The organism is Mesorhizobium sp. M4B.F.Ca.ET.143.01.1.1 (assembly GCF_004792275.1).
Lineage (GTDB): Bacteria > Pseudomonadota > Alphaproteobacteria > Rhizobiales > Rhizobiaceae > Mesorhizobium > Mesorhizobium abyssinicae.
The window spans coordinates 394236-451906 of record NZ_SRSR01000001.1 but is presented as its reverse complement, the minus strand read 5'-3'; the positions used below and the strand labels follow the sequence as shown (position 1 = coordinate 451906).

48 protein-coding genes and 1 pseudogene (2 of these 49 cut by a window edge) are annotated in these 57671 nt (G+C 65.0%); 37 read left to right on the top strand and 12 right to left on the bottom strand.

What is annotated here, in order from left to right; all coding sequences use genetic code 11:
* The 6 genes in view from motA to EN786_RS02100 are tightly spaced (at most 44 nt apart) and all read left to right on the top strand, a layout consistent with a single transcriptional unit that may run on beyond the window.
* Positions 1-569, top strand: partial view of a flagellar motor stator protein MotA gene (gene motA / locus EN786_RS02125; protein WP_126087864.1) — the 3' portion only. Its footprint begins 307 nt before the window's first position; only the last 569 of its 876 coding nucleotides appear in the window; the start codon falls outside the window, past its left edge; it ends in the stop codon at positions 567-569.
* A gap of 34 nt (positions 570-603) precedes the next feature.
* Positions 604-1542, top strand: a complete 939-nt coding sequence (locus EN786_RS02120) for a FliM/FliN family flagellar motor switch protein (RefSeq protein WP_127283903.1) — start codon at positions 604-606, stop codon at positions 1540-1542.
* Between the two features lie 33 nt (positions 1543-1575).
* Complete coding sequence (gene fliN / locus EN786_RS02115; protein ID WP_127310667.1) at positions 1576-1962, top strand: flagellar motor switch protein FliN; 387 nt, start codon at positions 1576-1578, stop codon at positions 1960-1962.
* Positions 1963-2006: 44 nt separating this feature from the next.
* Positions 2007-3023, top strand: coding sequence for a flagellar motor switch protein FliG (locus tag EN786_RS02110; protein WP_127283901.1), 1017 nt, complete (start codon positions 2007-2009; stop codon positions 3021-3023).
* 24 nt (positions 3024-3047) lie between these two features.
* The gene (flhB, locus tag EN786_RS02105; protein WP_127283900.1) at positions 3048-4130 is read left to right on the top strand and encodes a flagellar biosynthesis protein FlhB; all 1083 of its coding nucleotides are present in this window, start codon (positions 3048-3050) and stop codon (positions 4128-4130) included.
* Positions 4127-4561 (top strand): hypothetical protein, encoded by a 435-nt coding sequence (locus EN786_RS02100; RefSeq protein ID WP_127283899.1) that lies wholly within the window; start codon positions 4127-4129, stop codon positions 4559-4561. The genes flhB and EN786_RS02100 overlap by 4 nt, the downstream gene beginning before the upstream one ends.
* 121 nt (positions 4562-4682) lie before the next feature.
* Here the strand turns inward: EN786_RS02100 and EN786_RS02095 are convergent, their stop codons facing one another.
* The gene (locus EN786_RS02095) at positions 4683-5453 is read right to left on the bottom strand and encodes a helix-turn-helix transcriptional regulator (RefSeq protein WP_127283898.1); all 771 of its coding nucleotides are present in this window, start codon (positions 5451-5453) and stop codon (positions 4683-4685) included.
* Positions 5450-6154, bottom strand: coding sequence for a helix-turn-helix transcriptional regulator (locus EN786_RS02090; RefSeq protein WP_127310669.1), 705 nt, complete (start codon positions 6152-6154; stop codon positions 5450-5452). Before EN786_RS02090 ends, EN786_RS02095 begins: the two co-directional genes overlap by 4 nt.
* Before the next feature lie 457 nt (positions 6155-6611).
* Here EN786_RS02090 and EN786_RS02085 point away from each other — a divergent pair, with 457 nt between their 5' ends.
* Entirely contained in the window at positions 6612-7805 is a 1194-nt protein-coding gene (locus tag EN786_RS02085) for a TMEM43 family protein (RefSeq protein WP_189340564.1), read from the top strand.
* 42 nt (positions 7806-7847) lie between these two features.
* Here the strand turns inward: EN786_RS02085 and EN786_RS02080 are convergent, their stop codons facing one another.
* Complete coding sequence (locus EN786_RS02080) at positions 7848-8879, bottom strand: histone deacetylase family protein (protein WP_127310671.1); 1032 nt, start codon at positions 8877-8879, stop codon at positions 7848-7850.
* A gap of 23 nt (positions 8880-8902) precedes the next feature.
* Entirely contained in the window at positions 8903-9556 is a 654-nt protein-coding gene (locus EN786_RS02075) for a TetR/AcrR family transcriptional regulator (RefSeq protein WP_127310672.1), read from the bottom strand.
* Between the two features lie 259 nt (positions 9557-9815).
* On the opposite strand from EN786_RS02075, the gene EN786_RS02070 reads away from it, so the two are divergent.
* The 8 genes from EN786_RS02070 to EN786_RS02035 all read left to right on the top strand — a co-directional run bounded on the left by EN786_RS02070 (position 9816) and on the right by EN786_RS02035 (position 20396).
* Positions 9816-11495, top strand: a complete 1680-nt coding sequence (locus EN786_RS02070) for an amidohydrolase (protein WP_127310673.1) — start codon at positions 9816-9818, stop codon at positions 11493-11495.
* A 126-nt stretch (positions 11496-11621) separates the two neighbouring features.
* Positions 11622-12716, top strand: a complete 1095-nt coding sequence (locus EN786_RS02065) for an ABC transporter ATP-binding protein (protein WP_135907941.1) — start codon at positions 11622-11624, stop codon at positions 12714-12716.
* Complete coding sequence (locus tag EN786_RS02060) at positions 12716-13636, top strand: ABC transporter permease (RefSeq protein ID WP_127283891.1); 921 nt, start codon at positions 12716-12718, stop codon at positions 13634-13636. The genes EN786_RS02065 and EN786_RS02060 overlap by 1 nt, the downstream gene beginning before the upstream one ends.
* The gene (locus EN786_RS02055; RefSeq protein WP_127311462.1) at positions 13629-14426 is read left to right on the top strand and encodes an ABC transporter permease; all 798 of its coding nucleotides are present in this window, start codon (positions 13629-13631) and stop codon (positions 14424-14426) included. The genes EN786_RS02060 and EN786_RS02055 overlap by 8 nt, the downstream gene beginning before the upstream one ends.
* 23 nt (positions 14427-14449) lie before the next feature.
* Entirely contained in the window at positions 14450-15484 is a 1035-nt protein-coding gene (locus tag EN786_RS02050) for an extracellular solute-binding protein (protein WP_127283889.1), read from the top strand.
* Between the two features lie 67 nt (positions 15485-15551).
* Positions 15552-16748 carry a serine hydrolase gene (locus EN786_RS02045; protein ID WP_127311461.1) on the top strand — a complete coding sequence of 399 codons (1197 nt, stop codon included), beginning with the start codon at positions 15552-15554 and terminating at the stop codon, positions 16746-16748.
* 26 nt (positions 16749-16774) lie between these two features.
* Entirely contained in the window at positions 16775-17953 is a 1179-nt protein-coding gene (locus EN786_RS02040) for a serine hydrolase (protein ID WP_127311460.1), read from the top strand.
* Positions 17954-18077: 124 nt separating this feature from the next.
* Complete coding sequence (locus tag EN786_RS02035; protein WP_135907939.1) at positions 18078-20396, top strand: Tex family protein; 2319 nt, start codon at positions 18078-18080, stop codon at positions 20394-20396.
* On the opposite strand, the gene EN786_RS02030 is transcribed toward EN786_RS02035, so the two are convergent.
* Positions 20397-21308, bottom strand: a complete 912-nt coding sequence (locus EN786_RS02030) for a LysR family transcriptional regulator (protein WP_127310964.1) — start codon at positions 21306-21308, stop codon at positions 20397-20399.
* A 106-nt stretch (positions 21309-21414) separates the two neighbouring features.
* Here EN786_RS02030 and EN786_RS02025 point away from each other — a divergent pair, with 106 nt between their 5' ends.
* From EN786_RS02025 to EN786_RS01970, 12 genes are all read left to right on the top strand, one after another.
* Positions 21415-22605, top strand: coding sequence for an acyl-CoA dehydrogenase (locus tag EN786_RS02025; RefSeq protein ID WP_127310963.1), 1191 nt, complete (start codon positions 21415-21417; stop codon positions 22603-22605).
* Positions 22606-22701: 96 nt separating this feature from the next.
* Positions 22702-23829 (top strand): acyltransferase, encoded by a 1128-nt coding sequence (locus EN786_RS02020; protein WP_127310962.1) that lies wholly within the window; start codon positions 22702-22704, stop codon positions 23827-23829.
* A gap of 233 nt (positions 23830-24062) precedes the next feature.
* Positions 24063-27422, top strand: a complete 3360-nt coding sequence (locus EN786_RS02015; RefSeq protein WP_127310961.1) for a transglutaminase family protein — start codon at positions 24063-24065, stop codon at positions 27420-27422.
* Positions 27423-27428: 6 nt separating this feature from the next.
* A complete protein-coding gene (locus tag EN786_RS02010) occupies positions 27429-29840 on the top strand; it encodes a circularly permuted type 2 ATP-grasp protein (RefSeq protein WP_127286412.1) in 2412 nt (803 codons plus the stop codon).
* A 3-nt stretch (positions 29841-29843) separates the two neighbouring features.
* Positions 29844-30728 carry a transglutaminase family protein gene (locus EN786_RS02005; RefSeq protein ID WP_127286413.1) on the top strand — a complete coding sequence of 295 codons (885 nt, stop codon included), beginning with the start codon at positions 29844-29846 and terminating at the stop codon, positions 30726-30728.
* A 103-nt stretch (positions 30729-30831) separates the two neighbouring features.
* Positions 30832-31788: a glycosyltransferase family 2 protein gene (locus EN786_RS02000; RefSeq protein ID WP_245518493.1), complete on the top strand. Its 957-nt coding sequence runs from the start codon at positions 30832-30834 to the stop codon at positions 31786-31788.
* Positions 31788-32657 carry a glycosyltransferase family A protein gene (locus EN786_RS01995; RefSeq protein WP_127286415.1) on the top strand — a complete coding sequence of 290 codons (870 nt, stop codon included), beginning with the start codon at positions 31788-31790 and terminating at the stop codon, positions 32655-32657. Before EN786_RS02000 ends, EN786_RS01995 begins: the two co-directional genes overlap by 1 nt.
* 71 nt (positions 32658-32728) lie before the next feature.
* Positions 32729-33397, top strand: coding sequence for a hypothetical protein (locus tag EN786_RS01990; protein ID WP_127308854.1), 669 nt, complete (start codon positions 32729-32731; stop codon positions 33395-33397).
* A gap of 70 nt (positions 33398-33467) precedes the next feature.
* Entirely contained in the window at positions 33468-34559 is a 1092-nt protein-coding gene (locus tag EN786_RS01985) for a DNA topoisomerase IB (RefSeq protein ID WP_127284728.1), read from the top strand.
* A gap of 113 nt (positions 34560-34672) precedes the next feature.
* Complete coding sequence (locus EN786_RS01980; protein ID WP_127284727.1) at positions 34673-35047, top strand: YciI family protein; 375 nt, start codon at positions 34673-34675, stop codon at positions 35045-35047.
* The gene (locus tag EN786_RS01975) at positions 35044-36315 is read left to right on the top strand and encodes an RNA polymerase sigma factor (protein ID WP_127284726.1); all 1272 of its coding nucleotides are present in this window, start codon (positions 35044-35046) and stop codon (positions 36313-36315) included. Before EN786_RS01980 ends, EN786_RS01975 begins: the two co-directional genes overlap by 4 nt.
* 182 nt (positions 36316-36497) lie before the next feature.
* Entirely contained in the window at positions 36498-38012 is a 1515-nt protein-coding gene (locus EN786_RS01970) for an aldehyde dehydrogenase family protein (RefSeq protein WP_127284725.1), read from the top strand.
* A 68-nt stretch (positions 38013-38080) separates the two neighbouring features.
* Here the strand turns inward: EN786_RS01970 and EN786_RS01965 are convergent, their stop codons facing one another.
* From EN786_RS01965 to EN786_RS01955, 3 genes are all read right to left on the bottom strand, one after another.
* Positions 38081-38947 carry a hypothetical protein gene (locus tag EN786_RS01965; RefSeq protein WP_127308855.1) on the bottom strand — a complete coding sequence of 289 codons (867 nt, stop codon included), beginning with the start codon at positions 38945-38947 and terminating at the stop codon, positions 38081-38083.
* A 107-nt stretch (positions 38948-39054) separates the two neighbouring features.
* The gene (locus EN786_RS01960) at positions 39055-39921 is read right to left on the bottom strand and encodes a hypothetical protein (protein WP_189340204.1); all 867 of its coding nucleotides are present in this window, start codon (positions 39919-39921) and stop codon (positions 39055-39057) included.
* A 259-nt stretch (positions 39922-40180) separates the two neighbouring features.
* Positions 40181-40894: a GntR family transcriptional regulator gene (locus tag EN786_RS01955; RefSeq protein ID WP_127308857.1), complete on the bottom strand. Its 714-nt coding sequence runs from the start codon at positions 40892-40894 to the stop codon at positions 40181-40183.
* A gap of 262 nt (positions 40895-41156) precedes the next feature.
* Here EN786_RS01955 and EN786_RS01950 point away from each other — a divergent pair, with 262 nt between their 5' ends.
* The 6 genes and pseudogenes from EN786_RS01950 to EN786_RS01925 all read left to right on the top strand — a co-directional run bounded on the left by EN786_RS01950 (position 41157) and on the right by EN786_RS01925 (position 46963).
* Positions 41157-42245: an ABC transporter ATP-binding protein gene (locus tag EN786_RS01950; RefSeq protein ID WP_127284721.1), complete on the top strand. Its 1089-nt coding sequence runs from the start codon at positions 41157-41159 to the stop codon at positions 42243-42245.
* A gap of 29 nt (positions 42246-42274) precedes the next feature.
* Complete coding sequence (locus EN786_RS01945; RefSeq protein ID WP_135907937.1) at positions 42275-43564, top strand: PotD/PotF family extracellular solute-binding protein; 1290 nt, start codon at positions 42275-42277, stop codon at positions 43562-43564.
* A gap of 143 nt (positions 43565-43707) precedes the next feature.
* Positions 43708-44547, top strand: a pseudogene (locus EN786_RS01940) (ABC transporter permease); the annotation flags it as partial.
* 4 nt (positions 44548-44551) lie between these two features.
* Complete coding sequence (locus tag EN786_RS01935; protein WP_127308859.1) at positions 44552-45370, top strand: ABC transporter permease; 819 nt, start codon at positions 44552-44554, stop codon at positions 45368-45370.
* Between the two features lie 11 nt (positions 45371-45381).
* A complete protein-coding gene (locus tag EN786_RS01930) occupies positions 45382-46128 on the top strand; it encodes an aspartate/glutamate racemase family protein (protein ID WP_127284717.1) in 747 nt (248 codons plus the stop codon).
* Between the two features lie 4 nt (positions 46129-46132).
* Positions 46133-46963 carry a GNAT family N-acetyltransferase gene (locus tag EN786_RS01925; protein WP_127284716.1) on the top strand — a complete coding sequence of 277 codons (831 nt, stop codon included), beginning with the start codon at positions 46133-46135 and terminating at the stop codon, positions 46961-46963.
* 12 nt (positions 46964-46975) lie between these two features.
* On the opposite strand, the gene EN786_RS01920 is transcribed toward EN786_RS01925, so the two are convergent.
* Positions 46976-47908 carry a GlxA family transcriptional regulator gene (locus EN786_RS01920; RefSeq protein WP_127308860.1) on the bottom strand — a complete coding sequence of 311 codons (933 nt, stop codon included), beginning with the start codon at positions 47906-47908 and terminating at the stop codon, positions 46976-46978.
* An 88-nt stretch (positions 47909-47996) separates the two neighbouring features.
* On the opposite strand from EN786_RS01920, the gene EN786_RS01915 reads away from it, so the two are divergent.
* Positions 47997-49148 (top strand): DJ-1/PfpI family protein, encoded by a 1152-nt coding sequence (locus EN786_RS01915; RefSeq protein ID WP_127308861.1) that lies wholly within the window; start codon positions 47997-47999, stop codon positions 49146-49148.
* 220 nt (positions 49149-49368) lie between these two features.
* The gene (locus EN786_RS01910; RefSeq protein ID WP_246688713.1) at positions 49369-50253 is read left to right on the top strand and encodes a hypothetical protein; all 885 of its coding nucleotides are present in this window, start codon (positions 49369-49371) and stop codon (positions 50251-50253) included.
* A 27-nt stretch (positions 50254-50280) separates the two neighbouring features.
* On the opposite strand, the gene EN786_RS01905 is transcribed toward EN786_RS01910, so the two are convergent.
* The 3 genes from EN786_RS01905 to EN786_RS01895 are packed head-to-tail and all read right to left on the bottom strand — an operon-like array spanning position 50281 to position 55161.
* Positions 50281-51807: a hypothetical protein gene (locus EN786_RS01905; protein WP_127308862.1), complete on the bottom strand. Its 1527-nt coding sequence runs from the start codon at positions 51805-51807 to the stop codon at positions 50281-50283.
* 60 nt (positions 51808-51867) lie between these two features.
* Positions 51868-53004: a cellulase family glycosylhydrolase gene (locus EN786_RS01900; protein WP_127308863.1), complete on the bottom strand. Its 1137-nt coding sequence runs from the start codon at positions 53002-53004 to the stop codon at positions 51868-51870.
* Positions 53005-53007: 3 nt separating this feature from the next.
* The gene (locus tag EN786_RS01895; RefSeq protein WP_127308864.1) at positions 53008-55161 is read right to left on the bottom strand and encodes a GumC family protein; all 2154 of its coding nucleotides are present in this window, start codon (positions 55159-55161) and stop codon (positions 53008-53010) included.
* Between the two features lie 243 nt (positions 55162-55404).
* Here EN786_RS01895 and EN786_RS01890 point away from each other — a divergent pair, with 243 nt between their 5' ends.
* Positions 55405-56814, top strand: a complete 1410-nt coding sequence (locus EN786_RS01890) for a lipopolysaccharide biosynthesis protein (RefSeq protein ID WP_127285317.1) — start codon at positions 55405-55407, stop codon at positions 56812-56814.
* Positions 56811-57671 carry the 5' portion of a glycosyltransferase family 4 protein gene (locus tag EN786_RS01885; protein WP_127308865.1) on the top strand. Its footprint extends 234 nt past the window's final position, so only the first 861 of its 1095 coding nucleotides appear in the window; its start codon is at positions 56811-56813; its stop codon lies beyond the right edge, outside the window. The genes EN786_RS01890 and EN786_RS01885 overlap by 4 nt, the downstream gene beginning before the upstream one ends.

Genomic DNA, 57671 nt, shown 5'->3' with positions numbered 1-57671 from the left:
ATCCGGAAGAGTCGGCGATCTTTCAGGCCTTCCCGACGGTGCTGAAGAACCACGACCTGACGCATTTCATCTGCGACTACTGCCGCATCATCATCATCGGCAATGCGCGCTCGCATGAGATCGAGGCGCTGATGGACGAGGAGATCCAGACCATCAGGACCGACAAGCTGAAGGCCTACCACGCGATGGTGGCGGTGGGCGACGGCCTGCCGGCGCTCGGCATCGTCGCCGCGGTGCTCGGCGTGGTCAAGGCGATGGGCGCGCTCGACCAGTCGCCGGAAATCCTCGGCGGCCTGATCGGCGCCGCACTCGTCGGCACCTTCCTCGGCATCTTCCTGTCCTATGCCGTCGTCGGCCCGGTCGCCACCAAGATCAAGACCGTGCGCGAGAAGAAGAACCGCCTCTACATCATCGTCAAGCAGACGCTGCTCGCCTACATGAACGGCGCGCTGCCGCAGGTCGCGATCGAATTCGGCCGCAAGACCATCTCGTCCTACGAGCGGCCGACCATCGATGCGGTCGAGCAGAGCACGATGAACACCGGCACGGCCGAAAAGAAAGCGGCCTGAGCATGCGTGAACACAGACAAGGCCGCTCGCCATCATGACCAGTCCGGGCAGTCCGTCGCAGACCCGTTCCCTGATCATCGAACGTCTCGTCGGCGACAGCGGCGAGGCCGACCATGTCATCGGCGCCGGCCGGGGGATGGCCGAACGCGCCGTGCCGCTGCTGCAGAAGAGCCTTATCGGCGAACTCGGCGCGCCGGTCACCGTCGATCTGCGCGCGGTCGCGGTCAGCCGTGTTCCCGAGGCGCGCAGCGACGCCGGCGACACATTCGCCATGACCATCGTCGCCTCGCCGACCTCCTCCGATGCCATGACCCTGGTGCTCGACGCGCCGGGCATCGCGGTGATGGTTTGCGCGCTGTTCGGCGGCGACCCGGACGTGCCGGTGTCGCCGATCGAGCGCGAGCTGTCGCAGATCGAAACCGACGTGGCGACGACGGTGTTCCAACTGGTCGCGCAGGCTCTCAATGGATCGGGCAAACGCTCGCTCGAATTGCGGCTGCCGGTGCAGAGGGCGATGTCGGGCATGGAGGCGAAGCGGCGCGTGCTGCGTGACGGGGCGTCGGTCCGCATGGTGTTCGGCATCTCGACGCCGACCGACAGCGGCACTGTCACGGTGATGATCCCGCAGCGCGTCCTGCTGGCGACTCGCGGCGGCGCTGCCGGCGCCCACGAGGACGATCACGCGGCCGGCTCCGACTGGCGCGCGCGCTTCTCTGAAGAAGTGATGCGCTCGGCGGTGATGCTGGAAGCGACGATGCCGCTTGCGCGGCTGACGCTCGGCGACCTCGCCAGCCTCGAAGTCGGGCAGATCATCGAATTCGAGGAGACCGCGCAATCGCAGGCGCGGCTCAGCGCGCGCGACAAGACGTTGTTCGTCTGCGATTTCGGCAAGCTCGGCCAGAACTACACCGTCCGCGTCCGGCACCCCTACGATGCCGGGCAGGATTTCATCGACGGGCTGATGCCGGGCTGACGCCGGGCTGGTCCGATTTTTTGGAGACGACGTATGGCAAAGACCAAGATGGAAGCCGACCCCGACCAGCCGGACGAGCAACTCGACCGCGCCATCGAGGAACTGCGCGGCGTCCTCAAGGAAGAGGAGAGGCGACCGGACGCGGCCCTGCGGGCGGCATCAGGCGCCAATTCCAGCATCATCATGGCCATCCCGGTCGACGTGCAGATCATCCTCGGCAGCACCGAGATGGCAGTGTCCGACCTGATGGCGCTGCAGAAGGGCTCGACGGTGGCGCTCAACCGGCGCATCGGCGAACCTGTCGACGTCGTGGTCAATGGCCGCAAGATCGCCCGCGGCGAGATCACCGTGCTTGAAAGCGATCCGTCGCGCTTCGGCATCAGGCTGACCGAAATCATCGCCGCCACCAAGAGCGCATAGGCAATGGCCGGCGCGCCCATCGATCGCCTGCAAGGACAGACAGCATGACGACGCTGACCACGCTGACGCGCCCGCAGAAGGCAGCCGCCATCCTGGTGGCGATGGGCAAGCCCTCGGCCAGCCGGCTCTTGAAATTCTTCAAGCAGGAGGAGCTGAAGGCACTGATCGAAGGGGCGCGCCTGCTGCGCACCATCCCGCAGAACGATCTCGAACGCATCGTCGCCGAGTTCGAAGCCGAATTCACCGAGGGGGCGGGACTGCTCGATTCCGCCGACCGCATGGACACCATCCTCAACGAATCGCTGTCGCCCGAGGAAATGAGCGCCATTATGGGCGACAAGAGGTTCGAGGTGGCGCCCGAGGGGCCGCCGCCGATCTGGCCCGACCTCGAAAAGCTGGAGGCCGGCCGCCTCGGCGCCTTCCTGTCCGGCGAGCATCCGCAGACCTCGGCCTTGGTGCTGTCGAAGCTTTCCTCGCAGACGGCGGCCAATGTGCTGCTGACGATGGAAAAGCCCATCCGCAGCCAGATCATCAAACGCATGGTCACATTGGCCGCGGTCCCGGACGCGGCGGCCAAGATCGTCGAAAGCCAATTGCGCAGCAGTCTGCTGTCACAGGCGGCGGCGAAGGACATCTCGGTCGGACAGGCGCGTGTCGCCAGCGTGCTCAACGAAATGGACAAGCCTCAGCTCGAAGAGGTGATGCACGACCTGGAGGAGGCCGGCACGCCTGATCTTGACGGCGTCAGGTCGCGGCTGTTCGCCTTCGACGATTTGCCGCTGCTGACCCAGAAGGCGCGGGTGCTGCTGTTCGACGGGCTGTCGACAGAACTGGTCACGCTGGCGCTGCGCGGCGCGCCGCCGGCGCTCACCGAATCGGTGCTGTCGGCGATCGGCGCAAGGTCGCGACGCATGATCGAATCCGAGCTCGGCCAGGGATCAGAAGGCGTCGCGCTGGCCGACATCCTGGGAGCCCGCAAGACGATCGCGGTTGCGACGATCCGGCTATCGCGCGAAGGGGCGTTCGAACTCCCCTCATCGGCACAGAGCGAAGCGGCATGATGGCGACGGCTCGGTTGACGCGCCATGGCTGAAGCGGTCGACAAGGACTCCAAAACCGAGGAAGCAACAGAAAAGAAGATCCGCGACACCGTCGAACAGGGCAAGCTGCCCCATTCGCGTGAAGCGGCGATCTTCACCTCCTTCGTCGCCATACTGGTGTTCACGGTGTTTTACGCCAAGGACGCCATCGTCGATCTCGGCATGTTCCTGTCGATGTTCCTGGAAAAGCCGGAAGCCTGGCCGATGGACACCGAAAACGACGTCATCGCGCTCTACCAGTCCGTCATTTTCGAGATCGGCCGCGCCGTCGTCAGCCTGCTGGTGCTGCTGGTGGTGGCCGGCGTCGGCGCGTCGGTGTTCCAGAACATGCCGCAATTCGTCGGCGACCGGATCAGGCCGCAGCTGTCGCGCATTTCCATCACCAAGGGCTGGAGCCGGATGTTCGGCGTGCAGGGCTTCGTCGAGTTCCTGAAATCACTGGGCAAGCTCGGCTTTGCCGTCGTCGTGCTTGGCTTCACGCTGTCGGAGGATCACCGCAGGCTGCTTGCCGGCATGATCACCAATCCCGTCGCCTTCGGCCTTGTCATCCGCAGCATCGCCGTCGACATACTGGTTGCGATCGTCTTCGTCATGGGGCTGATCGCGGCGGTCGACCTCGTCTGGTCCCGCTTCAACTGGCGGCGCGACCTGCGCATGAGCAAGCAGGAAGTCAAGGACGAGATGAAGCAGTCGGAAGGCGACCCGATCGTCAAGTCGCGGCTGCGGTCGCTGGCGCGCGACCGGGCGCGCCGCCGCATGATGACGGCGGTGCCGCGCGCCACCCTGATCATTGCCAATCCGACGCACTTTTCCATCGCGCTCAAATATGTCCGCGAGGAGGATTCCGCGCCCCTGGTGCTTGCCAAGGGTCAGGATCTGGTGGCGCTGAAGATCCGCGAGATCGCCAGGGAGCACAACATCCCGATCTTCGAAGACGTGGCGCTTGCGCGCTCCATGTACAAGCAAGTTTCGGTTGATAGCGTGATCCCGTCGCAATTCTATCAGGCCGTCGCCGAGCTGGTGCGGATCGTCTACTCGAAAAAGGCTGAGCGCAGACTGACCTCATGAACCGGCAAGCTTATGCAAAATCCCGCGAAATCATCGTCGCCAGCGCCATCGAGCAGGTGATCGCCGAACTCAGGCTGATCGATGTCGCCGACTATATCGCCTTCATCCGGCTGGAGCATTTCGCCTGCCTGTCGGACTTGGTGGATTCGGCGGCCGAACTGTTCTTCATGCCGGGTACGCTCAGGCTCGGTCACGGCGGCGAAGCCCATGTCGACTGGAGCGGCAGCCCGCGCATCGTGCTCGACCTCGAGCTCAGGCCGCCCGGCGTCACCGTCTATTTCCAGCTGACGCTGAGCGAAGACAAGGACCATGTCGTGGTCAACTACGTCTCGTTCGAAAAGCCGGGCGAGAATCCGGAGCACAACACCGCTTTGCTGGAAGCGGTGATCGAGCAGGCCCGCATCCGCAGGACCGAGCCGCTCGCCTACTGAAAATCCGCCATTGCTGAAAGCAAGGCGCGGCGGTCGATCGACCGCCGCGCCTGGCATGCCGTTGCCTCGAACCGGCGCGCGCTTTTGGCCGGGTCCGAGTGTAGAGCGTTCGCGGGTCGATCTATTCGATGAGGCCGAGCCGCAGCGCCTTGGCCACCGCCTGGTTGCGGTTGACGGCGTTGAGCTTCTGCGTCGACTGGGTCAGGTACTGGTTGGCGGTGTGCACCGACAATTTCAGCAGCTTGGCGATCTCCTCGCTGGTGTTGCCGTTGGCGGTCAGCTTCAGGCATTCGAGCTCGCGCTTGGAGATCGAGCGCATCCGGCCGGTGTCGGTCGGACGGATGCGGGCAACCGCGGCAAAGAGCGAGAAGCAGCGGGCGTGGATCTCGTAGAGCACGTCCTGCGGCAAGGCGATTTCCGATCCGAGGAAAATGACCAGCCCGCATTGGCCGCGGTCGGCATGGACGGGAAAGGCGATGCCGTTGGTGCCGGGCGCGAGCGGCGCCGTTCTTTCGGCCCAGGCAAGGTCCTGGAAGGCCTGCTGCGAGCTGGCGATGCCGTCGTCCGCCCACCAGCGCGGCGCCGTGGAGATACGGGTATGTCGCACCATTTCCTCGCCATTGGCGCCGGAGATGAATTTGGTGGCCACGGAGGTGCCGGGGTAGTCCGAATCGAAGCTTGGCACGAGGCGAGCCCGTTCCAGCGAAGGGCTGACGAAGAACAGGCCGAAAGCCCCGGCGTTGATGTCGACGGCGATCCAGCGGCAGCGGCGCACGGCGTCCGGAATGGTGACGGCGTGGTGCGTTTCGGAGCCGAGCGAGAAGGCGCCGAAGGGGCTGCGCTGCTCGTTGAAGAGGGCCTCGGCCGCCTCCTTGACCTGTGCCTGTTTCAAATGATGCCGCTCCTGATCGCCGTCGCGATGGCCATCGCGCGGTTGCTGGCCGCGAATTTCTGGATCGCGTGGGTGATGTAGCTGTTGACGGTGTTCGACGAGACGCCGAGGATCAGCGCGACCTCGTCGGTGGTCTTGCCCTCCGACACCCAGAACAGGCATTCGCGCTCGCGGTCGGACAGCGGGTCCTGCATGGCGGCGGCGGCGATCAGCTGCGGGATGTTGGACAGCGCGTAGCAGCACTTCAGCTGGGCCTTCATCAGCCCCGGCTGGTCGATCTTGCCGGCCTGGGCGGCCGAGAACAGCGCGAACAGGCGCTGGCGGCCGACATTCAGCCTCAGCGAGTAGATTTCGGCATGGCCGAGCACATCGAGCAGGCGGGCCTCTTCGCCGCTCAGCAGCGCGCCGGCATCGGGCGCCTGGGCGGCCACCAGTGGCCTCGGGCGGTTGCCGGGCGACGCGGTCAGCGGCCCTTGGGCGAGGCCGGCTATCAGCCGTTTGCCGATGAGCTCGATGGCGTCGAATATCCAGTTGGAGGACACGATGCGGGCATCGCTGCGATCCTGGTCGTGGATGATGGCGACAAGCATGTAGCTGTCGGCGCCGATCTCGGCGGCAAGCTGCATGAAAAACCTGGTGAGGTCGCCGCGAGACGCCAGGCGCGATGGTTCGGATTGGAGAAGCGCGGCGGGACTGCTCATTTTATGCTTTGGCCGGAATCGATCCATGTGCCCGGTGCTGGTGTCGCCAGCGGCCGAACCCGAAATACGCGTCACTGTCACGAAGACACACTCAAGGCGCGGTCAGCGCCCAACCAGGTCGGAATCCCTACAGGGAACGCGAAGCCGTCCGCGTCTAGTGCCGGCCGAGTGCCGGAACTTGAGACTTTGGGTGGTCGCCGCGCCCCCCGAGGACCGGCTGATTCGGGTCTAATCTACCCGTAGATGAATCCGACATCAAACGCGATTTGACAAAATCGAATCCGGTGGACTCGGATCGCGACTCAGGGGCCGTTTCGCGCTGCTTTCAACCGGTCTCTTCGACGGAAAAAGCGAGGCCGGTGCCGGGCCGCCATATCGGGGCGCGGCCGATTCGGCTAGGATTCGCATGGTGGCACTGGATGGGCGTCCGTTGCCGGTGGTCTTGCGGGGGGAAACGATGAGCGATTCATTTCAGGAAGTGACGTCCGTCTCGTGGTTCGGACGGATCAAGCGCGCGGTCGGCGGGGTGGTCTTCGGCCTGATCCTGATCGTGCTGATGGTGATCGGTCTGTTCTGGAACGAAGGGCGCGCGGTGCAGACGGCGCGCTCGCTGGCGGAAGGCGCCGGCGCCGTCGTCTCGGTCGGCGTCGACAGCGTCGACGCCGGCAATGACGGCAGGCTGGTGCATGTGACTGGACCGGTGACGGCCGATAAAGGTCTTGCCGATCCGGATTTCGGCATTCAGGCCGAGGGGCTGCGCCTGTCGCGCAGCGTCGAGATGTACCAGTGGAAGGAAGACTCCAAGTCGGAGACGACGAAGAAGCTGGGCGGCGGCGAGGAGACGGTGACGACCTACAGCTATTCGAAGGTGTGGGACGACAGCCAGATCGACTCATCCGACTTCAAGAAGCCCGACGGCCACCAGAACCCGCCGATGGCGATCCACAGCAAGAGCTTTCAGATTGCGGAGGGCAAACTCGGCGCCTTCACGCTCGACAGGCCGGTGCTCGACCGCATCGGGGGCGACAAGGAATTTTCGCTCTCGCCCAGCCAGTCGGCCGCGATCGAGGCTGCCTATACCGGTGCAAAGCCGATCAACATCGTCGACGGCAGGATCTATCTCGGCGCCGATACGATGTCGCCGGCGCTGGGCGACTATCGCATAGGCTACGAACTGGCGCCGCTCGGCACCGTCAGCATCGTCGCACGCCAGGCCGGCGACCGGTTCGAGCCCTACCAGACGGCGGCCGGCGATGCGTTGCTGATGGTGGATACGGACGACGTGCCGGCCGACAGGATGTTCGCCGAGGCGGTCAGCGCGAACACGCTGATAACCTGGCTGCTGCGCGCCGGCGGCCTGATCCTGCTGACGATAGGCTTTGCCCTGCTGCTCGGCCCGATCGGGGTGATCTTCGACGTCATACCCTTCCTCGGCAGCCTGGCCCGGCTGGGCACCGGCATCATCGCCTTCGTCCTGGCGATCCTGGTCGGGACGACGACGATCGCCATCGCCTGGTTCTGGTATCGGCCGGTGCTGGCGGCCGCCATCCTGGCCGCCGGTGTGATCGCGGCGGTGGCGGTGTACATGCTTGGGCGTTCCCGCAAACCGGCCGTGCCGGCCGCGGCGCCGAGCCCCGGCGCTGCCGCATAGCGTGGAGTTTCCAAGGGGCGGCTGCGGGCGCCCCTTGGCTTCCTACCTGTCCTCGAAGCCGGTCAGCACGCCGACGGCGTTGATGCCGATCTCTTCCACCGCATAGCCGCCTTCCATGACGAACAATGTCGGCAGGCCGAGCCTGGCGATGCGGCGGCCGATCTTGGGATAGTCGGCGCTCGTCAGCTTGAACTGGCTGATCGGGTCCTTCTCGAACGTGTCGACGCCGAGCGACACCACGACGACATCGGGGGCGTAGGCGGCAAGCTTGGCGCAGGCATCCTCCAGCGAGGCGTTCCAGCCGTCCCAGTCGGTGCCGAACGGCATCGGGTAGTTGAGGTTGAAGCCTTCGCCTTCGCCGATGCCGTGCTCGTCGGCATGGCCGAGGAAGAACGGATACTCGGTCATCGGATCACCGTGCAGGTTGATCACCTGGACGTCGCCGCGGCCGTAGAAGATCTCCTGCGTGCCGTTGCCGTGATGGTAGTCGACATCGAGGATCGAGACGCGCCTGGCGCCCTGGTCGAGGAACCACTGCGCGGCGACGGCGGCGTTGTTGATGAAGCAATAGCCGCCCATGAAGGCGGCGCCCGCATGATGGCCGGGCGGGCGGCAGAGCGCGAAGGCGGCCGGCTCGCCGGCCTTGACCAGTTCCGCCGCCGTCAGCGCCACTTCATAGGACGACTTGATCGCCGCCCAGGTGCCTTCGACGAAGGTGGCGCCGGCGTCGAAGGAATAATAGCCGAGCAGGCCGTCGATGCGCTGCGGCGGCACGTCGCCGCGCAAACCGCGCGTCGGCCAGGTGAACGCCATGGCCGAGCCCCTGTGCCCCTCAGCCGTCCATCGCGGCCAGACGGTCGGCAGGAAGTCGATGTAGTCGGCACTGTGCACGCGCTTGGCGGCGGCGAGATCATGCTCGACCGGCCCGATGATCGGCCCCAACTTCTCGCTCTCGACGCGCGCCCTGATGAATTCCGCTCGGGACGGCTTTTCGAAACCCGGCACGATCGCCGACGTGACCAGTTCCATCTGGCCTGCATGGCCGGCGTGAAGCGGCGAATAGACAGTCTTCATGAAATTCCTCTCGAAGTCTGAAATCAGTCAAGATTGAGATAGGGGTTCACCAAAGCGAGCCACATCACTTCCACATCGTCCTCGATAAGGTCGTATGTCTTGCGATCCCTTTTCAGCCCCACAAGCCGGCATGCGTGCCCGACCTCCATCATCAGCAAGCCGAGGCGGCTCGCGACCTTGTCTTCAAGAGCCGGGTTCACATGCTGCAGCCATGCGGCGTAGAGGGCGACGATCTGGTCGTCATATTCGTTCTGGATCGGCCTCAGGTCGGCATTTCCCGATATGGCCTCGATCACCGGCATCAGGCTGGCGTTGTCGAGATAGAGCTTCGAGGTGTCGATGAAGAGCTTGCGCACTTCCTGGCGAAACTCTTCGCGGTTGGTGGGCGGGGCGACCTCGATGCGCCTTGCGATCACCTCCGGAAACGACGACAGCCAGCGCCGGGCGAGGTCGAGAAGAATGGCCTCCTTGTTTGGAAAATACTGGTAGACCGAACCGACCGACAGGCCGGCATGCTGGGCGATGGCGAGCGTCGTCGGCGCCTTGGTTCCTTGCTCCCGCGTCAAGGTCAGCGCCGCGTCGAGAATCCTGTCGACCACCTTGCTCGAACGTTCCTGGCGCGGCTGCTTGCGCGGTTCGAGCGCTATCCTGGTTTCGCGGCTGAGGTTGCGCTTCACGGCTCTAGGTCCCCGTTCCCCGCCCGGTCTCAAGACAGGCGCTGGGTGCTGTCCACAATTCATTCGAAATTCGGAGCGTTGACAAACGCGAATAATTAGTCGCATTCTTTATCCACGCTGTCTGCCGGGATAACAAGGGGAATTTCGAAGACAGCGCGCTGGCATCATTCTTGTCCCATGGCGCGCCGCTCCGGCGGAGTGGAACGCCGTTGGTCAAGGGTTGCCGGTCACGGCCAGTCGTCAAAAGCGCGGAGTCGCGATGTCTGTCACGGGTGCGGATCACAATGCGGATCTGATCGTCGTCAACGGTCGTGTGCTGACCATGGATGCCGACAATCCCACCGCCGAAGCCATTGCCGTCAGGGACGGCGCCATCATCGCCATCGGCAGCCGTGCCTCGATCGAAGGCTACAAGGGAACGGCCACCAGGATCGTCGACGCCGGGGGCGGCTCGGTGATCCCCGGCTTCATCGAAGCCCACATGCATCTGTTTTCGGGCGCGGCCGAGCTTGCGCATCTGCAACTGTCGGGCGTCCACGGCTTCGACGCGCTGCAAGCAGCGATCCGCGACTATGCATCGGCATGGCCCGACGCGAAGATGCTGGTCGCCCAAGGCGTCGACTATGCCGTGCTTGGCGACGAGCGGGTGACGCGCCACCATCTCGACGCGATCCTGCCGGACCGGCCTTTCGTCATGGCCGCTCCCGACCACCACACGATGTGGGCCAACACCAAGGCGCTTGAACTGGCAGGCATCCTGCACGGACGCACGCTTGGTCCGGGCAACGAAATCGTCATGGGCGAGGATGGCCTGGCCGCGGGCGAGCTGCGCGAGGGCGAGGCGTTCGGTCCGGTGCTCGATCTCGCAGGCGAAGGCCGGGTGCGGCTCGGGCTGGCGACCGGCGGCGAGCCGAACCCGATGCCGAGTGCCGCCGAGCGCGCCGCCGACCGCGACATCATGCGGCGCGGGCTCGCCTGGTGCGCGCGCCACGGCATCACCTCGATCCACAACATGGACGGCAATCTCTACCAACTCGAGCTGCTGGCCGAGATCGAGGCCGAGGAGGGCTTGCCCTGCCGCGCGCAGATACCGTTCCACTACAAGAACTTCATGACGCTCGACATGCTCGACAAGGCGTCCATCATGGCCGAACGCTACAATGGCGAGTGGCTGTCGTCGGGGATGGTGAAGGTCTTCTACGACGGTGTGCTCGATTCCTGGACGGCGGTGATGGTCGAGCCTTATGCCGACCGGCCGGACTGGGTGGGCGAGCCGCTGTTCACGCCGCCGCAGTTTGCCGAGCTTGCGGTGGCCGTCGACAAGCGTGGGCTGCAGATGGCGGTGCATTCGATAGGCGACGGGGCGGTGCGCGCCGTGCTCGACGGCTACGAGGCGGCCGCCAAGGCCAACGGCAAGCGCGACAGCCGGCATCGTGTCGAGCACATCGAGGTCATAACCGACGACGATGTGCCGCGCTTCGAAAAGCTTGGCGTCGTCGCCTCGATGCAGCCGCCGCATCCGCCCGGCGCGATGGATTTTCCGCTGGAACCGACGGTGTCGCGCATCGGGCAGGCCCGCTGGCCGCTAAGCTATGCATGGCGGACCCTGAAGAATGCTGGCGCGCGCGTCGTCTTCGCTTCCGACTGGCCGGTAGCGTCCATCGATCCGATCCTGGGCATCCAGGCGGCAGTGTTGCGCAAACCATGGGCAAGCACCGACCCCGATCAGAGATTCTCGCTGCACGAGGCGATTGCCGGCTATACGGTGGAAGGGGCCTATGCCGAGTTCATGGAGAACCGAAAGGGCCGCCTGAAGCCGGGCTATCTGGCCGACCTGGTGGTGCTCTCGGCCGATATCGAGGCGACCGCGCCGGAAGATCTGCACAAGGTGCGGCCGGTCACCACGGTTTGCGGCGGAAAGGTCACCTATCAAGCCTGACGGTGGCACGGGAATTGCTTTTTAGTCCAGTCCAAGCTCCGCAGTTGCCAAGCCGATTGGCTTATGGTGACAATCAAACAGGAACAAAACCTGCCGCCAAGAGCAGGCCATCTCAATGGGGTAATCGTGCCGGAACAACCGGATAAGAATGCGATCGAGGTTCGTGGCGTCCGCAAGGTATTTGGCAGCGGTGAAAACCAGGTTGCCGCTCTCGACACGGTTTCCGTGTCGATCCGCGAAAACGAGTTCTTCACGCTGCTGGGGCCTTCCGGCTGCGGCAAGACAACGCTTCTGAGGCTGATCGCCGGCTTCGACTTTCCAACCGCCGGCGAGATCCTGCTGTACGGCCAGGACATCGCGCCGCTGCCGCCGTTCAAGCGGCCGGTCAACACCGTGTTCCAGTCCTACGCGCTGTTTCCGCACATGACGGTGGCCGAGAACATCGGCTTCGGGCTGGAAATGCTCGGCAAGCCCAAGGCCGAGATCAAGGCGCGCGTCGGCGAGATGCTGAAGCTGGTCAAGATGGAGGCGCTTGCCGGCCGCCGCACCAGCCAGATCTCAGGCGGCCAGCAGCAGCGCGTGGCGCTCGCCCGGGCCCTGGCGCCGCAGCCGAAGGTGCTGCTGCTCGACGAGCCGCTGTCGGCGCTCGACTACAAGCTGCGCAAGGAGATGCAGATCGAGCTGAAGCGGCTGCAGCACGAGACCGGCATCACCTTCATCTTCGTCACCCACGACCAGGAAGAAGCGCTGACGATGTCGGACCGCATCGCGGTGATGTCGTCGGGCAAGATCCTGCAGGTCGGCACACCCTGGGACATCTACGACAAGCCGGCGGAACGCTTCGTCGCCGACTTCATCGGCGAGACCAACTTCCTCACCGCCGCCATATCGGGCATGGGCAGCGGCAAGGCGCGGGCGACGCTCAAATCCGGCGCGACCATCGAGGCGACCGTGGCCGAAGGCTTCCAGCCGAAGGACAACGCCACCGTGGTGGTGCGGCCGGAGCATGCCAAGCTGACCAGCGGCAAGGGCGATCTGTCGGGCTCGGTCGAGAACATCGTCTATTTCGGCACCGACACGCATATCCATGTCCAGCTGGACAGCGGCGAGGCCTTCACCGTGCGTCAGCAGAACACGCGCAGCGCCGGCTGCGGCTTCGAGCGCGGCGACAAGGTCGGCATTCTGATCGGCAACGACGCCGCGCAAGTGCTGAGGGACTGATGGCCACCGCGGAACAAGTCGCCAAGGAAGCGGAACGGCGCGACGTCCGCACGCGCTGGCTGCTGTCGGCGCCGGCGCTCATCATCATCTTTCTGGCGGCGACCGGCCCGCTGCTGATCGTGCTGGTCTATTCGCTGCTGACGCCCGGCGCGTACGGCGACGTGAAATGGCAATTCTCGCCGGAGGCCTGGCTGTCGGTGTTCATGGAGCGTGACATTTTCGACGACACGCTTTCGCTTGCCGCCGCTCACGTCACCATCTTCTGGCGCTCCATCAAGCTGGCGATCGTGACGACGATCGCCACCCTGGCGCTGGGTTTCCCGACCGCCTATTTCATGGCGACGCGCAGTGAAAAGACGCGCGACATCTGGCTGTTCCTGATCACCATACCGTTCTGGACGAACCTGCTCATCCGCACCTTCGCGGTGCTGCAGATCATCCGCAACGAGGGCATCATCAACACCATCCTGATCAAGCTCGGCATCGTCTCGGCGCCGGTCCAAATCCTGTTCACCGATACGGCGATCCTGATCGGCATGGCCTATGTCTACCTGCCGCTGATGGTGCTGCCGATCTATGCCAGCATGGAGAAGCTCGACTTCCGGCTGGTCGAGGCCGGCTACGATCTCTACGCCAGCCGGTTCCAGGTGCTGCGGCGCATCATCTTCCCGCTGGTCAGGCCGGGCGTCATCGCCGGCTCGATCCTGGTCTTCATTCCGGCGATCGGCGCCTATGTCACGCCCAGCGTGCTCGGCGGCGGCAAGAACATGATGCTGTCCAACCTGATCGAGTTGCAGTTCGGGCAGGGCCGCAACTGGCCGCTCGGCTCGGCGCTGTCGATCACGGTGATGATCATCGTTATGGTGGCGCTTCTGGCCTATGTGCGCAATGCCGGACGGGCGGAGGTGCGCCATGGCTAATTTCTCGATCAAGCACCAGCCGGGCTTCACCGCGATCGCCGCGACCTGCTTCGTCGTCCTCTATCTGCCGATCATCGTCCTGGTGTTCTACGCCTTCAACGCCGCGACATCGACCTCGGAATGGGGCGGCTTCTCGCTGAAATGGTTCCAGTCGGCATGGCAGAACACGCAAGTGATCGATGCCACCTTGCGATCGTTCCAGATCGGCTCGGTTGCCGCGGTGCTGGCGACCATCGCAGCAACCATGGCGGCGCTGGCGACGACCCGGACAGCGGCCTATCCCGGGCTGACCTTCAAATACGCGGCGATCAACCAACCGCTGATGGTGCCGGAGATCGTCACCGGCGTGGCGCTGCTCATCTTCTTCTCGCGCATCAAGATTTTCACCGGCTATTCCGGCCTCGGCTATCTGATCGCCGCGCATACGGCGTTCTGCATCCCCTTCGCCTACCTGCCGATCCGGGCGCGGCTGGAGAACATGGACCTGACGCTGGAACGTGCCGCCGCCGATCTTTACGCGACGCCGTGGCGGACGTTCCGCCGCATCACGCTGCCGCTGCTGTGGCCCGGCATCCTGGCCGGGCTGATGCTGGCCTTCGTCATCTCGCTCGATGACGTCGTCATTACCGAGTTCGTCAAGTCGGGCGGCCAGGACACGCTGCCGACCTACATGCTCGGCCAGATCCGTCGGGGGATAACACCCGAGATAAACGCGATATCGACCGTATTCCTGCTCTTGTCGGTCGCCATCGTGACGTTGTTTTTCTTCATCAGCAGGAAACGCGATTAGACATCAGAAATGGGAGCACAACCATGAACTGGAAGATCACGGCGACCGCCATCGGCTTGGCGCTGCTTGCGTCGACAGGCGCGGCCTTCGCCGATGGCGAGTTGAACATCTACAATTGGGGCAACTATACCAGCCCCGACGTCATCAAGAAGTTCGAACAGAAATACAACGTCAAGGTGACGATCACCGACTACGATTCGAACGACACGGCGCTGGCCAAGGTGCGCCAGGGCGGCACCGGCTTCGACATCGCGGTGCCCTCGCAGACCTACGTTCCGATCTGGATCAAGGAAGGTCTTCTGCTCGAGACCGATCCTGGAAAGATGGAGAACTTCAAGAATGTGGCGCCGGAATGGGCCAATCCCGATTTCGATCCAGGCCGCAAATACACGGTGCCGTGGGCCTGGGGCACGATCGGCGTGGTCGTCAACACCGATGCCTACAAGGGGCCGGCCAACACTTGGGGGATCGTCTTTAATACGCCGGACGAATTGAAGGGCAAGGTCAACGTCGTCCCCGAGATGGGCGACGTCATGTTCGCGGCCACCAAATATGTCGGGGGCCAGCAGTGCACGGACGACAAGGCGGTGCTGAAGAAGGTGCGCGACCTGCTCGTTGCCGCCAAGCCCAACTGGATCGCGATGGAATACAACACCATCGAGAAGATGGGCGCCGGCGATTTCAAGGCAACCAGCGACTGGAACGGTTCGGCGCTGCGCCAGCGGCTGGCGAATCCCGCCATCCACTACAATTATCCGAAGGAAGGCTTTGGCCTGTGGAGCGACAATGTCGCCGTTCTCAAGGAAGCGAAGAACGTCGAGAACGCCAAGCTGTTCCAGAACTTCATCATGGACCCGGAAAATGCCGCCGGGTTGTCGGCGTTCCACCGCTACGCCAATGCCATCACCGGTTCGGACAAATACATGCCGGCCGACATGAAGGATGCGCCCGAAGTGGTCATTCCCGAGGCAGACAAGGCGCATGCCGAGTTGCAGGTGATGTGCCCGCCCGAGGTCCAGGAACTCTACACCAAGATCTGGACCGAACTGCAGAAGTAGCCGCATCGCGACGGACCCGGCGGCAGGCCGCCGCCGGGTCCGTTTTCATGTCGTCGGGACATTGATCATGGATTCCTACCGCAACTCCGATCCGCGGCCGCCGATCATGCAGGGCTCGCCGCCGAAGCTGGTGCCACCGAAGCTCGATTGGGACAGAGGGCCATGGAACCGCTGGGCATTCCAGAATATCCGTGAAGTCCTGCCGACCGTCGAGGTCTGGCGTGGCAATGGTCATCGCCGCCGTTTCGAGCGCGTCGAGGTCGATCTCGACGACTTGCCGGTGGTGGACAGCACGGGATCTGCGACGACGCTCGCCGGGCTGCTCGACGAGACTTACACGGACGGCTTTCTCGTGCTCAAGGACGGCAAGATAGCCTATGAGCGCTATTTCAACGGTATGGACGAGCGCTCGCTGCATCTGTCGCAGTCGATGGCGAAGTCGGTCACCGGCTCGGTGTTCGGCATCCTCGCCGGGCGCGGCCTGATCGATCCGGCAAGGCCGGTGACCGCCTATCTCCCGGAACTCGGCGAGACCGCCTGGGCTGGCGCCAGCGTGCAGCAGGTGCTCGATATGACGACGGGCGTACGCTTCTCCGAGGAGTACACCAACCCCTATTCGGAGATCGGCCAGGTCGACGTCGCCAGCGGCTGGAAACCGGTGCCGCCTGGCAGCGATCCCGCCTTCCAGTGGCCGGCGCACATGTTCGAGCTGATCCTGCGGCTGAAGGACAAGGTCCGGCCGCATGGCGAGGCGTTCGAATACCGCTCGATCGAGACCGACGTGCTCGCCTTCATCATGGAGCGGGTGACCGGCAAGCGCCTGGCGCAACTGGTTTCCGAGGAACTCTGGCAAAAGCTTGGCGCTGATGAGAGCGCCTGCTTTAGCGTCGACAGCGCCGGCTATGCGCTGGCCGAGGGCGGCTTCAATGCGACGCTGCGCGATTATGGCCGGTTCGGCCAGCTGATCCTCGACAATGGCGGTGGCGTGGTGCCGGCCGACTGGATCGAAGCGACACGCAATGGCAGGCACGGTCCCGGCTTCAATCCCAGCCTGCCGGAAGGTAGCTACCGCAACCAGTTCTGGATCGAGGATCCGCGCTCGCGCGCGCTGATGTGCCGGGGCGTGTTCGGGCAGCTGATCCATATCGGCTGGGACAACCGGTTGGTCGTGGTGAAGCTGTCGACCTACCCGGATTTCGCCAACATTGCCTATTCGGTGGCGACGCTGAAGGCCGTGCACGCCATTGCCGCGGCGCTGGGCTGACCCACAAGCAAGCAGAAGAGATCGTCATGACCGGCAGGACCGCGTTCGAGACACAGTATGGCTTTGCCCGCAATGCGGTGCTGCTCTCCAACTGGCGCGAAAGCCCATTCAATCGCTGGTCGTTCCAGAATGTCGGCGAACTGGTGCCGAGCACGCCCTTCGCGGCGTCGGGCGGCGCAGAGGCGCCGGCGCAGGCGCTTGGCGGGCTGCTCGACGAAAAGGTCGCGCTGGCGGCCGAGCCGGAAACGGTCGCGGCTTTTCTCAAGCGCTCTGACACCGATGCGCTGACGGTCCTGAAGGGCGGCAGGCTGGTCGGCGACTGGTTCGCGCCGCATATGGAGTTCGGCGCGCGCCACATCATCTTCTCGATCAGCAAGTCCTTCACCGCCATCCTCGCCGGCATACTGGAAGGCGAGGGAGTGTTCGACCCGGACGCGCCTGTTGCCAGCTACATTCCCGAGGCCGAGGGGTCGGCCTATGGCGATGCGAGCTGCCGGCATGTGCTCGACATGACCGTCAGCCTCGATTTCGAGGAGGCCTATCTCGATCCCGAAAGCGCGTTTGCCCGCTACCGCCGCGCCACGCTGTGGAATCCGGGAGGCGGGTCCGAAAGCCTCAAGGCGTTCATCCTGAGTTTGCAGCGTCTCGGCGAGCCGCACGGCCAGACCTATCGCTACCGCTCGCCCAATTCCGATCTGCTCGGCATGCTGCTGGAGCGGGCGTCGGGCCAGCGCATCGGCGATCTCCTGCGCGCGAAATTGTGGCAGCCGCTCGGCGCGGCGAGCGAGGGCTCGATCGCCGTCGACATGGAAGGCACGGCGCGCACGGCCGGCGGCATTTCGGTGACGCCGCGCGACCTGGCGCGGGTCGGCGAGATGATGCGGGAGGGCGGCATGGCCAATGGCCGCCGCATCGTGCCGGAGGCCTGGGTGCGCGACACGGTTTCAACCGGCGGCAGCTTCGAGGCCTGGCAGCGCGGCACGATGGCCTTTCTCTTTCCCAAGGGCCGCTACCGCAACAAATGGTACCAGACCGGCGCCGACAGCGGCGCCTTCTGCGGCATCGGCATCCACGGCCAATGGCTCTACGTCAACCCGAAGGCCGAAGTGGTGATCGCCAAGATGTCGTCGCAGCCGGAGCCGGTCGATGACCGGCTCGATGTCGAGCTGGTCGCCTTCTTCGAGGCGCTGAGCCGCATGGTCTGAGCCGCCTCGGCGGGGCGGTTTCGTAACCGTTTTTCTGTGGAACCTCGCTACGGGGCCCGAACAGCGCGGTTGGCGAGGACGGCATCCAGGCCTATGGTCGCCGCTCTTTTCGACAGGGACCGGCATGGCATCCGACATCAAACGCATTGCAGCAATCATCGCGGCCGAGATCGGCGCGCGGCCCGAGCAGGCGGCGGCGGCGATCGGCCTCCTAGACGAGGGCGCGACGGTGCCCTTCGTGGCCCGCTACCGCAAGGAGGTCACCGGCGGGCTCGACGACACGCAATTGCGCGATTTGGCCGAGCGACTGGCCTATCTGCGCGAACTCGATGCGCGCCGCGAGACGATCCTCGGTTCCATCCGTGAACAGGGCAAGCTGACCGAGGAATTGCAGGCCAAGATCACTGCTGCCGCCACCAAGGCCGAGCTGGAAGACATCTACCTGCCCTACAAGCCGAAGCGGCGCACCAAGGCGGAGATCGCCAGGGAACGTGGGCTCGGGCCGCTGGCCGAGGCGATCCTTGCCGACCGTGCGGCGGTGCCCGCCGATCTCGCGCTCGCCTACATCACCGAAGAAGTGGCAGACGCAAAGGCCGCGCTCGAGGGCGCGCGCGACATTCTGTCGGAACAGTTCGCCGAGAATGCCGATCTGGTCGGCAAGCTGCGCGCCTATATGAAGGAGCGTGCCTTCCTGCGCGCCAGGGTCGTCGATGGCAAGCAGGAGGCGGGCGCCAAATTCTCCGACTATTTCGACCATGTCGAACGCTGGGCGAACGCAGCCAGCCACCGGGCGCTGGCCATGCTGCGCGGTCGCAACGAGGAGGTGCTGTCGCTCGACATCGAGGTCGATGCCGACGATCAATCGCCGGTGAAGCCGGTCGAGCGCATGATTGCCAATGCCTATGCGATCGGCGGCAGCCTGCCGGGCGACCGTTGGCTGATGGAGGTCGCCGGCTGGACCTGGCGCATCAAGCTGTCCTTGCATCTGACGCTCGACCTGATGCGCGACCTGCGCGAGCGGGCGGAGGAGGAGGCGATCCACGTCTTCGCGCGCAACTTGAAGGACCTGCTGCTCGCCGCGCCCGCCGGCTCGCGGCCGACGATGGGGCTCGATCCGGGCATCCGCACCGGCGTCAAGGTGGCGGTGGTCGATGGCACCGGCAAGCTGGTGGCGACGACGACGGTCTATCCGTTCCCGCCCAGGAACGACGTGCGCGGGGCGCAGGCCGAGCTCGCGGCGCTCATCCGCCAGCACAAGGTCGAGCTGATCTCGATCGGCAATGGCACCGGCAGCCGCGAGACCGAGAAACTGGTCGCTGACATGCTGTCGGACCTGCCAGCCGGTTCCGGCCCGAAGCCGCTCAAGGTGATCGTCAGCGAGGCGGGCGCTTCGGTCTATTCGGCCTCGGCGACGGCAGCGGCGGAATTCCCCGGCCTCGACGTGTCACTGCGCGGCGCCGTGTCGATCGCTCGCCGCTTGCAGGATCCGCTTGCCGAACTGGTCAAGATCGAGCCGAAGTCGATCGGCGTCGGCCAGTACCAGCACGATGTCGATCAGTACCGTCTTGGCCGTTCGTTGGAAGCAGTGGTCGAGGATGCTGTCAACGCCGTCGGCGTCGATCTCAACACGGCGTCGGCGCCGCTCTTGGCGCGGGTTTCGGGGCTTGGGCCGTCGCTTGCCGAAGCAATCGTTGCGCATCGCGATGCGACCGGGCCGTTTGCCAGCCGCAAGGACCTGCTCAAAGTGGCGCGGCTCGGACCGCGTGCCTTTGAACAGTCCGCCGGCTTCTTGCGCATTGCCAATGGCGCCGAGCCGCTCGATGCTTCCTCGGTGCATCCCGAAGCCTATGGCGTGGCGAAGAAGATCGTCGCCGCCTGCGGCCGCGACGTGCGCGCGTTGATGGGCGATAGTGCTGCGCTCAAGGCGCTCGATCCGCGTGTCTTCGTCGACGAGCGCTTCGGCCTGCCGACGGTGCGCGACATCCTGGCGGAGCTGGAAAAGCCCGGCCGCGATCCGCGTCCTGGTTTCAAGACGGCGACCTTTGCCGAGGGGGTTGACGACATCAAGGACCTGAAGCCGGGCATGCAGCTCGAAGGCACCGTCACCAATGTCGCTGCTTTCGGCGCCTTCGTCGACATCGGCGTGCATCAGGACGGGCTGGTCCACGTCTCGCAGCTGGCCGACCGCTTCATCAAGGATGCGCATGAGGTGGTGAAGGCGGGCGACGTGGTGAAGGTGCGCGTCGTCGACGTCGACATCAAGCGCAAGCGTATCGGCCTGTCGATGCGCAAGGATGGCGGCGAAGGTGGAGCGGCGCGCAGCGGCCAGCGTGACGGTGGCGGCAAGCCGGCGCCGCGCTCGCCAGCACCGCAACGCCAGCCGGAGCGGCCATCTCAGGGTGCGTTCGGCGCGGCGCTCGCCGAGGCGATGAAGCGCAAGTAGTTACCAGGCCAGGAAAGCCGGCTCCTTTTCAACCTGGCCCAGCAGCCAGTCGCGAAAACTGGCGACCGGTGGATGGCCGCGCTTGTCGTGCGGCACGACCAGATAGTAGGCGCTGCGGCTCTGCATCGGCTGGCCGGGCGCCGGCAGCAACTGGCCGCGCTGCAGTTCTCCGGCAATCAGGATTTCCGGCAGCAGCGCCACGCCGAGCCCCGCCATGCAGGCCTGGGCGACTGTGCCGAACTGCTCGAACTGCATGCCCGGCCCAGTCGGTGCGCTGAGACCCTGCTCCTCGAACCATTCGCTCCAGGCGCCAGGACGCGTCGCCATGTGCAGCAGCGGCAGGCGGCTGATATCGGCCGGCGAGGCGATGTCGCGGCTGGCCAGGAATTCGGGTGAAACCACCGGCATCACGGTTTCGCGCATCAGCAGCGTGCAGTCGGCATCCGGCCAGTCGGGCATGCCGTGATGGATTGCGGCATCCAGCCTCTCGCGGGCGAAGTCGAAGCGGCCGATGCGGGTGGCGAAGTTGATGGTGATGTCGGGGTGGCGGGCGACGAAATCCGGGATCAGTGGCATCAGCCAGCGTGTACCGAAGGTTGGCAGGATTGCCAGGTTCAGCGCGCCGCTATGTCGATTGCTCATCAATCCGAGAGCGGCGTCGCGCAATTGACCAAGTGCTGAGCGCACCGCTTCAGCATAGATCTCGCCCGCCGTCGACAGCCGGACATTGCGGCTGTCGCGCTCGAACAGCCGGCGTCCGAACTGCTCTTCCAGGAGGCCGATTTGCCGGCTGACGGCGCCTTGCGTCAGGTCGAGTTCGCGGGCGGCGGCGGTGAACGAGCCGAGCCGCGCCACCGCCTCGAAGGCGGCGAGGGCGGCTGTGTTGGGCAGGAGGCGGCGCTGGACGTTCATAATCCATTACTAACGCTCATTGATCCGTGATGCAATTTTGTTTGATTTTTTCCGTGCGGAGGTCGATAAGCCAGGCAATTCAAGATTTTGCCGGGAGAGTGAGGCCATGGCCGCCGAGAAGAATTCCTTCGTCTGGAACGATCCCTTCCTGATCGAGGACCAGCTTTCCGAGGATGAGCGCATGGTGCGCGACGGCGCGGCGGCCTTCGCGGCCGACAAGCTCGCGCCGCGCATCGAGGAGGCCTATCTCGACGAGCAGACCGATCCCTCGATCTTCCGTGAGATGGGCGAGGCGGGCCTGCTCGGCATCACCATTTCCGAGGAGTATGGCGGTCTCGGCGCCAATTACGTGACCTACGGCCTGGTGGCGCGCGAGGTGGAGCGCATCGATTCCGGCTACCGCTCGATGATGAGCGTGCAGTCGTCGCTGGTGATGTACCCTATCCATGCCTACGGATCGGAAGAACAGCGCAAGAAGTACCTGCCGAAGCTGGCCTCCGGCGAATGGATCGGCTGCTTCGGCCTCACCGAACCGGATGCAGGCTCCGACCCCGGCGGCATGAAGACGCGCGCCGAGAAAACGGCGAACGGCTACCGGCTTTCCGGCTCCAAGATGTGGATCTCCAACGCCCCGATCGCCGATGTCTTCGTCGTCTGGGCGAAGTCGGCCGCGCACGACAACCAGATCCGCGGCTTCGTGCTGGAGAAGGGCATGAAGGGGCTGTCGGCGCCGAAGATCGGCGGCAAGCTGTCGCTGCGCGCGTCGATCACCGGCGAGGTGGTGATGGAAGGCGTCGAGGTCGGCGAGGAGGCGCTGCTGCCCAATGTTTCTGGCCTGAAGGGGCCATTCGGCTGTCTCAACCGGGCGCGCTACGGCATCTCCTGGGGCGCGATGGGCGCGGCCGAGGATTGCTGGCACCGGGCGCGGCAGTACGGCCTCGACCGCAAGCAGTTCGGCAAGCCGCTCGCCGGCACGCAGCTCTTCCAGAAGAAGCTCGCCGACATGCAGACCGAGATCGCGCTCGGCCTGCAGGGCTCATTGCGCGTCGGGCGGCTGATGGACGAGGGCAAGATGGCGCCGGAGATGATCTCGATCGTCAAGCGCAACAATTGCGGCAAGGCGCTCGACATCGCCCGCCAGGCCCGCGACATGCATGGCGGCAACGGCATCCAGATCGGCTACCACGTCATGCGCCATGCGCAGAACCTGGAGACGGTCAATACCTATGAGGGCACGCATGACGTGCATGCGCTGATCCTCGGACGGGCGCAGACAAGCATCCAGGCGTTTTTCTAGCTTTCATGAGTTCATGCGCTTGCCACCCAGAGCTCGCACGCACGGATCGTTCCTGACCGACTCCATCAAGCACGGCCGGAACGCGCGATCGTCGGCGTGGCTGTCGCAATCGGCTTGCGCGTGGGCTCGACCTATAGCAAAGATGTGGGGCTTGGGGGCCCCGACATGGATGACAAGCAGCACTTTGCGGTACTCGATGGTCTTCGAGGTGTCGCTGCTTTGGTTGTCCTATTTTTCCATACGGTCCAGCACCATGACCTTCAGAAGCTCCCTCAAGCCGGTTTAGCTGTCGATTTTTTTTATATTCTGAGCGGCTTTGTCATCGCCTACGCGTATGAAAAGCGCCTGGAATCTTCAATGAATTTTTCTCAATTCATGCGGATAAGAATTATTCGACTTTACCCATTGCTCTTCGTCGGAGTGATGTCGGGTTTATTGCTATTGATTCTCTCCCATTTTATCCAAGGCCGACCCGATTTGAGAGATGTATTCTTGGTCGGGTTGCTCGCAATTTTGCTTTTGCCGAGCTACGTCTTTCCGCAGTGGGCGACGGCCTACCCGCTCAATATGGCTGGGTGGTCTCTAACATTCGAGTTTTATGTAAATATCGTCTACGCGCTGATAGTGCGGTATCTTTCAACTAGACGCCTTGTTATTGTTGTGGTTTTGAGTCTAATTGCTCTTATTTGGCTTGCGCTGAAGAATAATATGATATCAGGCGGCAACGATCAAGATAACTGGATTTATGGTTTTATCAGGGTGATGTTTCCGTTCTTCTGTGGAGTCCTCCTGTACCGCCTGAGGCCTGAAAGTCACCTTTCGAATATATCTGCACTGGCGGCAAATCTCTTTCTTGCAATTTTGTTGCTATCAGATTTTGGACGGTCGTGGCTAATCGATCTCGTATATGTTGTATGCATATTGCCGGCAGTGGTATATTTTGGATCATCGTTATTAGTAGATGGTAAGACGCTTTCCCGCTTCCTTCTTATGGGAAGATTGTCTTATCCCGTCTATATCTTGCAGGATCCGATTATTCGCTTTTTCGCAGAAGTCAATTCTCGAATTCACGCTTCCTTTGAGATGGCGCTCGCAATTGATTTTCTGCAAATCCTGACGGTGATCGTGGCTTCCTACCTTGCTTTGAAGTACTTCGACGAGCCGGTCCGAGCGTGGTTGACAGCACGCTCCAGACGACGATTGAAGCCGGTGGCGACGACCTGACCCGCATAACCGTTGCAGACGATATGGATCATCGTCTGGACCGCGCGCTCGCAGGCGCCTTACGGCAATTCCAACGTTGGGAGACCCGCCTGCTGCAAGGCAGGCTAGCATCGCCATAACTCGCCAACTTAAGGTTGGTCGACTATTCATGTGCAGCGCAACATCTCTGCTTGGAGAATGGCCTGCATTTGTGTCAGGGTTCGGCGAATTGAAACGCCGAACTCAGGGGCCCCATGGCAATTCTGGCAGCCGTCCACCACCTGACCCACTACAGATACGACCGTCCGGTGGTTCTCGGGCCCCAGGTCATCCGGCTGCAGCCGGCGCCGCATTCGCGCACCAAGGTGCTCAGCCACTCGCTGAAGGTCGAGCCGAAGAACCATTTCGTCAACCTGCAGCAGGACCCCTACGGCAACTTCCTCGCGCGCTTCGTCTTCCCAGAGCCGGTGACCGAACTCAAGATCGAGGTCGATCTCGTCGCCGACATGACGGTCTACAATCCATTCGATTTCTTCGTCGAGGAATCGGCCGAGAATTTCCCGTTCGAGTATCCGGAAGAGATCAGGGAAGACCTCGCCATCTACCGGACGCCGGAGCCGGCTGGACCGCTGCTCTCGGCTTTCCTGGAGACCATCGACCGCGGCTCCAGGAACACCGTCAATTTCCTGGTCGACATCAATGCGCGGCTGCAGCGCGAGATCGCCTATATCGTGCGCATGGAGACGGGCGTCTTCTCGCCGGAGGAGACGCTCGCCGCCGCCAAGGGGTCGTGCCGGGATTCGAGCTGGCTGCTGGTGCAGATCCTGCGCAATCTCGGCATCGCCGCGCGCTTCGTCTCCGGCTACCTGATCCAGCTCAAGCCCGATCTGGTCTCGCTCGACGGGCCGCCCGGCACCGCGGTCGACTTCACCGACCTGCACGCCTGGTGCGAGGTCTATATCCCCGGCGCCGGCTGGATCGGTTTCGATCCGACCTCGGGCCTGCTCACCGGCGAAAGCCACGTGCCGCTGGCCGCCACCCCGCATTTCCGCAATGCCGCGCCGATTTCCGGCATGGCGAGCTTCGCCAATGTCGATTTCGGCTTCGACATGCGGGTCGACCGCATCGCCGAGCATCCGCGCATCACCAAGCCGTTCTCCGACGAAAGCTGGCAGGCGCTCGACGCCCTGGGAAACAAGGTGGACGCGGCGCTGAAGGAAGGCGACGTGCGGCTCACCATGGGCGGCGAGCCGACCTTCGTGTCGATCGACGATTTCGAATCCGCCGAGTGGAACACCGCCGCCGTTGGTCCGACCAAACGCGGCAAGGCGGACGAGTTGATCCGCCGTCTGCGCGAGCGTTTCGCTCCGGGCGGTTTTCTCCACTATGGCCAGGGCAAATGGTATCCGGGCGAGAGCCTGCCGCGTTGGACCTTCTCGCTGTATTGGCGCACCGATGGTCAGCCGGTGTGGAGCGACCCGGCGCTGATCGCGCGCGAAAAGAGCAGCGTCGCGGTGGGTCCCGAACAGGCGCAAAGCCTGCTGACGGCGATCGCCGGCGAGCTCGGCATCGACGAGGCGATGGTCAGCGAGGCCTATGAGGACCCGGCCGAGTGGCTGCTCAAGGAAGGCAAGCTGCCGGACAATGTCGATCCCTCCAATTCCAAGCTCGAGGATCCGGAAGAGCGCAGCCGCATGGCGCGCGTGTTCGAGCGCGGGCTGACCAAGCCGTCGGGTTATGTGCTGCCGGTCCAGCGCTGGAACAGCCAGGCTGCCGGCCAGCGCTGGCGCTCGGAGAAATGGAAGACCAGGCGCGGCCGGCTGTTCCTGGTTCCCGGCGATTCACCGGTCGGCTATCGGTTGCCGCTCGGCACACTGCCCTATGTGCCGCCGGCGCAATTCCCCTACATCGTCCCGGTCGATCCGTCGCTGCCGCGCGGCCCGCTGCCGGCGCGCGAGGCTATCCTGCGGGGAGCCGCTCCGGCGGAGCTTGAAGGCGCCGACGAAATGGCGCGCCGCCAGCAGGCGGTGTCCTTCACTGCGGTGGCCGGCCAGCAGGACCGTGTCGAGCAGGAGATCACCGAGATCGGCGGTGCCGTGCGCACAGCGCTCACCGTCGAGCCGCGCGACGGGCGGCTCTGCGTGTTCATGCCGCCGGTCGAGGCGCTGGAAGACTATCTCGAACTGGTGGCGGCGGCCGAAAATGCGGCAAAGACCATCGGCCTGCCGGTGCATATCGAGGGCTACGGCCCGCCGCACGATCCGCGCCTTAACGTCATCCGTGTCGCGCCCGATCCCGGCGTCATCGAGGTCAACATCCATCCCGCCGCCAACTGGCAGGACTGTGTGGCGACGACGACCGCGATCTACGAGGAGGCGCGGCAGTCGCGGCTCGGCACCGACAAGTTCATGATCGACGGCCGCCACACCGGCACCGGCGGCGGCAACCATGTCGTGGTCGGCGGCGCGACGCCCAACGACAGTCCGTTCCTGCGCCGGCCGGATCTCTTGAAGAGCCTGGTGCTGCAATGGCAGCGGCACCCATCGCTGTCCTACCTGTTCTCCGGCCTGTTCATCGGACCGACCAGCCAGGCGCCGCGCTTCGACGAGGCGCGCCACGATTCGCTCTATGAGCTCGAGATCGCGATGGCGCAGGTGCCGCATCCGGACAAGGGCGAAGCACCCTTGCCGTGGCTTGTCGACCGGCTGTTCCGCAACCTGCTCACCGACGTGACCGGCAACACCCACCGTTCGGAAATCTGCATCGACAAATTGTTCTCGCCCGACGGCCCCACCGGCCGGCTCGGCCTGGTCGAGTTCCGCGGCTTCGAGATGCCGCCCAATGCGCGCATGAGCCTGGCGCAGCAATTGCTCGTGCGCGCCATCATCGCCCGTGCGTGGAAGAACCCGCTCGACGGCCGCTTCGTGCGCTGGGGCACCTCGCTGCACGACCGCTTCATGCTGCCGCATCATGTTTGGGCGGATTTCCTCGACGTGCTGGAGGACCTCAAGCTCAACGGCTTCGAATTCCGTCCCGAATGGTTCGCCGCGCAGCTCGAATTCCGTTTCCCGTATTGCGGCGAGGTCGAGCATGCGGGGGTCAAGCTGGAACTCAGGCAGGCGCTGGAGCCGTGGCATGTGATGGGCGAGCAGGGCGCGATCGGCGGCACCGTGCGCTTCGTCGATTCCTCGGTCGAGCGGCTGCAGGTGAAGACCGAGGGCCTCAATCCGGAGCGTCACGCCATCGTATGCAACGGTCGCGTCGTGCCGATGAAGGTGACGGCCAACCGCGAGGTCGCGGTCGCGGGCGTGCGCTTCAAGGCCTGGCAGCCGGCTTCCGGCCTGCATCCGGCGCTGCCGGTCAACACGCCGCTGGTCTTCGACATCTACGACCGCTGGTCGGGCCGGGCGGTGGGCGGCTGCGTCTACCATGTCGCCCATCCCGGCGGGCGCAATTACGACACCTTTCCGGTCAATGGCAACGAGGCGGAGGCGCGGCGGCTTGCCCGCTTCGAGCCGCGCGGCCATACACCGTCCGGCTATGTGCTGCACAATGAAGAAGCCTCTGAAGATTTCCCGATGACCCTTGACCTCAGGCGGCCCCCGAGACTCTGATCGGCGATGGCGAAGGGGAATCAGAAGAAGATAGGCGGCAAGCCGCTGACGCACAGTCTGCTGGAGCACTACCAGCCGATCGACGGTGTCGTCGACGAGATGGTCGACGCCTCGGGCAATCCGCGCCCGGCCTGGCGCGCCTTCCTCGAGGCGCTGGAGGATCTCGGTCCTGAAAAGCTGGCCCGGCGCTTTGCCCGCGCCGACCAGTATCTGCGCGACGCCGGCGTCTACTACCGGGTCTACGACAAGGCCGGCGCCAATGAGCGCGAATGGCCGCTGGCGCATGTCCCGCTGCTGATCGAGGAACAGGAATGGGCGGCGATCAGCGCCGGCCTCGTGCAGCGAGCCGACCTGTTCGAGGAGACGCTGGCCGACATTTACGGACCGAACCTGCTGATCGAGAAGGGCATCCTGCCGGCCGGCCTGATCGCCGCCAGCCCAGAATATTTGCGGCCCGTCGTCGGCACGAAACCGGCCAGCGGCCATTTCCTCCACATGATCGCCTTCGAGCTCGGCCGCGGGCCCGACGGCCGCTGGTGGGTGCTGGGCGACCGCACGCAGGCGCCGTCAGGCGCAGGCTTCGCCCTGGAGAACCGCGTCGCCACCACGCGCGCGCTGTCCGACATCTATGGCGAAATGCATGTGCATCGGCTGGCCGGCTTCTTCCGCCGCTTCCGCGACGCGCTGATCGGCATGGCCAACGACACTGGCGGCCGCGTCGCCATCCTGACGCCGGGGCCGCTCAACGAGACCTATTACGAGCACGCCTATATCGCGCGCTATCTCGGCATCATGCTGCTCGAAGGCGAGGACCTGACCGTCTCGGGCGGCAAGCTGATGGTGCGCACCGTTTCGGGGCTGAAGCCTGTCGGCGTGCTGTGGCGGCGGCTGGATGCCGCCTTCGCCGATCCGCTGGAGCTGAGGCCGGATTCGCAGATCGGCACGCCAGGCCTGGTCGAGGCGATCCGCCGGGGTACGGTCTCGGCCGTCAATGCGCTCGGCTCGGGGCTGATGGAAACGCGGGCGCTGCTTTCCTTCCTGCCGAGGATCTCGCGGGAATTGCGGGGCGAGGAATTGCTGCTGCCGAGCGTCGCCACCTGGTGGTGCGGGCAGGACAGCGAGCGCGAGCACGTGCTTGCCAACCTCGACCGCATGGTGGTCGGTCCGGCGCTGTCGACACGGCTTGCCTTCGAGGACGACGATGCGACCAGGCTCGGCTCGACGCTGTCCGATGCCGAACGGGCCGAACTGGTGGCGCGGATCAAGGACGGCGGCGGCGACTTCGTCGGCCAGGAAGCGGTGACGCTTTCGACCACGCCCGTCTATATCGGTGGCTGGCTGGAGCCGCGGCCGGCAAGCCTGCGCGTCTATCTGGCGCGCACGCCGGATGGCTGGACAGTGATGCCCGGCGGTTTTGCACGGGTCGGCTTCTCGCAAGACGCGACGGCCATCGCCATGCAGCGCGGCGGCCAGGCGGCGGATGTGTGGGTGGTCAGCGACCGGCCGGTGGAGCGCGAGACGCTGCTGCCGCAGGAGCACGACAGCTTCACCCGCTCGATGCCTGGCAGCCTGCCCAGCCGCGCCGCGGAGAACCTGACATGGCTCGGCCGCTACATCGAGCGCTCGGAAGACACGGCGCGGGTGCTGCGCGCCTATCATGTGCGGCTGGCGGAGACCTCCGACCCCGAAACGCCGCTGCTCGCCGACATCAGGGACTATCTCGAACCGTTCGGCATCGACGTCGAAACGGCGATCCCGCTCGGGCTGATCAGCACGCTGGACAGCGCCGTCTACAGCGCCGGGCAGATCCGCGACCGTTTCTCGCCCGACGGCTGGCTGGCGCTGAAGGATCTGTCGAAGACGATCCATCAATTCGCCAAAACCGTCGCGCCGGGCGACGACGCGACGCGGGCGATGACGGTGATCCTGCGCAAGCTTGCCGGGTTCTCCGGCCTGCTGCATGAGAACATGTACCGCTTCACCGGCTGGCGCTTCCTCGAAATCGGCCGGCGGCTGGAGCGCGGCATCCAGATCGCCCGCATGCTCGCCCGGCTGACCAGGAAAGGCGCGCCGGACGGCGCGCTCGACATGATGCTGGAGATCGGCGACAGCGTCATGACCCATCGCCGGCAATATCCGGTGCAGGCTGGGCGGCGCACGGTGATCGACCTGCTGGCGCTCGACCCGCTCAACCCGCGCTCGATCCTGTTCCAGCTCGAACGATTGAAGGCGGAGATCGGCATGCTGCCTTCCGTTGGCGCCGAAGGACATATGTCGCCGGCTGCTAAGGAAATCCTGCAGCTCAACACGGCGATCGCCGTCATGGAGCCGTCGGACATGACGGCGCAAGTCATCGACGATCTCGCCAGCGAGATCGGCGGCCTCTACAACAGCCTCGCCAAGGCCTATTTCGGATAGGGCATGCTCTACGACATCAGGCTTCATCTGAGCTACGACTATGACGCCGCGGCCGGTGGCGGCCGGCATCAGGTTCGCGTGCTGCCGCCGACGATCGCGGGCGTGCAGCGGGTGGTCGCCGCCTCGCTGTCCTTCACGCCGGCGCCGGGCGAGCGCTCTGATTTCACCGACTTCTTCGGCAACAACGTCACCTCGCTCGCCTTTCGCGACGCCCATGACGCGCTCGACATCAGGATGAGCGCGCGCGTGTCGGTATCGCGCCCCGAGCCCGGGCTCGACGTTTCGCCCAACCTCCAGCGGCTGCGGGAGGAACTCGGCGGCGTGCGGTCGCTGGCGCCGGATTCGCCGCATCACTTCCTCGCCGCCAGCGATCATGCCGGCATCGATGCCGCGATCACCGCCTATGCGAAAGACAGCGTCGCAGGTTCGACGGTCGCCACGGTCATGGATCTGTGCAACCGCATCCAGCGCGACTTCACCTATGACGGCAAGGCAACCACCGTGCAGACCCGCGCCAGCGATGCTTTCGCCCTGAAACGCGGCGTCTGCCAGGATTTTTCGCACATCATGATCGCCGGCCTGCGCGGCCTCGGCATTCCCGCCGGCTATGTCAGCGGCTTCCTGCGCACCATACCGCCGAAGGGCAAGCCCCGGCTCGAGGGCGCCGATGCCATGCATGCCTGGGTCAAGGCGTGGTGCGGGCGCGACGCCGGCTGGCAGGAATTCGACCCGACGAACGGCATGCGGGCGAGCAATGACCACATCACCGTGGGCTACGGGCGGGACTATTCCGATGTGGCGCCGATCGTCGGCGTCCTGAAAACAACGGGCGGCCAGGCGGCCGAGCAAGCGGTCGACGTCATCCCGGTCATGCTCGAGAAGGTTTGAGATGCAAGCCTTTCCGGGGTTCCCGGGGGGCGTAAAGACTGCTTCTCAAATCCGGACGCTGCCGTTATCTTGCGCTTCGGGGCGGTAGGGCCGGTTGCGCAACATGCACCGGCGGAGTTTCCATTTGAGAGCGGTCAGCGTCATCATTCCGGCACACAATGCGGCGGCGACCATAGCGAGGACGCTGGCATCGCTGCGTCCAGAGGCTGATGTCATCGGTGAAGTGCTGCTGGTCGATGATTCTTCGTCGGACGACACAGCAAGCGTTGCCGAACATGCCGCTTCGCGGTGCGCGTTGCCGTTGCGCGTGATCCAGTCCAATTGCAGGGACGCGGGCGGAGCCCGCAATCTCGCTTTGGCGCAGGCGAACTACCCCTGGATCTACATGATCGATGCCGACGATCTGCATCTGGACGGCGGGCTGCGGTCATTGCTTTCCCGGACCGATATGCAGACGAGGGCCGATATGGTGGTCGGCGCCTTTCGCAGACGAACCGACGGCGTCGACCGGCAGATCAAGTTGCCTGTAGGTTATACGGCCGCCAGCACCGCCAATGCCTCGGCCTATATCCAGGGGCATGTACGCTCGATTGCCGTCGGAAGCGCGCTGGTGTCCCGGCGCGCGATCGATGAGACGCGATTCCCGACCGGGCTCGCCTATGACGAGGACACGTTGTTCTGGGCCAAGGTGCTCAGCACCGCCCGGCTTGCCGTCATCACGCAACCCGTCATGACCTATTTCGTTTCGGCGGAACGCTCCGACGATCGCTTCACGGTCAAGCCGGCGAAGCGCTTCCTCGAATGGCGGCAGGCGTTGCACGGGCTCGCCGATTGCGGGATCGCGAAGTCGGCGCTGAAGGTCAGGGAAGGCCTCGTCGCCCTGAAGATCGCGCGTGTCCACTATGCGCGCGGTGATCTGGATACGGCGGCCCGGTTCCTGGCCGTGGCCAGGGCGGCGCCGAAGGTGCCGTCGGACACCTGGCGTTGCATGCGATACCAGTTCAAGCTTGCGGCGCGGCGCCGCTTTTCTGTGCCGCGCATCCAGTTGCAAAGCGCTTGATGGCCGGGAGACCGGAACTCGCAGTCGTGGTGATTGGTTTGCGGGCGCCCGCCGAACTGGTCGCCGCGGTGCGGTCGGTGCTCGATCAGAACATCCCGCTCGAGATCGTCATCGTGAATTCGGGCGGTGGCAATGCCCAGGCACTTGTCGACAATGCCGGTCTCAACGTGAGGGTCGTCGAGGTCGAGCAGCGACTGTTTGCCGGCGGCGCGCGAAATCTAGGCATCGCGGCGACGCAGGCCCCGTTCGTCGCCTTCCTCGCCGGTGATTGTCTGGCCTGCCCGCGCTGGGCTGAAGTGCGCCTGCACCATCACCGGCAAGGGGCCGCGACCGTGGCAAGCGCCATCCTCAACAGCCATCCGCGCAATCTGGTGGCGTGCGCGGCGCACCTCGTGACGTACATGCGGCGTTTGCCCGGCCTCCCCGCCGAGAAGGCACTGCGCTACGGCGTCTCCTTCGACCGAAAGCTGTTCGATCTGTACGGGCTGTTCGACGAGCGCATGGCGTTGGGGGAAGACACCGATTTCATGGCCAGGCTGCCCGAGGCGATGCAGCCGGTCTGGGATCCGCAGGTCCTCACCATCCATCGCAACGAGACAAGCCTGTTCCGCCTGCTTGCCGACCAGTACCGCCGCGGCCGCCGCCTTGGCGGCTATTTGAGGACCGTCGAAGGCGAGAAGCCCCTGAGGCCATTTCGAAGGATTTTCCGGGACCGCCGCAACGTGAGCAAGCTGGCCAAGGAAGGGCTGTCCGGAAGGGACAGGACTTTTGCGATGCTTTCGCTGCCAATCGTGTGGCTGGCGCTGTTCGCCAAATCGCTGGGGTCTGCCATCGGCGCCAGATATGGCGAGAAGGGCCGGCGCCAATGATCACGGTCGAGATAAGGCCGCCACGCCGGCGGCGCGGTCGGTGGTTCGGGACGCGACGGAGGATCGTCGCGGTGTTCAGCTATCGCTACGACGCGCATCTGGTGCCGGGCCTGATCGCGAACCTCGACCCGATCGTGGACGGCTGGATCGCATATGACGATCGTGGTTCGGACGCGGTGTTCAGCAGCGAGCCGGCGAGGCGGCGTGCCCTGCTGAGCGCGGCCTTCGAGGCCGGCGCCGATTGGATCCTGGCAATGGACCCCGACGAGAGGTTGGAAAACGCGGTCGCCGATCAAATTGGCCAACTGACCAGCCGGTCGCGGCGCATCGCCTGGGGATTCCGGACGCTGGAAATGTACACGCCGGACAGCTACCGCGTCGACGGGCCCTGGGGGCAGAAGATGCAGCACAGGCTGTTCAGCGCCTACCATCCGGATCGCTATCGATCGACGGATTTGCATGGCGCCTGGTTCCACGAAGACCTCCGCCTCAAGCTCAGGGACAGCGGTCTCAACCTTTATCATCTGAAGATGATCGAGCCGAAGCGGCGCGCGGCACGGCGCGACCTCTACAATCATCTCGATCCGGATCGCCGGCTGCAGGACATCGGCTATGACTATCTGGCGGATGACTCCGGAGCGGTTTTCGAAACCATACCGCCCGGGCGAGGCTACTTTCCGGTCCATAGCGACGACGGCGGGCTGTGGATGGCGGACGTGTCGGACATCCGGCCGGCGTGAGCCCCAAAAGGCATCGCGGAACCAGCGGCCGGTTGCCGGCTTATCTACGGACCAGTTCCGTGGATCCGTCATGCTGCAACGACCGCAATCCTCCCCTGAACGCCCGGCAGGCGAGGACGAAACCCAAAAGAACGGCGCGCAGAAATCGGCCGAGCGTGCATCGCTCACCTATGTCAGCGATGCCGACCCCGGCATTCGTCGGCTGCGAAAGGGCAAGGGCTTCGTCTATCTCGGGCGCCATGGCCGCCCTGTCTCCACGGCGACGCTTACGCGCATCCGGGCGCTCGCAATTCCACCGGCGTGGACCGATGTGTGGATTTCGCCCGATGCCTGTGGCCATATCCAGGCGACCGGCCGGGACCAGCGCGGGCGCAAGCAATACCGCTACCATGCGCTGTGGGCCGCCGAGCGCGACGGCGCCAAATATTCGAGCCTGATCGCCTTTGCCAGAAGCCTGCCGGAACTGCGCCGCCGCATCGATGCCGATCTGCGCCGCCACGGCCTGCCGGCGGAGCGTGTCGTGGCGGCCACCGTCTGGCTGCTCGACAACACGATGATCCGCGTCGGCAATGCCGCCTACGCCCGCGACAACAAGAGTTTCGGGCTGACGACATTGCGCGACCGCCATGTCGACATCGAGGGATCGAGCCTGCGGTTTGCCTTCAAGGGCAAGTCCGGCAAGGAATGGAAGCTGAAACTGGTCGACCGCCGGATCGCCAGGATCGTGCGCGGCGCGCAGGAACTTCCGGGCCAGAAGCTGCTTCAGTATCTTGGCGAGGACGGCAATCGGCATCCGGTCGGCTCCAGCGACGTCAACGGCTACATCCGCGACGCGGCCGGCGCGGATTTCAGCTCGAAGCATTTCCGCACCTGGGGCGGCACCATCCACGCCGCATCGCTGTTTGCGCAAACCGGGCGTCCGGAAAGCCAGGCGCAGATGAAGCGGGTCATGAACGGCATCATCGACAGGGTCGCCGAGCGCCTGGGCAACACGCGTGCGGTCTGCCGCAAATGCTATATCCACCCGCTGGTCTTCGAAACCTGGTCGGAGGGGCGGCTGCTCAGCGAGATGGCTGAGGCCAGCAAGCGAAAACGCCTGATACCCGGCCTCGACGAAGAGGAGACGCTTGTGCTGAGATGGCTTGAGGCGCGCTGCGCCTGACCGATGGCGCGGGGAGGGCAGCCAAGCCCGTGTGATCGCTCGGCAATTTTTTTATCGACGTTGTGTCGGGAAGGGCCCTACTGTCGCGTCCTTTGATACGGAAAGGACTTGCCATGCTCTATGCCATCCTCTGCTATGCCTCCGAAGACGTCGTCTGCTCTTGGAGCAAGGAACAGGACGACGAGGTGATGGCCAAGCTCCTCAACGTGCAGGAAAAATACGCCCAGGCCGGGCGGCTTGGGCCGGTCGCGCGCCTGCTGCCGACAACCGCGGCGACGACGCTGCGCAGGGTCAAGGGCGAGCCGGTCGTCATCGACGGCCCGTTCGCCGAGACCAAGGAACAGTTCCTCGGCTTCTACACGCTCGAATGCGCCGATCTCGACGAGGCCGTCGACTTCGCGCGCGAGCTTTCCGAGGTCAATCCGAGCGGCGGCTCCTACGAGATACGCCCGGTTTCCATCTTCAATCCCGCCAGAGTGCCCGCATGACCGAGCTTGCCTGGATAAGCACCGCGATCAGCACCGCCCGTCCGCAGGCGATGGGCGCGCTGCTGCGCTACTTCCGCGACCTCGACGCCGCGGAGGAGGCTTTCCAGGACGCATGCCTCAGGGCGCTGAAGAACTGGCCGAAAAACGGCCCGCCGCGCGATCCCGCCGCCTGGCTGATCTTCGTCGGCCGCAACAGCGGCATCGATGCAGTGCGCAAGCGGTCCAAGCAGGCGCCGCTGCCGGAAGAGGACCAGATCTCCGACCTGGAGGATGCCGAGAGCGATATCGCCGAGCGTCTCGACGGCGCCCACTACCGCGACGATATCCTGCGGCTCCTGTTCATCTGCTGCCACCCGGACCTGCCGGCGACGCAGCAGATCGCGGTGGCCTTGCGCATCGTATCCGGCCTTACCGTCAAACAGATCGCGCGCGCCTTCCTGGTCGGCGAAAGCGCCATGGAGCAGCGCATCACCCGCGCCAAGGCGCGCATCGCGGATGCCGGCGTGCCGTTCGAGACGCCGGGCGCCGTCGAGCGCTCGGAGCGGCTCGCAGCGGTGGCCGCGATGGTCTACCTGATCTTCAACGAGGGCTATTCGACCAACAGCGGCGAGGCGCCGGCGCGCGCGCCGCTCTGCGAGGAGGCGATCCGGCTGGCGCGGCTCCTGCTCAGGCTGTTCCAGACCGAGCCGGAGATCATGGGGCTGACGGCGCTGCTGCTGCTGCAGCATGCGCGAGCGCCGGCACGCTTCGACGCCAGTGGCGAGATCGTGCTGCTCGAGGACCAGGATCGGTCGCTCTGGAGCCGCAAGATGATCGACGAGGGCCTGGCGCTTGTCGACAAGGCGCTGCGCCACCAGCAGCCCGGCCCCTACCAGGTGCAAGCGGCGATCGCCGCGCTGCATGCACGGGCGGTGAAGCCCGAGGATACCGACTGGACCGAGATCGACCTGCTCTACAGCCTGCTCGAGCGCATGCAGCCGTCGCCGGTGGTGACGCTCAATCGCGCCGTCGCGGTGGCCAAGGTGCGCGGGCCCGAGGCGGCGCTCGCCATGATCGAGCCGCTTGCTGACAGGCTGTCCGGCTATTTCCACTTCTTTGGCCTCAAGGGCGGGCTGCTGATGCAGCTCGACCGCGGCGATGAGGCGCGCGTTGCCTTCGACCGGGCGATCGCGCTTGCCAACACCGCCGCCGAGGCGGCCCATATCCGCATGCATATCGACCGGCTGATGAAGGAAGGCGCCGAGCGGGCCGCGCAAAAGGCGCGCTGAGCTCTCGGCTCGAAAGTCTGGCCCAACCCTGCGATCCGGGCTTAGACCATGCCGGGGTGGCGGTTTTTCCCCGAAACGAGTAATGCCACGCCATGAACGCGCTCCGACGTGCCCGACGGCACGGACAGGGTGGCGCATGGCTTTGCCCCGTTGCCTTGCGACGGGATCTGAAAGGAACAAAAATGACGATAGCGAAGGAAACGGCCGCACTTCTGGAGAAACTCGGCGTCGCCAAGGACGCGCTTTCGGGCGGCGACCTGATCGTGCGCAGCCCGGTGACGGGAGAGCAGATCGCGGCGCTGAAGACGATCTCGCCGGCGGATGCGGCCAGGACCATCGACGCCGCCCACAAGGCGTTCCAGGCCTGGCGGCTGGTGCCGGGACCGAAGCGCGGCGAGCTGGTTCGCCTGCTTGGCGAGGAACTGCGCGCGCACAAGGCCGAGCTCGGCCGGCTGGTGTCGATCGAGGTCGGCAAGATCCCGTCCGAAGGCCTTGGCGAGGTGCAGGAGATGATCGACATCTGCGATTTCGCCGTCGGCCTCTCCAGGCAGTTGTACGGCCTGACCATCGCCACGGAACGCCCCGGCCACCGCATGATGGAGACCTGGCATCCGCTGGGCGTCGTCGGCGTCATTTCGGCGTTCAATTTTCCGGTCGCGGTATGGTCGTGGAATGCCGCCCTTGCGCTGGTGTGCGGCGACGCCGTGGTGTGGAAGCCGTCGGAAAAGACGCCGCTGACCGCGCTTGCCTGCGAGGCGATCTTCAAGCGCGCGGTCAAGCGCTTCGGCAGTGACGCGCCGGCAGGACTGGCGCCGGTGCTGATCGGCGACCGCGCCGTCGGCGAGATCCTGGTCGACCATCCGAAGGTGCCGCTGGTCTCGGCCACCGGCTCGACCCGGATGGGCAGGGATGTCGGTCCGCGGCTGGCCAAGCGCTTCGCGCGCGCGGTGCTGGAACTCGGCGGCAACAATGCCGGCATCGTCTGCCCGACCGCCGATCTCGACATGGCGCTACGCGCCATCGCCTTTGGCGCCATGGGCACGGCCGGACAGCGCTGCACGACGCTGCGGCGCCTGTTCGTGCACGAAAGCGTCTACGACGCGCTGCTGCCGCGCCTCAAGAAGGCCTACCAGAGCGTCTCGGTCGGCAATCCGCTGGAGACGTCTTCGCTGGTCGGTCCGCTGATCGACAAGGCCGCCTTCGACAACATGCAGAAGGCGCTGCAGGAAGCCACCGCCCATGGCGGCAAGGTGACCGGCGGTTCGCGGGTCGAGAACGGCCATCCGGACGCCTACTACGTGCACCCTGCGCTGGTCGAAATGCCGAAGCAGGTCGCGCCGGTTACGGAGGAGACTTTCGCGCCGATCCTCTATGTGATGAAGTACAGCGATTTCGACGCCGTGCTCGACGAGCACAATGCGGTCGGCGCCGGCCTGTCGTCGTCGATCTTCACCCGCGACCTGCAGGAATCCGAGCGCTTCCTCGGCGTCGACGGCTCGGACTGCGGCATCGCCAATGTCAACATCGGCACCTCGGGCGCCGAGATCGGTGGCGCGTTCGGCGGCGAGAAGGAAACCGGCGGCGGCCGCGAGAGCGGCTCGGATGCCTGGAAGGCCTATATGCGGCGCGCCACCAACACGGTGAACTATTCCAAGGCGCTGCCGTTGGCCCAGGGCGTGTCCTTCGACATCGACTGAGGCCATCGCAACTCGATGGGTTGATGACCATGATTTGCGGCATCTCCCGCACGGGGATGCCGCACCGATCAGCTGCTCGCTTGCGTGCCGAAGGCCTCGGCGAAAGCGGCGTCGATGATGGCCAGCTTCACGGCCTGGGCGGTCATGTACTCGTTGTAGAAATCGCGCGACACCCACATCACCGATTGGCCGCGTTGGCCAAGCCAGCCGATGCTGCCCATCTCCTCGGCGTCGCGCAGCTTGCGCGCAAGGTGCGTGCGCGAGAGCTTCAGCCATCCGCCGAAGTCGCCGATCGACACCACGACGGTCGGGATGCGGTCCTGGCCGGCGTGATCGGGATCGATGCCCGAAATCAGCCAGTCCATGACGGCGCCGCCGTTGTTCAGCCAGGTGAACAGCGAAAAGGTCTGTTTGGGCTCGCGCACCGGGTGGGACGAAAGCAAGCCGTCGGCCACCAGCGGCTGCAGCCTGGCCAGCGCGTCGGATCGCGCAAGAAAGAGGGACAGCCGGTTCGCGCCGTCGAGACCGTCCAGCGTCTGCAAATGGGCAAGCATCCAGCCCACCACCTCCTCCAGGCTCGACGGCGTCGGCTGCACGGGGCGAATGCGCGCGTCCTCGTCGGCCGGCACGACTTCGATGAAGTTGTAGTGAAGCATCTCCTTGATGAAGGCGTCGGCGGTGTTGCGGCTGGCCACCTGATGCTGACGGATGGCGTCGATGATACGGGCCGCCGTCGCTTCCTTGCGGTAGTCGCTGGGGTCGCGCCTGAAATGCAGGGCGAGCCCTATATGGGCCATCAGCCAGCGTTGCTGCGTGGCAAAGACGGACGAAAGGCGCGGGTTTGCCTGGTAGGCCTGGTTCATCGCAAGCGCCTGCAACCGCACGCAGCGGTGCAGCGCCGGATGGTCGGCGATCTCTTCGGCGTTCAGCGTCATCCCCCCAGACCCGCTTACATCTCGACGAGCATAGCCGATAGCAGTTTCAACCAGCCGCCGCCAGACGGTCGGCAGGGCATCACGCAGGTTGTGAAGAAGGCGGTTGCTCAGCCTCTGTCCGGCGCCGGAAAACAGGCCTCGAAGGCCGCATCGACAACGGCGAGCTTGGCCGCCTGGACGGCCATGTATTCGTGGTAGAATTCTTTCGAAACCCACATCAGGGAATGGCCGCGCTGGCCGGCCCAGCCGATGCTGCCGAGTTCCTCGGCGTCGTGCAGTTTGCGCGCGAGATGGGTGCGCGACAGCTTAAGCCATTTGGCAAACTCCGCGATTGAAACGATGCTGGTCGGGATGCGGTCCAACCCGGCATTCTGCGGATCGATGCCGGACATCAGCCAATCCATGACGATACCGCCATTGTTGAGCCAGATGAACAGGGAGAAGGTCTGCTCGGGCTCGCGTACCGGCGTCGAGGACAGCAGGCCGTCGGCGATCAGCGGCTGCAATCTGGCCAGCATTTCGGGCCGCTCGAGGAAGGTCGCCAGCCGGTTGCCGCCGTCGAGGCTGTCCAGCGTCCTCAGATGAGCGAGGACCCAGCCGGTGAATGTCTTGATGGTGGCCGCTGTCGGCTGCATGGGGTGAGCGCGCGCATCTCCGCTGGTCGGCAGATATTCGGCGATGTTGTAATGCAGCATCTCCTTGATGAAGGCTTCCGCCGTGTTGCGGCTGGCCACCGAATTCTGGCGTATGACCTTGAGGAAGCGCGCCAGGGTCAGCGCCGTGTGGTGGTCGTTCGGGTCGCGCCTGAAATGCAGCGCGAGGCCGACATGGCCCATCAGCCAGCGCTGCTGCGTGGCGAAGATCGCAGCCAGCCGCGGGCTCGTCTCAAAGATCTGGATAAGCGCCCGCGACTGTTCCTGGACACCGCGGTGTACAGCCGGATGGCCGGCAATATCTTCGGCTTTAAGCGCCATCCTGCTCCTGCTCCGATTCAGCCCTCCGAACCGTGAAAACAGGGCGCACATTTCCAGCCTTCATCGTTGGTGTCCAGTGGCGCGATCACCGTACCAAAGTAGGTCAGGTTGCATTCGGGCCAAGGCCGTTTTCCCCCGTTAACTCTTTGCAACCGTTCGCAAAAACCACTCCCAACAATAGTCAGGCCGACAGCCCCGGTTGCATTGATGCACGCAAAGGGCGGGCATAGGTTTCGCGCCATCCGGCCGGCGATGATCGTCAGGACTCGAGCGCCTGCCGCAGTGCCGGACCGCTCCTGACGCGCAGGTCGAGATCGGCCTCGATATGGTCGATGTGGTGCAGCATCAGCGCGCTGGCGCTTTCGGCGTTGCCGTTCTCCAGCGCCTGCAGGATCTGCAGATGCTCGTTGTGGCCGCAGCTCGAAATGCCGGAGCGGCCATAGAGCGCGATCACCAGAGAGGAGCGCGCGACCAGTTCTTCCATGAATCGCTGCAGGATGACGTTGCCGGCCACCGATGCCAGCAGCAGATGGAAATCGCCGGAAGCCTTGATCTCGGAGCGCCTCGCGCTCGGCCCGCGCTCGGCGATGAAGCGGCCCTCTTCTTCGAGCTGTGCCTTGAAGGCGGCAACGTCAGCCGGTGTGATGCGCCCGGCAGCGGCAATCGCGATGCCGGGCTCGATCAGCCGGCGCGAGGCAAAGACCTGGCGCGCCTCTTCCGGCGAGGGGTTGGCGACGAAGGCGCCGCGATTGCGCTCGGTGCGCACCAGGCCTTCGAAGGAAAGCATCTGCAGCGCCGCGCGCGCGACGGTACGGCTGACATCGAACAGGGTGCCGACCTCGCCTTCCGACAGCTTTGTTCCGGGCGCCAGCCGGCGGTCGACGATGGCGTCGCGCAGCTGGTCGCGGATCGCCTGGGCGCGATCCTCGTTGGCATTGTCGACGGCAGGGAAGGTCTGGTCGGCGATGTTCATGGCGGTAAGGTCCCTCAGCACTTCTAGCCTGAATCGGGCCGCCTGCACGAGAGCCAAAGTGAACGCAATCGCAGAAAAGATTGCATACGATTTCTGCTTACATCGCCAACAATCGCCCATAATTTGTGCATCGCACAAGAATGCCACTTTGTCAGGCGGTGAGCGCGGCCGCCGATTTTCACGAGGATTCAACCGCTTGAGGGTAGCGGCGGGCAACTGGCACGCATGATGCTTTCGTTAATCCGAGCAAAGAGGAGCCCGGATGTCCAAAGCCGCCGAGATCGACATCGTGTCCGTTTCGAAAGTCTACGGCGCAACCACCGCCGTCGAGGACATCAGCCTCAAGATCCCGGCCGGTACCTATTGCTGCCTGCTCGGTCCGTCCGGCTGCGGCAAGACCTCGACGCTGCGCATGATCGCCGGGCACGAAAGCATCTCCAGTGGCGACGTCCGTCTCGGCAACGTTGTCGTTACCGACCTGCCGCCGGCCAGGCGCGGCACCGCCATGATGTTCCAGTCCTACGCGCTGTTTCCGCATCTCGACCTTGTCGACAACGTCGCCTTCAGCCTGAAGATGAAGGGCGTTGGCAAGGCGGAGCGCCACGCCAAGGCGCTCGACATGCTGAAGCTGATGCAGATGGACGGTTATGCCAGCCGCCGTCCGGCGCAGCTTTCGGGCGGGCAGCAGCAGCGTGTGGCGCTGGCGCGCGCGCTGATCACCGACCCCGAAGCGCTGCTGCTCGACGAGCCGCTTTCGGCGCTCGATCCATTCCTGAAGATCCGCATGCGGGCGGAGCTGAAGAAACTGCAGGCCTCGCTCGGCATCACCTTCGTCCATGTCACCCACAGCCAGGAGGAGGCGATGGCGCTGGCCGACCTGATCGTGGTGATGAACGATGGCCGCATCGAGCAGGCGGCGCCGCCGCGCACGGTGTTCGAATGGCCGGCGACCGCGTTCGTCGCCCGCTTCATGGGCGACCACAATGTCGTCTCCGGGCGTGTCAGCGGCGAGCGCGACGGCTTGGTGTTCTTCGATGTGCCGGGTGGCGCCTCACTGGCCGCGAGCGGGCAGGCCCGCGAACCCGGCGCGCCGATCGACATCGCCATCCGCACCGACCATGTGCGCGTCGGCGAAGCGCCGGCGGCGGGGCTCGGCTTCAGCGGCATCGTTTCCAACGTCGAATATCGCGGCGCGACCGTGAAGCTCTCGGTCAATGGCGCCGGCATCGAGGATTTCACCGTCATCCTCGATGACGAGAGCTTCTACGCCAGGCCGGTCGCCGTCGGCGACGCGGTGCCGATCGCCTGGGATGTCGAGGACGCGATAATCCTCGGCCGCCTCAATTCCTGAACCATCACAACCAAAAAGGGGAACTGACAATGACCAACACCACCGACAAGAAGACAGGCATTTCCCGCCGCTCGCTGCTCAAGACGGGTGCCGCGGCGGTCGGCCTTGCCGCCGGCTCAGGCATCATCACCGGCTTCCCGACGATCTGGGCGCAATCGAACATCACGCTGCGCCAGTTCGGCACCGGCGTGTCGAACCTCAATGCCATCGCCGAGAAGTGCAAGGCGGACCTCGGCATCACGCTGGAGATGACGGCGACCGATTCCGACGCCGCCGCGCAGCGCGCGGTGACGCAGCCCGACAGCTACGACATCGCCGACATCGAATACTGGATCTGCAAGAAGGTGTTTCCCACCGGCGTTCTGCAGCCGATGGATGTCAGCAAGCTGAAATATTACGATGAACTGGTGCCGCTGTTCAAAACCGGCAAGCTGACGCCGGACAGCGTCATCGCCCAGGGTACCGCGCCGCACACGGTCGGCTATGTCGAGGCGCAGGACAGCAAGGTCTTCGCCAAGGCGCCGACCGACTGGTTCACCATGGTGCCGACGATCTACAATGCCGACACGCTGGGCATCCGTCCCGACCTCGTCGGCCGCGACATCACCACCTGGGCCGACATCATGGACCCGGCCTTCAAGGGCAAGACCGCGATCCTCAACATTCCGTCGATCGGCATCATGGACGCGGCGATGATCATGGAGGCCACCGGCAACATCAAATACGCCGACAAGGGCAACATGACCAAGGAGGAGATCGACAAGACGATCGACTTCCTGATCAAGGCCAAGCAGGCCGGGCAGTTCCGCGCCTTCTGGAAGTCCTTCGACGAGAGCGTCAATCTGATGGCGTCGGGCGAAGTGGTGATCCAGTCGATGTGGTCGCCGGCCGTGGCCGCGGTCCGCTCGAAGGGCATTGCCTGCCGGTTCCAGCCGCTCAAGGAAGGCTATCGCTCCTGGGGCGGCGGCCTCGGCCTTGCCGCGCATCTCAAGGGCGCCGAGCTCGACGCCGCCTACGAATACATCAACTGGTACACGTCCGGCTGGGTCGGCGGCTATCTCAACCGCCAGGGCTACTACTCGGCCAACATGGTGTCGGCCAAGAAGTTCATGTCCGAGGACGAGTGGGGCGACTGGATCGAAGGCAAGCCGGCCAAGGGCGATATCCTGTCGCCGGACGGCAAGGTCATGGAGAAGGCGGGCGCGGTGCGCGACGGCGGCTCGTTCGAGCAACGCATGGGCAAGGTCGCCTGCTGGAACTCGGTCATGGACGAGGACCGCTACATGGTGAAGCGCTGGAACGAGTTCATCGCGGCGTGATGCACTGATGGCGGATGACGGCGGCGACGCCGTCGTCATCCGCAAACACAACCGCTCGTCGGATATCCAGCATGACAGTCGCGCTCGAACGCCCTGCAATGGCCGCGGCCAGGCCCGTAAGGCGCCGTCGTTTCTCGATTGGCGCCATCGCCCCCTATCTGCAGGCGACGCCGCTTGCCCTGATCCTCGGCGCGTTCCTGCTGCTGCCGATCCTGATGATCGTTGTCGTCAGCTTCTGGGACTACGATTTCGCAGCGATGTATCCGGATTTTCTGACCACCAATTATGCGGATGTGCTCGGTTCCTGGGTCACCTGGAAGACCTATCTCAACACGCTGAAATACGCGGCCATCGTCTGGGCGCTGACGCTCTTAATCGGCTTCTGGGTCGCCTATTTCCTCGCCTTCCACATCCGCACCACGGCCATGCAGATGGTGCTGTTCCTGGTCTGCACCGTGCCGTTCTTGACCTCCAACATCATCCGCATGATCTCGTGGATCCCGGTGCTTGGCCGCAACGGGCTGGTCAACTCGACGCTGGTGCAGCTGGGGCTGGTGCCGAAGCCGGTCGAATGGCTGCTCTATTCCGAATTCGCCGTGGTGCTCGCCATGGTGCATCTCTACACGCTGTTCATGGTGACGCCGATCTTCAACACGCTGATGCGCATCGACCGCTCGCTGTTCGAGGCCGCGCGCGACGCCGGCGCTTCCGGCTGGCAAATTTTGTGGAACGTCGTCATCCCGCTGGCCAAGCCAGGCATGGCGATCGGCACCATCTTCGTCGTCACGCTGGTGATGGCCGACTTCTCCACCGTCCAGGTGATGTCGGGCGGGCAGAGCGCCTCGGTCGCGCTGATGATGAAGAACCAGATGTCGCTGCTGCAATATCCGGCCGCCGCCGCCAACGCGGTGGTGCTTCTGGTGCTGGTGCTTTTGATGGTCGCCGGCATCCTGCGCATCGTCGACATCCGCAAGGAGCTCTGAGGCGATGCACCGCGAGAAGCGAACTCTCGAATTCTACCTGCTGGCGGCGTTCTTCGCGCTGTTCGTGCTGTTTCTCTACGGGCCGCTGTCGGCGATCCTGATCCTGTCCTTCCAAGGCGAGAATGGCGGGCTGACCTTCCCGCTCAACGGCGTCTCGCTGCACTGGTTCGCCAATCTGTTCGAGAAGCAGGCGGTAGGCGATTTCGGCGGCAGCTCCAGGCGCTCGCTGGCGCTCGGCCTGATGGTGATGGCGGTAACGGTCACGGTGTCGCTGCTCGCCGGGCTCGCCTTCCGTCGCAAGTTTCGCGGCGCCGCGGCCTTGTTCTATCTCGCCGTCGCCAGCCTGGTCGTGCCGTCGATCATCATCAGCCTCGGCATCGGCGTCGTCTTCCAGCAGATCGGCTTTCGTCCCGCGTGGTACACGTCGGCTTTCGGCGCGCATCTGACCTGGACCTTGCCGTTCGGCGTGCTGATCATGTTCGCCGTCTTCAACCGCTTCTCGCCGGCCTATGAGGAAGCCGCGCGCGATCTCGGGGCGTCGTCCTGGCAGACCTTCGCGCATGTGGTGCTACCGATGATCGCGCCCAGCCTGATCGGCGTCGGCCTGTTCGGCTTTACGCTTTCCTATGACGAGTTCGCCCGCACGCTGATGACGTCGGGCAGCTTCAACACGCTGCCGCTCGAGATCTACGGCATGACGACGAATGTAACGACGCCGGTGCTCTATGCGCTTGGCACGGTGACCACCGTGTTCTCTTTCCTGGTGATCCTGCTGACGCTCGGCGCGATCGTCTATGTCGGCCGCCGCCGGGCGCGAGCCTGAACGGAGCCAACGTGCAGATTCTTGTGGTGAACCCGAACACGACCGCCAGCATGACCGAAACCGTCGCGGCGGCCGCCCGCTCGGTTGCCAGCGTCTCGACGGAGATCTTCGCAGTCACCTCGTCGATGGGGCCGGTGTCGATCGAGGGCTACTACGACGAAGCACTTGCCGTGCCCGGCCTGCTGGTCGAGATCGCCGCCGGCGAGCGTGCCGGCGCGCAGGCGGCGATCATTGCCTGCTTCGACGACACCGGGTTGGACGCGGCGCGCGCCATGGCGACCATCCCGGTCATCGGCATTTGCGAAGCGGCGCTCAGCGTCGCCTCCTTCATTGCCCAGCGTTTCAGCGTGGTGACCACCACCGAACGTTCGCGCGTGCCGGTCGAAGAGCTGGTGCGGCGCTACGGCATGGCCGCGCGAGCCCGCGTGCGCGCCGCCGACATTCCGGTCCTGGCGCTGGAGGACCCGTCGTCGGGCGCCATCGTCAAGCTGCGCGACGAGATCGCGCGCGCCATCGAGCAGGATCGCGCCGAGGCGATCGTGCTCGGCTGCGCCGGCATGGCCGATCTTGCCGCCGAACTGCAACGGGAGTTCCGCGTGCCGGTCATCGACGGCGTCGGCGCCGCAGTTAAGCAGGCCGAGGCGCTGATTGCGCTTGGCCTGTCGACATCCAAACGCGGCGCCTATGCAAACCCGCTGGCAAAGCCCTATCGTGGCGTTCTGAAATCCTTCGCCCCGGGTGCCGTCGCCGCCGAGTGATACGATGCCGAGAACAATCCGCGTGCTCGCTTCGCAAGAGGTGGAAATGCTTGTCGACTGGGCCGCGGGCGAAGGCTGGAACCCGGGCTTTGGCGATGCCGCCCTGTTCCAGGCGGCCGACCCCGAAGGCTTCATCGGCGCCTTCGTCGACGGCCAGATGGTGGCCGGCATCTCGGCCGTCGCCTATGGCGACCGCTTCGGCTTCATCGGCCTCTATATCTGCCGTCCCGACCGGCGCGGCGAGGGGCATGGCAAGGCGGTCTGGGACGCCGGCATGGCGCGGCTCGGCAATCGCACGATCGGCCTCGACGGTGTCGTCGAGCAGCAGCCCAACTACCGGCGCATGGGATTTCAGCCCGCCTACGAGACGCTCCGCTACAGCGGCCATGCCGCAGGTCTCGCCGGCGGCGGCGACATCCGGCCGCTGACGCCCGATCTGACTGCCGACGTCCTCGCCTATGACCGCGGCTGTTTCCCGGCGCCACGCCCGGCTTTCCTTGAAAGATGGCTGCAGCCGCCCCGCGTTGCCTTGCTGGCCATGAAAGCCGGCCGGACTTGCGGCTACGGCGTGGCGCGGCAGTGCCGGGAAGGGTTCAAGGTCGGGCCGCTGTTCGCCGACGATACCGAGACCGCGCTGCGGCTGCTGGCCGCGCTGACCGACATGATGAGGGGCACGCTGCACATCGACGTGCCGGTGGCCGATGCGGATTTCATTGCGGCGCTTCGGGCCGCCGGCCTGTCGCCCGGCTTCAGCACGACCCGGATGTATCGGGGAGGCGTGCCGGCAAACGCGCAAGCCAGGGTGTTCGGCATAACCACGCTCGAGCTGGGCTGACGCGGAGGGCCGCTATCGCCGCGCCGAGCGCCGCAGCGCCTGGGGCGGCTGGCCGAAGCCGCGCATGAAGGCGCGGCGCATGCGGCCGGGATCGCCGAAACCGGTGGCGGCGGCGATACGATCGAGAGAGGCGGAGCTGGTCTCCACCGCGGTTCGGGCGGTTTCCAGGCGCAGCCGCTCCACGGCCTTGGCAGGCGTAGTTCCCGTTTCTCCAGTGAAGGCACGGGCGAAGTGGCGCGGGCTCATGGCTGCGCGGTCGGCGAGAACCTCGACCGTCAGCGGCTCGGCGAGATGGTCCCGCATCCACTCAATCAAATCGGCGAAGCGGCCGGTGCGGCCGCCGAGCTCCACCAGCGAGGAAAACTGCGACTGGCCGGACCTGCGCTGGTGGACGACAAGCTGCTGCGCAGTGCGGCGCGCGACGTCCTGGCCGAGATCGTCCTCGATGAGGGCGAGCGCGAGGTCGATGCCGGCGGAAATGCCGGCCGAGGTCCAGACATCGCCATCGTGGACGAAGATGCGGTCCGCATCGACGCTGATCCTCGGATAGCGGCGGGCGAAATCGTCCGTGCTTGCCCAATGCGTGGTGGCGCGGCGCCCGTCGAGCAGCCCGGCTTCCGCCAGCAGATAGGCGCCCGAGCAGACGCTGGCGATCCGCCGCGCGCGGCCGCGTTTCAGCCAGGCGGCGATCTGTTCGGCCGCCGCCAGCGAGCGCACGATCTCGCCGCCGGAAATGATGACCGTGTCGAAGTGCTCGTCGCGCAGAGGCTCGGTGGCGAGGCTGATGCCCGAGGAGCTTTCGATCGCGCCGCCGCCTGGCGCCAGCATCGCCAGCTCATAGCTGCCGGGGCAGAAACGACCGGCGATCTCGAAGGCCGCCGTCGGGCCCGCGGCATCCAGCAGCTGGAAACCCGGATGGATAATGATCGCGACTGTCCGTTTCATGGCAGTTTTTGCACGATTTATGTCATTTCGGACAAAGCCTAGCGTCTTTACACTTCGGGTCAATCCTTCGACCTGATGGGAGTGAACTATGCGCTTGCGGACCATCTTGTGGAGCGGAGTCGCCGCCGTCCTGCTTGTCCTTGTGGCTGGGGCGGGATGGGTGCTGTCGCTGCCGCCGGCATCCGGGGCCCTCGCCGCGCCGGCGATCGACAGGCAGGAGGCGGACGCCACGATAGCGGCGCTGAAGCCGCGACGGCAGCAGCGGCCGCTGGTCGCCATCATCAGCATCAACGATGCGACCGAAACCACCGACTATCTCATGCCCTACGGCATTCTGAAGCGCGCTGACGTCGCCGATGTGATGGCGGTGGCGACCCAGCCAGGCCCGGTGACGCTCTTTCCCGTGCTCAAGGTCGAGCCGGATGCGACAGTGGCGGAGTTCGATGCGCGGCATCCGCAAGGCGCCGACTACGTCATCGTTCCGGCGATGAGCCGCGACGACGATCCTGCGGTGCTTGAATGGATAAGGCGCCAGTCGGCCAAGGGCGCCATCGTCATTGGCATCTGCGCCGGCGCCAAGGTGGTCGGCGCCAGCGGGTTGCTCGACGGCAAGCAGGCGACCACGCACTGGTATTCGGTGGGCGAGCTTCGCGACCGGCATCCCTCGATCCGCTATGTCGCCGACCGGCGCTTCGTGGTTGACCAGGGTGTGGCGACAACGACGGGCATCACGGCGTCGATGCCGATGATGCTGAGCCTGATCGAGGCGATAGCCGGCAGGCAGAAGGCCGCAGCCGTCGCGCACGAGCTTGGGCTGACTGGCTGGGATGCGCGCCATGCCAGCGGCGCCTTCAAGTTCACGCGTCCCTTCGCGCTGACGGCGATCAGCAACACGCTCGCATTCTGGGATCGCGAACAGCTAGGGCTGGAACTGACGCCGGGCATGGACGAGGTGTCGCTCGCCCTTGTCGCCGATGCATGGTCGCGCACCTACCGCTCGCGCGCCGTGACGATTTCCGCGACGACTGAAGCCGTCACGAGCCGCAACGGCATGCGCATCCTGCCCGACCAGGTCATCGCCAACTGGCCTTCGGAAGCGCGGATCGCCGGCTTCGATGATCAGCCGCCGGCCGTGGCGCTGGACCAGGCGCTTCGAAACATCGCCGACCGCTACGGCACGGACACGACCGATTTTGTCGCCATGCAGCTCGAATACCCGAAGCAAAGCGCCGCGCAATAAGGCGCCTGCGCCGCGATTGGCCTGACTGCACTTCAGGCTGGCGAGCGGTGACTTCTCCGGCGAACGCACCGCGGCCAAGTGGCGATGGTTGTACAAGGTTGTATTTCAGGAATGACTACAGAAACGCCTTCCACGGCGCAGAGTTTGTTAATTTTTACGAAGTAGCATAAGTACGAACGTGAAGCTATCCAGTTGGTTTGGTAGTATTCCCGAGTCGACGATGGCCGATCCTGGCGCTCCTCCCTCCGATCTCAACTGTCGACCAATTCGCGAAGATGATTGGGAAGGCGTGCTCGATTGCCTGCGCAGAGGCTTTCCAATGCGCCGCCGCAAATACTGGATGCATGCGCTGACCCGCCTGGCGGAGCGGCCCGCGATCGCGGGTTGTCCGCGATATGGCTTTGCGCTGGAAAGTTCCGGCCGGATCGTCGGGGTCGTGCTGACCCTCTATGCCCGTTATCCGGGGCGAGAGGGCGACGAAATCCGTTGCAATATCTCAAGTTGGTCCGTGGACAAGGCATTCCGTCCCTACGCCATGAAATTGATCTGGCCGGTGCTCAGGCGAAGGGATGTGACCTACACCAACATTTCGCCGGCACCCTCGACATTGAACGCCAACAAGGCGCTCGGCTTTCGCCTCTTCGCCAGCGGCCAATTCGCGTTCCTGCCCGCCTTGAGTTCGGCGCAGCCGTCATGCCGGGTGCTCGAGGTCCGCTCCGATCTGGCCGAGATGGCGATGCTGTCGGACAGCGAGAGATCCATTCTCGAGGACCATGCCGCGCTGGGCTGCCTCTCCTTCATCTGTGTTCGCGATGGGGCGGCGTATCCGCTGGTGCTGATGCCGCGCCGCATCCTGCACGGCCTGATCCCGTGCGCCCAAATCGTCTATTGCCGTTCGCTTGCGGATTTGGGCCGCTGCGCCGGCGCCGTGGGACGCATTCTCCTGCGGCGCGGAATCCTGCTATGCCTCGTCGATGCGAATGGGCCGATCGCAGGCCTGTTCGGCCGCTACTTCGCGAACAAGGGGCTGAAATATTTCAAAGGGCCGAAACCACCTTCGCCCGGGGATCTGACATTCACCGAACTGGTGATCTTCGGCCCCTGAGCAAGGCAGCACCAGTCAGGCCTGAAATCAGGCCTGTGGGCCAATCCGAGCAGCCGACTCGCGCCAGTGCGTTCCGAGCGAGACACCGACGAGCAGCAGGCAGAAGCTGAGCGCGAGCGGCGAGTAGAACGCCTCTTCCTGCAGCACGGCATTGGCCGAGATGGTGACGATGCCGACAAAGGCAAACAGGAAATCCGGGTCGCCGGTGTCGACCAGCCGCCGCCGTGCCGCAACGGCGAGCGCTGCCAGGAAACCGAAGAAGACGAAGCTGCCAACCCCCATCTGGTAGAGCATGACGCCGACCGCGCTTTCGACAGGGACGGACGCGACGCCCTCGGCCTGGGCGGTCGCCCAGCTGAGATTGAGGCTGGTGCTCGACAGATTGCCGCCAAATCCCAATCCTTGCCCAAGCGGGTTGGCCATGAAATCGCGCAGGCCGGCCATCAGGCCAAGCACGTGATAGTCGCCATGCGTGGCGCCATAGGCGATGGCGGCGGTCGTCCAGATCGCTGCCAGGGCCAGCACGGCGGCGAGCGTCAGGCGGGCGCGGGAAGGGCGGTAGATGATGCGCATGGCGAGCGCGATGAGCAAAAGGAACGTCGCGCCCTTGGAGCCGATGACCAGAAGCAGCGGCAGGGCGGCGATGGGCAGCAGCCAGCGGCCCCTGAACAGGAGCCAGGCCGAGATGATGCTGAGCGCGTAGGCGTAGCTGATCGAATGGAAATTCGGCCCGCCGATGCGGAAGACGCTTGGCAGGATGTCGTTGAAGAACGGCGTGTTGAAGAAGGTCGTCGTCATCACGTCCTGCAGGCCGCGGAAAACGAAGCCCGTTTCCTTGAGCGACTTCTCCCAGACGCCGGTCTCGATCTGCCGCGCGATGTTGCGCTGGATGTAAAGGTCGCCGTGGAACAGGCTGAGGAAATCCATCGTGAAGGTCAGCTCCACGTAGCCGTAGATGATGGCACCGGCGCCGAGCCAGAACATGCTCTTGCGCAGGTCGACCGGATAGAGGCTGGCGGCAAGCACCGCGATGTGGAAGCAGGCGAGCGGCGTGATCGTATTGCGGAAATAGACGACCGCATCCTTGGGCTGGCCGTGCACGATCCCCAGGGCAAGATAGAAACAGATCGTCCCGCATAGAACGATACTCAACAGCAGCCAGAAGCGCAATTCGGTCAGGGCGCGCACGCGCTGCTGGAACGACGCGGCAAGGAAGATGCCGAAGGCGGTCATCAGGATGACGAAGTTGGTGCCGCGCAGCGCGTCGAACGTGTCGTTGTCGGGGATGTAAGGGGTGTACCAGGTCACTATGAGGTTCTGGTAGAGGAAGGCGCAGATGATCAGGACCGGGACGCCGGCGGGCATGGCGTTGGCCACGATCAGCGTCAGCAGGAATGTCGCCGCGATGCCGAACGGTGTCCAGACGGCGAAGGCCGAGACCGTCAAGGCAACGACGGAGAGCGACACGATGACATGCAGCAGCGCGTCATCGCGCGGCGCCTCCAGCCTCGACGCGTCCAGGCCGACCGGTGGATATGTCCCGGTGACGCTCATTGCCGGTCGGCCTTGACCGTTGCAGGCATCGGCGCCCGGATGTGCTGAGCCTTGTCCATGTCAGTCCTCGCCGTCGCCGCCGAGGAGGGCGGCCACCATCGAGCGGTCGAACCCTTCCGCGCTCTGCCTGCTGGCGATGAAGCCGAACCCCTGGTCGAGCTCCCAATGGGCCCAGCCGATCTGGTTGGCCTCGGCCGCCCTGCGCACGGCGCGAACCCAGCGCGCGCGGCTTTCGGCATCGACGCAGAAATTGAGCACGCCGAACTCGTTCAGCATGACCGGGCAGTGCTGGGCCGCCGACCAGCGCCCGAGCCCGGCGAAATCCGAGGCGATCCGCGCCTCGGTCCAGGGGCTCGACAGTTCCTGGTCCAGAACGGAAGCAGCCTCTTCGTCGCCCGCCGCCCTCAGTTTGGAGATAAGCGCGCGGACCGGCGGCGAGTCCTTCGTCGCCGGAAAGGGCAGGTTGGCGAGACGGGCGAGCGGCGATCGATCCCAGGTCTCGCATTGATGCGTGAAGGCCATGGGCGCGTAGTAGTGGATGGCGGCGATCTGCCTGTCATCGGCGAGCGGCGGGGTGTCGCCGATCTCCCAAATACCCTGGAAGCGCGCCGGCCCCCAGACCAGCGTGTGCAGCGGACATTTGGCACGCACGGTCCCGGCAAGCTCGTCGCGCAGCGCGAGCCAGTCACTCCGCTCCATCGGCGGTTCGTTCAACAGCTCCGGATAGACCGAATCCTCCGGCAGGTCGGCAATGACGACGCGCAGCGCCGTCCAGGCTTGAACCACCTGCCTGGCGGCGGCTGTCGGATCGCGCTCGAACGCGGCGCGCAGATCACCCGAAGGATGCATGTCCACCAGCACCGCGAAGCCCAGCCCGACAAGCTCGGCCACGCCACGCTGAATGCTGCGCAATGCCGCCCTGTTGCCATCCGCGACGAGATCGCCATTCACCGGCAACCGGATCGTTTCGAACCCCGTTTGACGAAGCTTCTCCAGAACGGCCGGGGCAGGGGCGGTCCCGCCTTCTCGTTCGAACCATCCCGGGAGGTTGAACCCATGCGAGGGAACGGCGCGTTTCGTAGCCGCCGGCAGTGTGGCGGAGACGGAAAGGGGCAGGGCCGTGAGCAGTGCGCCGCCGGTCAGCGCAAGCGCACGCCGCCGCGACAGCGCCGGCAAAGCCTGCTCCGGCGCCCGCATGGATCAGGTCCTCGCAACGGCGCCGCGGCGCCAGTCGCCGGCCTTCGACGGGACGTCGTGCAGGGTCTTGCCGGGCTGGGCGCCGTCCTGCGCGATCACCAGCGTGGCGCTGCGTTCGACTTGGCCAGCACCGAGATGCCGATCGATCAGGCCGGCGACGTCGGATGCCCTTTCGGACCGGTTCAACGCGAACAGCGTGAGATCGGCCTTGGCAAAAAGCTCCGGATCCCAACCTTCTTCGCCAAGCGATGGGGCGACCACGAGCACGAAATCGAAGGCGTTGCCGGCTTCGGCAAGAATGCTGGGCAAGCTGTTGCGATCGCGCGATTGCTGACCCTGCCCGGCCGCCCCACCGGCTGCAACCGTGCGCAGGCCGCTGGCGCCGTCGATGAACAGGCCGGAGCCGTACCCGGCGCGATGCGGCAGGTCTCCGACTTCGACCACGAGCACATTCTGTTCGGCTCGCTGCAGGCCGATCCCGACCATCGCGCCGGCGAGCCGTGCCTCGGCGCTGCTTTGCATCGAGGACACCAGCAACACAAAGGGTTTGGGGTGGTCGCTCAGGCGCCCGAGGATCTGCCGCATCAGTCTCAGCACGGCCAGCGAAAGCGTTTCGTTGCCGGTCTCGAACAGCGACTTCCTCATCGCCTTGATGTTCGCAAGCGCCGCGCCCCCGGCGACCCCGGGCAAGCGGTATGCGCCGAAATCGGCCGGCACGGGCAGCGATCGGGGCTTGGCCCGCGGGCCATCCTTGGCTGGATCGACCGCCTGCGGAGCATCCCGCCGTTGGCTCGACGGATCATCCTGCGGCCGGCCGACAGGGCCCAGCGTCAAAGCGAGGCCGCATCCGGCCATGAGGCCGAGAAAGACGCTCACCGGCAGCAGCAGGGCCGGCTTTGGCCAGGTCGGCTGCAGCGGCGGCGCGGCGGCGCTTATGGTGCGCGCCTCGGATGTCTGGACACCCTGCAGCTGCGATGTTTCCTGCGCGCGCTTGAGGAAGTCGTCGAGCACGGTGCGGGCGGCCTGGGCCCTGGAGTCCAGTTGCCGCAACTGCACCTGCGCCAGGCTGGAGTCCTGCGACTGCTGGCGCAGGGCTTCGAGCTTGTCCTGCAGCTTTGCGGCATTCTGGACGGCGAGATCGTAGTTGGCCTTCAGCTGCTGCCTGATGCGCATCGCCTCTCCGGCCATGAGCCGGTTGATGCGATCGAGTTCGGATCTTAGGCGCCCGATCGCCGGATGGCGCGGCCCGTACATGGTTTCGAGGTTGGCGAGTTCGGTGGCGCGCTGATTGTAATCGTCGCGCAGATTGGCGGCCGCGTTGGAGGAGAGTATCTCCGAGAGCTTGGCGAGGCCAGCCGCGGAAGTGCCCGCCGCCAGCGCCTGATTGTACCTGTCCTTTGCCTTGTCGGCGTCACCCTGCGCGGCGATCAGCTGCGTCGTCAGCTGGTCGAGCTGCGATTGCAGCGTGCCGCCGTCGGTCGGATCAACGATCCTGTGCTGCGATTTGAAATCCTCGACGGCGCGCTCGGCGTCGCTGACGTCCTTCTGCAGGCCCTTGATCCTGTCGTTGAGAAGGGAGTTCACATCGTCATTGGCGGTTTCGCGCTCGCCGGCGAGGCTCGCCTTGTAGCGGTCGACGATGGCGTTGGCGAGGCGGGCCGCCTTCTCCGGCGACGGCGAGGTGAAGGAGACATTGATGACATAGGTCAGCCCCTCGCGCTCGACCGATACCGCCTTCTGGAAACGCTTGAATGCCGCGTCCTGAGAGGAGGTCCCTCCGAACAGGGACATAAGGCGCGATATCGGCCCGCGTGACGAAAATTCGGGATCGTTCTGGAGCTTCTGGCTGTCGAAGACGGTGCCCAGAAGGTCCTGCGATTCGATGACGAAGACCTGGCTCGCGATGGCGGCGCTGTCGGCCCCGATGCCCGGTAGGACGTTGTTGAAATTGGTCGCGCGCGCGTCGCGCGGATCGATCAGGATCGAGGCGGTCGCAGTGTAGCTGGGGCTCGTCACGGCAAGGTAGAGCAGCGCCAAAAGCAGAGCCGCGCCAGTGATGGCAAAGACCAGCAGGCGGCGCCCCCAAAGGATGGCCCACAACGGTCCGATATCGAACAATGGCGGAAGAGCGCGATCGTCGATCCTGGCTGGCTTCATTACCTTTCCCCTGCAGAGGCGCGGCGTCCCGACACCACTCTACACGGTCCAGTATTCAGGATTAACGTTAGCCTTTCGTTAAGGTTACCGAGGTGCTTACGCGATTCATTTCGCGCTAACGGTAACCATGAGCAGCGTTCGCGCTGGCGCGATTGCGGGCTTTTGCTTTATTCAGGGGGCAGGTTTCAGCGTCGGCTCGCCTGCCGCGGGGGTTAGGCAAGTTGATTGCTGCAGGGGCCGACGTTGAGTGAGAATCAAGCCGATCGCGACGCCGTGGCCGGGAGCGCCAGCCCCGCGGCCGGCATGCGCATGCCCATCGTGGCGCTCGCCAAGAGCGGCGCGGTCGCCGGCGTCATCAAGCTTGCCAGCGCCGGCCTGTCCTTCCTGATGTTCGTCGCCGTGGCGATGGTGATGGACGGACGGCAGTTCGGCCTCTACAGCGCGACCTATGCCGGCGCCAGCCTGGTGTCCTTCTTTGCCTCGGTCGGCCAGCAGAGCACCGTGCTCAGGTTCTGGCCGCAATATGCCGGGCTTGGCGATCTCAACTCCGCCCATGGCATGATGGCGCGCGCCATTCTGGTGGCGCTGGCGGGGCTCATAGGCTCCAGCCTGCTGATCCTGCTGGTCGGATTCCTGCCGTTCATCGGCAAGGGCACGCCGGAATGGTTCTCGCTGTGCCTGGCGGCCGCAGTGCTGTCCTTCTCGCTCGGCTGGTCGGAGTTCACATCCGGCGCCTTCCGGGCCAAGAACGCGCTGATATCCGGCCTGCTGCCGCGCGATATCATCTGGCGCGCGGCGACGATCGGCATCCTTTTCGTCTGCCATTTCATGCGCGTGGAGATGAGCGCGGTCGAGGCGACCTGGCTGACCGCCCTGCTGCTCATCCTGTCGGTCGTTCCGCAGACAGTGCGACTGGTGCGCGACACGGCGCGCGCGGAACGCGGCCCGCTGAGCGAAGGGCAGAAGCAGGAATTCAAGACGGTGACGCTTGGCCTGTGGGGCGTCACCTCGCTGCCGCCGGCGCTCGGGCAGGTGAGCACCCTGCTTGTGGCCATGATCCTCGGACCCGAGGCCGCCGGCGCGATCTTCGTCGCCGACCGGACGACGCGTTTCGTGGCGCTTGCGCTCAACGGCATCAACCAGGCGCTTGCGCCGCAGATTTCGAGCGCCTTCTACAGCGGCGATAGGGCGCATGTTCAGCGCATCACCAGCCTCGCCGCGCTCGGCAGCTTCGCGATCGCGCTGTGCGTGCTCGCGGCATTCTGGATCCTGGGCGGCTTCATCCTGTCGATGTTCAATCCGGCCTACGCCACGCCGACCATGCGGGCGACGCTCGTCATCTTCGGTATCGGCGCGACGTTCGGCACGGCTTGTGGCCCGATCGAGGTGCTGCTGCAGCTGACCGGCCTGCAGCATGCGCTGTTCAAGGTACTGGTCGTCGTCAACGCGCTCGGCCTCGGCGCCACCGCCGTGACGACTTATTTCTTCGGCCCCATCGGCGCGGCTGTCAGCATCGCCGGCACGGTCATCGCCTGGACCGCCATTGCCGTGTCGATCGCCAAGCGTAGAATAGGCATCGATCCATCGGTCTTCGGCTTCACTATGGGAAGGCCGGCGCTCGCCGCCCGCGTGGCGCTGAAGGGGCGTATGTGAGGATCATCCAGGTCCAGACCCAGGCCGAAGCGGCCGGCGCGCAACGCATTTCCGACATGGTGGGTGAAGGCTTGCGGGCTCGCGGGCACGATGTGCGCACCGTTTTCATGTACAGGAAGACGGACGCCTTCGATGGCGATCCGCACGCGGATTTCGTCCTTGCCGAGCCCCCGAAAGGATTGCCGGGACAGGTCCGCGCGGCCATTGGCCTTGCGGCCTATCTGCGCGCGGCGCGGCCGGATGCGGTCATCTCCTACCAGCACTACGGCAACATCTTCGGCACGATCGGCGCCCGGCTGGCCGGTGTCCGGCACATCGTCGCCAACCAGAGCGGTGCGCCGCAGACCAAAGGGGTGATGGGCCTGCTCTCGCGGATCGACAGACTGATGGGAGTGCTCGGCCTCTACCAGGCGAATGTCGTCAACTCGGCCTGGACGCAAGCACAGTTCGATCGTTATCCGCAAGCCTACCGGCGGCGGATCCGGCGCATAGATCACGGCGTTCCCGCACCAGCTGATGATTTCGACAAGGCGGCGGCACGCGCCGCCTTCGGCTTGCCCCGCGATGCCTGGCTCGCCGTCTCGTCCGGGCGCCTGACGAAGATGAAGAACCAGATCGCGCTGGTTGGGGCGCTCGAGCGGCTTCCCGATGTCCATGTGGCGCTTGCCGGCGTCGGACCGGAGCGGGACGCGCTCGTCGACTTTGCCGGAAGCAGGGGCCTGGCGGACCGGCTGCATCTGGTAGGCGAGGTTCCCACGGCGCGCATTTTCGAATTCCTCGCGGCGGGCGATGCCTATGCGTTTCCATCGACGACCGAGACCTTTGGCCTTGCCTGCGTCGAAGCGGCGATTTCCGGC

Bases quoted from the DNA above. Each gene is read 5' to 3' on its own strand.
- EN786_RS02120 (WP_127283903.1), top strand. From the start codon at position 604: ATGACCAGTCCGGGCAGTCCGTCGCAGACCCGTTCCCTGATCATCGAA.
- fliN (WP_127310667.1), top strand. From the start codon at position 1,576: ATGGCAAAGACCAAGATGGAAGCCGACCCCGACCAGCCGGACGAGCAA.
- EN786_RS02110 (WP_127283901.1), top strand. From the start codon at position 2,007: ATGACGACGCTGACCACGCTGACGCGCCCGCAGAAGGCAGCCGCCATC.
- flhB (WP_127283900.1), top strand. From the start codon at position 3,048: ATGGCTGAAGCGGTCGACAAGGACTCCAAAACCGAGGAAGCAACAGAA.
- EN786_RS02100 (WP_127283899.1), top strand. From the start codon at position 4,127: ATGAACCGGCAAGCTTATGCAAAATCCCGCGAAATCATCGTCGCCAGC.
- EN786_RS02090 (WP_127310669.1), bottom strand. From the start codon at position 6,154: ATGAGCAGTCCCGCCGCGCTTCTCCAATCCGAACCATCGCGCCTGGCG.
- EN786_RS02085 (WP_189340564.1), top strand. From the start codon at position 6,612: ATGAGCGATTCATTTCAGGAAGTGACGTCCGTCTCGTGGTTCGGACGG.
- EN786_RS02080 (WP_127310671.1), bottom strand. From the start codon at position 8,879: ATGAAGACTGTCTATTCGCCGCTTCACGCCGGCCATGCAGGCCAGATG.
- EN786_RS02070 (WP_127310673.1), top strand. From the start codon at position 9,816: ATGTCTGTCACGGGTGCGGATCACAATGCGGATCTGATCGTCGTCAAC.
- EN786_RS02060 (WP_127283891.1), top strand. From the start codon at position 12,716: ATGGCCACCGCGGAACAAGTCGCCAAGGAAGCGGAACGGCGCGACGTC.
- EN786_RS02055 (WP_127311462.1), top strand. From the start codon at position 13,629: ATGGCTAATTTCTCGATCAAGCACCAGCCGGGCTTCACCGCGATCGCC.
- EN786_RS02050 (WP_127283889.1), top strand. From the start codon at position 14,450: ATGAACTGGAAGATCACGGCGACCGCCATCGGCTTGGCGCTGCTTGCG.
- EN786_RS02045 (WP_127311461.1), top strand. From the start codon at position 15,552: ATGGATTCCTACCGCAACTCCGATCCGCGGCCGCCGATCATGCAGGGC.
- EN786_RS02040 (WP_127311460.1), top strand. From the start codon at position 16,775: ATGACCGGCAGGACCGCGTTCGAGACACAGTATGGCTTTGCCCGCAAT.
- EN786_RS02035 (WP_135907939.1), top strand. From the start codon at position 18,078: ATGGCATCCGACATCAAACGCATTGCAGCAATCATCGCGGCCGAGATC.
- EN786_RS02030 (WP_127310964.1), bottom strand. From the start codon at position 21,308: ATGAACGTCCAGCGCCGCCTCCTGCCCAACACAGCCGCCCTCGCCGCC.
- EN786_RS02025 (WP_127310963.1), top strand. From the start codon at position 21,415: ATGGCCGCCGAGAAGAATTCCTTCGTCTGGAACGATCCCTTCCTGATC.
- EN786_RS02015 (WP_127310961.1), top strand. From the start codon at position 24,063: ATGGCAATTCTGGCAGCCGTCCACCACCTGACCCACTACAGATACGAC.
- EN786_RS02010 (WP_127286412.1), top strand. From the start codon at position 27,429: ATGGCGAAGGGGAATCAGAAGAAGATAGGCGGCAAGCCGCTGACGCAC.
- EN786_RS02005 (WP_127286413.1), top strand. From the start codon at position 29,844: ATGCTCTACGACATCAGGCTTCATCTGAGCTACGACTATGACGCCGCG.
- EN786_RS02000 (WP_245518493.1), top strand. From the start codon at position 30,832: ATGCACCGGCGGAGTTTCCATTTGAGAGCGGTCAGCGTCATCATTCCG.
- EN786_RS01995 (WP_127286415.1), top strand. From the start codon at position 31,788: ATGGCCGGGAGACCGGAACTCGCAGTCGTGGTGATTGGTTTGCGGGCG.
- EN786_RS01985 (WP_127284728.1), top strand. From the start codon at position 33,468: ATGCTGCAACGACCGCAATCCTCCCCTGAACGCCCGGCAGGCGAGGAC.
- EN786_RS01980 (WP_127284727.1), top strand. From the start codon at position 34,673: ATGCTCTATGCCATCCTCTGCTATGCCTCCGAAGACGTCGTCTGCTCT.
- EN786_RS01975 (WP_127284726.1), top strand. From the start codon at position 35,044: ATGACCGAGCTTGCCTGGATAAGCACCGCGATCAGCACCGCCCGTCCG.
- EN786_RS01970 (WP_127284725.1), top strand. From the start codon at position 36,498: ATGACGATAGCGAAGGAAACGGCCGCACTTCTGGAGAAACTCGGCGTC.
- EN786_RS01965 (WP_127308855.1), bottom strand. From the start codon at position 38,947: ATGACGCTGAACGCCGAAGAGATCGCCGACCATCCGGCGCTGCACCGC.
- EN786_RS01960 (WP_189340204.1), bottom strand. From the start codon at position 39,921: ATGGCGCTTAAAGCCGAAGATATTGCCGGCCATCCGGCTGTACACCGC.
- EN786_RS01955 (WP_127308857.1), bottom strand. From the start codon at position 40,894: ATGAACATCGCCGACCAGACCTTCCCTGCCGTCGACAATGCCAACGAG.
- EN786_RS01950 (WP_127284721.1), top strand. From the start codon at position 41,157: ATGTCCAAAGCCGCCGAGATCGACATCGTGTCCGTTTCGAAAGTCTAC.
- EN786_RS01945 (WP_135907937.1), top strand. From the start codon at position 42,275: ATGACCAACACCACCGACAAGAAGACAGGCATTTCCCGCCGCTCGCTG.
- EN786_RS01935 (WP_127308859.1), top strand. From the start codon at position 44,552: ATGCACCGCGAGAAGCGAACTCTCGAATTCTACCTGCTGGCGGCGTTC.
- EN786_RS01925 (WP_127284716.1), top strand. From the start codon at position 46,133: ATGCCGAGAACAATCCGCGTGCTCGCTTCGCAAGAGGTGGAAATGCTT.
- EN786_RS01920 (WP_127308860.1), bottom strand. From the start codon at position 47,908: ATGAAACGGACAGTCGCGATCATTATCCATCCGGGTTTCCAGCTGCTG.
- EN786_RS01915 (WP_127308861.1), top strand. From the start codon at position 47,997: ATGCGCTTGCGGACCATCTTGTGGAGCGGAGTCGCCGCCGTCCTGCTT.
- EN786_RS01910 (WP_246688713.1), top strand. From the start codon at position 49,369: ATGGCCGATCCTGGCGCTCCTCCCTCCGATCTCAACTGTCGACCAATT.
- EN786_RS01905 (WP_127308862.1), bottom strand. From the start codon at position 51,807: ATGAGCGTCACCGGGACATATCCACCGGTCGGCCTGGACGCGTCGAGG.
- EN786_RS01900 (WP_127308863.1), bottom strand. From the start codon at position 53,004: ATGCGGGCGCCGGAGCAGGCTTTGCCGGCGCTGTCGCGGCGGCGTGCG.
- EN786_RS01895 (WP_127308864.1), bottom strand. From the start codon at position 55,161: ATGAAGCCAGCCAGGATCGACGATCGCGCTCTTCCGCCATTGTTCGAT.